General features: G+C 68.8%; 50 protein-coding genes and 1 tRNA gene (2 of these 51 cut by a window edge). 35 read left to right on the top strand and 16 right to left on the bottom strand.

The features are described 5' to 3' along the window. On the top strand, nt 1-2,232 hold the 3' portion of the coding sequence (locus ACH492_RS25435) for an MMPL family transporter (protein ID WP_398989982.1). 141 nt of this gene lie to the left of the window's left edge; only the last 2,232 of its 2,373 coding nucleotides appear in the window; its start codon lies off the left edge, out of view; the stop codon is at nt 2,230-2,232. Nucleotides 2,233-2,273: 41 nt separating this feature from the next. On the opposite strand, the gene ACH492_RS25440 is transcribed toward ACH492_RS25435, so the two are convergent. Continuing rightward, a complete protein-coding gene (locus ACH492_RS25440; protein WP_398989983.1) occupies nt 2,274-2,471 on the bottom strand; it encodes a helix-turn-helix transcriptional regulator in 198 nt (65 codons plus the stop codon). 214 nt (nt 2,472-2,685) lie between these two features. Next, nucleotides 2,686-3,597, bottom strand: a complete 912-nt coding sequence (locus ACH492_RS25445) for a sugar phosphate isomerase/epimerase family protein (RefSeq protein ID WP_398989984.1) — start codon at nt 3,595-3,597, stop codon at nt 2,686-2,688. Between the two features lie 129 nt (nt 3,598-3,726). Between ACH492_RS25445 and iolC the strand changes: the two genes are divergently transcribed. The 6 genes from iolC (at nt 3,727) to ACH492_RS25475 (ending at nt 11,328) form a co-directional block, all read left to right on the top strand. Continuing rightward, on the top strand, nt 3,727-4,833 hold the full coding sequence (iolC, locus tag ACH492_RS25450) for a 5-dehydro-2-deoxygluconokinase (RefSeq protein ID WP_398989985.1): 1,107 nt from the start codon (nt 3,727-3,729) through the stop codon (nt 4,831-4,833). Beyond that, entirely contained in the window at nt 4,830-5,714 is an 885-nt protein-coding gene (locus ACH492_RS25455) for a deoxyribose-phosphate aldolase (RefSeq protein WP_307663403.1), read from the top strand. Before iolC ends, ACH492_RS25455 begins: the two co-directional genes overlap by 4 nt. Before the next feature lie 16 nt (nt 5,715-5,730). Then, entirely contained in the window at nt 5,731-6,621 is an 891-nt protein-coding gene (gene iolB, locus ACH492_RS25460; RefSeq protein ID WP_398989986.1) for a 5-deoxy-glucuronate isomerase, read from the top strand. Beyond that, nucleotides 6,618-8,534, top strand: a complete 1,917-nt coding sequence (iolD, locus tag ACH492_RS25465) for a 3D-(3,5/4)-trihydroxycyclohexane-1,2-dione acylhydrolase (decyclizing) (RefSeq protein WP_398989987.1) — start codon at nt 6,618-6,620, stop codon at nt 8,532-8,534. Before iolB ends, iolD begins: the two co-directional genes overlap by 4 nt. Before the next feature lie 26 nt (nt 8,535-8,560). Then, nucleotides 8,561-10,060 carry a CoA-acylating methylmalonate-semialdehyde dehydrogenase gene (gene mmsA / locus ACH492_RS25470; RefSeq protein WP_398989988.1) on the top strand — a complete coding sequence of 500 codons (1,500 nt, stop codon included), beginning with the start codon at nt 8,561-8,563 and terminating at the stop codon, nt 10,058-10,060. 494 nt (nt 10,061-10,554) lie between these two features. Continuing rightward, nucleotides 10,555-11,328: a DUF2637 domain-containing protein gene (locus tag ACH492_RS25475; RefSeq protein ID WP_398989989.1), complete on the top strand. Its 774-nt coding sequence runs from the start codon at nt 10,555-10,557 to the stop codon at nt 11,326-11,328. 125 nt (nt 11,329-11,453) lie between these two features. Here ACH492_RS25475 and ACH492_RS25480 read toward each other — a convergent pair whose 3' ends face one another. Next, complete coding sequence (locus ACH492_RS25480; RefSeq protein WP_398989990.1) at nt 11,454-12,641, bottom strand: S8 family peptidase; 1,188 nt, start codon at nt 12,639-12,641, stop codon at nt 11,454-11,456. Between the two features lie 192 nt (nt 12,642-12,833). Further along, nucleotides 12,834-13,250 (bottom strand): GNAT family N-acetyltransferase, encoded by a 417-nt coding sequence (locus tag ACH492_RS25485; protein ID WP_398989991.1) that lies wholly within the window; start codon nt 13,248-13,250, stop codon nt 12,834-12,836. Between the two features lie 145 nt (nt 13,251-13,395). Between ACH492_RS25485 and ACH492_RS25490 the strand changes: the two genes are divergently transcribed. Continuing rightward, on the top strand, nt 13,396-16,176 hold the full coding sequence (locus tag ACH492_RS25490) for an alpha/beta fold hydrolase (protein ID WP_398989992.1): 2,781 nt from the start codon (nt 13,396-13,398) through the stop codon (nt 16,174-16,176). Further along, complete coding sequence (locus ACH492_RS25495; RefSeq protein WP_398989993.1) at nt 16,173-17,030, top strand: ABC transporter permease; 858 nt, start codon at nt 16,173-16,175, stop codon at nt 17,028-17,030. Before ACH492_RS25490 ends, ACH492_RS25495 begins: the two co-directional genes overlap by 4 nt. A gap of 34 nt (nt 17,031-17,064) precedes the next feature. On the opposite strand, the gene ACH492_RS25500 is transcribed toward ACH492_RS25495, so the two are convergent. After that, nucleotides 17,065-17,418, bottom strand: a complete 354-nt coding sequence (locus tag ACH492_RS25500) for a hypothetical protein (RefSeq protein ID WP_398989994.1) — start codon at nt 17,416-17,418, stop codon at nt 17,065-17,067. A gap of 626 nt (nt 17,419-18,044) precedes the next feature. Here ACH492_RS25500 and ACH492_RS25505 point away from each other — a divergent pair. Both ACH492_RS25505 and ACH492_RS25510 read left to right on the top strand, forming a co-directional pair. Then, the gene (locus ACH492_RS25505; protein WP_398989995.1) at nt 18,045-19,661 is read left to right on the top strand and encodes a von Willebrand factor type A domain-containing protein; all 1,617 of its coding nucleotides are present in this window, start codon (nt 18,045-18,047) and stop codon (nt 19,659-19,661) included. Between the two features lie 67 nt (nt 19,662-19,728). Next, complete coding sequence (locus ACH492_RS25510; RefSeq protein WP_398989996.1) at nt 19,729-20,202, top strand: DUF1772 domain-containing protein; 474 nt, start codon at nt 19,729-19,731, stop codon at nt 20,200-20,202. A gap of 232 nt (nt 20,203-20,434) precedes the next feature. Here ACH492_RS25510 and ACH492_RS25515 read toward each other — a convergent pair whose 3' ends face one another. Next, nucleotides 20,435-21,559: a S1 family peptidase gene (locus ACH492_RS25515; protein ID WP_398989997.1), complete on the bottom strand. Its 1,125-nt coding sequence runs from the start codon at nt 21,557-21,559 to the stop codon at nt 20,435-20,437. 226 nt (nt 21,560-21,785) lie between these two features. Then, entirely contained in the window at nt 21,786-22,004 is a 219-nt protein-coding gene (locus tag ACH492_RS25520; protein WP_398989998.1) for a twin-arginine translocation signal domain-containing protein, read from the bottom strand. A gap of 273 nt (nt 22,005-22,277) precedes the next feature. Here ACH492_RS25520 and ACH492_RS25525 point away from each other — a divergent pair, with 273 nt between their 5' ends. Genes ACH492_RS25525 through ACH492_RS25540 form a run of 4 tightly spaced genes read left to right on the top strand, consistent with a single transcriptional unit; the run spans nt 22,278 to nt 27,683 of the window. Next, nucleotides 22,278-22,436, top strand: a complete 159-nt coding sequence (locus ACH492_RS25525) for a hypothetical protein (RefSeq protein WP_398989999.1) — start codon at nt 22,278-22,280, stop codon at nt 22,434-22,436. 38 nt (nt 22,437-22,474) lie between these two features. After that, on the top strand, nt 22,475-23,374 hold the full coding sequence (locus ACH492_RS25530) for a serine/threonine protein kinase (RefSeq protein WP_398990000.1): 900 nt from the start codon (nt 22,475-22,477) through the stop codon (nt 23,372-23,374). Between the two features lie 6 nt (nt 23,375-23,380). Then, entirely contained in the window at nt 23,381-25,567 is a 2,187-nt protein-coding gene (locus tag ACH492_RS25535; protein ID WP_398990001.1) for a protein kinase, read from the top strand. 22 nt (nt 25,568-25,589) lie between these two features. Continuing rightward, nucleotides 25,590-27,683: a PQQ-binding-like beta-propeller repeat protein gene (locus ACH492_RS25540; RefSeq protein WP_398990002.1), complete on the top strand. Its 2,094-nt coding sequence runs from the start codon at nt 25,590-25,592 to the stop codon at nt 27,681-27,683. Between the two features lie 486 nt (nt 27,684-28,169). On the opposite strand, the gene ACH492_RS25545 is transcribed toward ACH492_RS25540, so the two are convergent. The 4 genes from ACH492_RS25545 to ACH492_RS25560 all read right to left on the bottom strand — a co-directional run bounded on the left by ACH492_RS25545 (nt 28,170) and on the right by ACH492_RS25560 (nt 33,658). Then, nucleotides 28,170-29,285, bottom strand: a complete 1,116-nt coding sequence (locus ACH492_RS25545; protein WP_398990003.1) for a polyprenyl synthetase family protein — start codon at nt 29,283-29,285, stop codon at nt 28,170-28,172. Further along, complete coding sequence (locus tag ACH492_RS25550; protein ID WP_398990004.1) at nt 29,282-30,346, bottom strand: tetratricopeptide repeat protein; 1,065 nt, start codon at nt 30,344-30,346, stop codon at nt 29,282-29,284. Before ACH492_RS25550 ends, ACH492_RS25545 begins: the two co-directional genes overlap by 4 nt. A 1,267-nt stretch (nt 30,347-31,613) precedes the next feature. Further along, nucleotides 31,614-32,003: a TraR/DksA family transcriptional regulator gene (locus tag ACH492_RS25555; protein WP_398990005.1), complete on the bottom strand. Its 390-nt coding sequence runs from the start codon at nt 32,001-32,003 to the stop codon at nt 31,614-31,616. Between the two features lie 722 nt (nt 32,004-32,725). Then, nucleotides 32,726-33,658, bottom strand: coding sequence for a hypothetical protein (locus ACH492_RS25560; RefSeq protein ID WP_398990006.1), 933 nt, complete (start codon nt 33,656-33,658; stop codon nt 32,726-32,728). A gap of 182 nt (nt 33,659-33,840) precedes the next feature. Here ACH492_RS25560 and ACH492_RS25565 point away from each other — a divergent pair, with 182 nt between their 5' ends. Continuing rightward, nucleotides 33,841-34,164: a VOC family protein gene (locus tag ACH492_RS25565; RefSeq protein WP_398990007.1), complete on the top strand. Its 324-nt coding sequence runs from the start codon at nt 33,841-33,843 to the stop codon at nt 34,162-34,164. Between the two features lie 167 nt (nt 34,165-34,331). On the opposite strand, the gene ACH492_RS25570 is transcribed toward ACH492_RS25565, so the two are convergent. Beyond that, nucleotides 34,332-34,610, bottom strand: coding sequence for a hypothetical protein (locus ACH492_RS25570; RefSeq protein WP_398990008.1), 279 nt, complete (start codon nt 34,608-34,610; stop codon nt 34,332-34,334). A 1,032-nt stretch (nt 34,611-35,642) separates the two neighbouring features. Here ACH492_RS25570 and ACH492_RS25575 point away from each other — a divergent pair. After that, nucleotides 35,643-36,548 (top strand): restriction endonuclease, encoded by a 906-nt coding sequence (locus tag ACH492_RS25575; protein ID WP_398990009.1) that lies wholly within the window; start codon nt 35,643-35,645, stop codon nt 36,546-36,548. Nucleotides 36,549-36,744: 196 nt separating this feature from the next. On the opposite strand, the gene ACH492_RS25580 is transcribed toward ACH492_RS25575, so the two are convergent. Next, nucleotides 36,745-37,563, bottom strand: coding sequence for a hypothetical protein (locus ACH492_RS25580; protein WP_398990010.1), 819 nt, complete (start codon nt 37,561-37,563; stop codon nt 36,745-36,747). Nucleotides 37,564-38,137: 574 nt separating this feature from the next. Between ACH492_RS25580 and ACH492_RS25585 the strand changes: the two genes are divergently transcribed. Continuing rightward, the gene (locus ACH492_RS25585) at nt 38,138-39,160 is read left to right on the top strand and encodes a GTP pyrophosphokinase family protein (RefSeq protein WP_398990011.1); all 1,023 of its coding nucleotides are present in this window, start codon (nt 38,138-38,140) and stop codon (nt 39,158-39,160) included. Between the two features lie 339 nt (nt 39,161-39,499). Here ACH492_RS25585 and ACH492_RS25590 read toward each other — a convergent pair whose 3' ends face one another. Further along, nucleotides 39,500-40,747 (bottom strand): XRE family transcriptional regulator, encoded by a 1,248-nt coding sequence (locus ACH492_RS25590; RefSeq protein ID WP_398990012.1) that lies wholly within the window; start codon nt 40,745-40,747, stop codon nt 39,500-39,502. A 158-nt stretch (nt 40,748-40,905) separates the two neighbouring features. Continuing rightward, nucleotides 40,906-41,259 (bottom strand): winged helix-turn-helix domain-containing protein, encoded by a 354-nt coding sequence (locus ACH492_RS25595; RefSeq protein ID WP_398990013.1) that lies wholly within the window; start codon nt 41,257-41,259, stop codon nt 40,906-40,908. Nucleotides 41,260-41,419: 160 nt separating this feature from the next. Here ACH492_RS25595 and ACH492_RS25600 point away from each other — a divergent pair, with 160 nt between their 5' ends. The 13 genes from ACH492_RS25600 (at nt 41,420) to ACH492_RS25660 (ending at nt 52,136) form a co-directional block, all read left to right on the top strand. After that, complete coding sequence (locus ACH492_RS25600; RefSeq protein ID WP_398990014.1) at nt 41,420-41,680, top strand: hypothetical protein; 261 nt, start codon at nt 41,420-41,422, stop codon at nt 41,678-41,680. Further along, nucleotides 41,680-42,102 carry a WhiB family transcriptional regulator gene (locus ACH492_RS25605; protein ID WP_398990015.1) on the top strand — a complete coding sequence of 141 codons (423 nt, stop codon included), beginning with the start codon at nt 41,680-41,682 and terminating at the stop codon, nt 42,100-42,102. The genes ACH492_RS25600 and ACH492_RS25605 overlap by 1 nt, the downstream gene beginning before the upstream one ends. Then, a complete protein-coding gene (locus ACH492_RS25610; RefSeq protein ID WP_398990016.1) occupies nt 42,099-43,130 on the top strand; it encodes a DUF2637 domain-containing protein in 1,032 nt (343 codons plus the stop codon). Before ACH492_RS25605 ends, ACH492_RS25610 begins: the two co-directional genes overlap by 4 nt. Before the next feature lie 97 nt (nt 43,131-43,227). Continuing rightward, nucleotides 43,228-43,470: a hypothetical protein gene (locus ACH492_RS25615; protein WP_398990017.1), complete on the top strand. Its 243-nt coding sequence runs from the start codon at nt 43,228-43,230 to the stop codon at nt 43,468-43,470. 95 nt (nt 43,471-43,565) lie between these two features. After that, nucleotides 43,566-45,794, top strand: a complete 2,229-nt coding sequence (locus tag ACH492_RS25620) for a cell division protein FtsK (RefSeq protein WP_398990018.1) — start codon at nt 43,566-43,568, stop codon at nt 45,792-45,794. Nucleotides 45,795-45,934: 140 nt separating this feature from the next. Then, entirely contained in the window at nt 45,935-46,225 is a 291-nt protein-coding gene (locus ACH492_RS25625; RefSeq protein ID WP_398990019.1) for a hypothetical protein, read from the top strand. Further along, nucleotides 46,216-46,410 (top strand): hypothetical protein, encoded by a 195-nt coding sequence (locus ACH492_RS25630; RefSeq protein ID WP_398990020.1) that lies wholly within the window; start codon nt 46,216-46,218, stop codon nt 46,408-46,410. The genes ACH492_RS25625 and ACH492_RS25630 overlap by 10 nt, the downstream gene beginning before the upstream one ends. Before the next feature lie 11 nt (nt 46,411-46,421). Then, entirely contained in the window at nt 46,422-47,036 is a 615-nt protein-coding gene (locus ACH492_RS25635) for a hypothetical protein (RefSeq protein WP_398990021.1), read from the top strand. 2 nt (nt 47,037-47,038) lie between these two features. Further along, the gene (locus tag ACH492_RS25640; protein WP_398990022.1) at nt 47,039-47,767 is read left to right on the top strand and encodes a hypothetical protein; all 729 of its coding nucleotides are present in this window, start codon (nt 47,039-47,041) and stop codon (nt 47,765-47,767) included. A gap of 85 nt (nt 47,768-47,852) precedes the next feature. Next, nucleotides 47,853-48,689: a bifunctional DNA primase/polymerase gene (locus ACH492_RS25645; protein ID WP_398990023.1), complete on the top strand. Its 837-nt coding sequence runs from the start codon at nt 47,853-47,855 to the stop codon at nt 48,687-48,689. Continuing rightward, complete coding sequence (locus ACH492_RS25650) at nt 48,686-50,551, top strand: ATP-binding protein (RefSeq protein ID WP_398990024.1); 1,866 nt, start codon at nt 48,686-48,688, stop codon at nt 50,549-50,551. The genes ACH492_RS25645 and ACH492_RS25650 overlap by 4 nt, the downstream gene beginning before the upstream one ends. A gap of 26 nt (nt 50,552-50,577) precedes the next feature. Continuing rightward, nucleotides 50,578-50,748 (top strand): helix-turn-helix transcriptional regulator, encoded by a 171-nt coding sequence (locus ACH492_RS25655; RefSeq protein WP_373685499.1) that lies wholly within the window; start codon nt 50,578-50,580, stop codon nt 50,746-50,748. Beyond that, nucleotides 50,748-52,136 (top strand): tyrosine-type recombinase/integrase, encoded by a 1,389-nt coding sequence (locus ACH492_RS25660; RefSeq protein ID WP_398990025.1) that lies wholly within the window; start codon nt 50,748-50,750, stop codon nt 52,134-52,136. The genes ACH492_RS25655 and ACH492_RS25660 overlap by 1 nt, the downstream gene beginning before the upstream one ends. A gap of 201 nt (nt 52,137-52,337) precedes the next feature. Here ACH492_RS25660 and ACH492_RS25665 read toward each other — a convergent pair. Next, nucleotides 52,338-52,410 (bottom strand) — tRNA-Arg (locus ACH492_RS25665). A gap of 317 nt (nt 52,411-52,727) precedes the next feature. Between ACH492_RS25665 and ACH492_RS25670 the strand changes: the two genes are divergently transcribed. From ACH492_RS25670 to ACH492_RS25685, 4 genes are all read left to right on the top strand, one after another. Then, nucleotides 52,728-54,329: a dynamin family protein gene (locus ACH492_RS25670; protein WP_398990026.1), complete on the top strand. Its 1,602-nt coding sequence runs from the start codon at nt 52,728-52,730 to the stop codon at nt 54,327-54,329. Nucleotides 54,330-54,334: 5 nt separating this feature from the next. After that, nucleotides 54,335-56,152: a GTP-binding protein gene (locus ACH492_RS25675; protein WP_398990027.1), complete on the top strand. Its 1,818-nt coding sequence runs from the start codon at nt 54,335-54,337 to the stop codon at nt 56,150-56,152. Between the two features lie 119 nt (nt 56,153-56,271). After that, nucleotides 56,272-56,697, top strand: coding sequence for a single-stranded DNA-binding protein (locus tag ACH492_RS25680; protein ID WP_398990028.1), 426 nt, complete (start codon nt 56,272-56,274; stop codon nt 56,695-56,697). A gap of 346 nt (nt 56,698-57,043) precedes the next feature. Further along, nucleotides 57,044-57,501, top strand: the 5' end (the start) of a protein-coding gene (locus ACH492_RS25685; RefSeq protein ID WP_398990029.1) for an LAETG motif-containing sortase-dependent surface protein. The gene runs 889 nt beyond the window's last position; the window shows 458 of its 1,347 coding nt (coding positions 1-458); the start codon lies at nt 57,044-57,046; its stop codon lies off the right edge, out of view.

Raw genomic sequence — 57,501 nt, forward strand, 5'->3', positions numbered from 1 at the left:
AGTGGCGGCTGGGAGGACCCGGCTGCCGAGTCGACGTATGCGACGGCCGCGCTGGAGCGGGAGTTCCCCGCATCGCAGCCGAATCTGCTGCTCCTCGTGGACAGCGGGCGGGCGAGCGTGGACGCCCCGGCGGTCGCAGCCGAGGGGCGGCGGCTGGCGGAGCACCTCGCCGCCGAGAAGGACGTCACGGGTGTCGGTTCGTACTGGCAGACCGGCTCACCCGCGCTGCGCGCCGAGGACGGCCGGCAGGCGCTGATAGCTGCCCGGATCGAGGGCGACGAGAAGGCCAGGGCCGAGGTGCTGGAGCGGATCGCGCCCGACTTCAGGGGTGCGCACGGCCCGGTGGAGGTCTCGATCGGCGGCCCCGTCGCCGTGCAGCACGAGATGACGACGATCATCCAGGAGGACCTGCTGCGGGCCGAGCTGATCGCCCTGCCGGTGACGCTGGTGCTGCTGGTGATGGTCTTCGGCAGCGCGATCGCGGCACTGCTCCCGCTGGGCGTCGGCATTGTCGCCATCCTGGGGACGAATGCCGTGCTGCGCGGCATCACCGAGTTCGCCGATGTCTCGGTGTTCGCGCAGAACCTCACCACGGCGCTGGGCCTCGGACTCGCCATCGACTATGCCCTGTTCATCGTGCGCAGATTCCGGGAGGAGCTGGCGGCGGGGGCCGAGGTGCGGGAGGCGGTGGGCATCACCCTGCGCACCGCGGGCCGCACGGTTCTCTTCTCCGCTCTGACCGTGGCCGTGTCGCTGGCGGCGATGCTGGTCTTCCCGCAGTACTTCCTGCGCTCCTTCGCCTACGCCGGGATCGCGGTGGTGCTGCTTGCCGCGGCCGCCGCGCTGATCCTGCTGCCGGCCGCCCTGATGCTCCTGGGTCACCGGGTCAATGCGCTGGATCTGCGCCGCCTCTTCCGGCGTGGCCGGGGCAAGGGCGGCGCATCGTCCGAAGAGGCGGGCGCGGACAGGGAAGCGACCGGCGCCGGGTGGGCCAGGGTCGCGGCCCTGGTGATGCGCCGGGCTCCGCTCTTCGCCTTCGCCACCGTCTTCGGTCTGGTGCTGCTCGGACTGCCCTTCCTGGGCGTCAAGTTCGGCACCCCCGACGATCGCCAGCTGCCGTCGACCGCCGAGTCCCATGTGGTCCAGCAGCAGATACGGGACGGCTTCCCCGGCAGCCCGGCCGGCGGCCTCGCGGTGGTTGCCCAGGAGGCGGACTCCGGCGAAGCCGCGACGAAGCCCGCCGCGTACGCCGAATACCGCGACCGCATCGCCGCCCTTCCGGGGGTGCTGCGGGTCGACGGTCCCGTTACCTCCGGTGGAACCGCCTACTTCACAGTGCAGCCCAAGGGCGAGGCGGTGGGGGAGGAGGCGCAGCAGCTCGTCCATGAACTGCGCGACGTCCCGGCCCCGTTCGAGACCTCGGTGACGGGCAGGGCCGCGGTGCTGGAGGACTCCAAGGCCGCCATCGCCGACCGGCTGCCGCTGGCGCTCGCCATCATCGCCGTGGTGACCCTGCTGTTGGTCTTCCTGCTCACCGGCAGTGTGCTGATCCCGATCCAGGCGGTCGTGCTCAACGCCCTGAGTCTGACGGCGATGTTCGGCGCGGTCGTCTGGGTCTTCCAGGACGGCAATCTCTCTGGGCTGCTCGCCTTCACCTCCACCGGTGACATAGAGACGACGCTGCCTGTGCTGATGTTCTGCATCGCCTTCGGGCTCTCCATGGACTACGGCGTCTTTCTGCTCTCCCGCATCAAGGAGGAGTACGACCGCACCCACGACCATGAGCAGGCGGTGAGATTCGGCCTCCAGCGCACGGGCGGGCTGATCACCGCGGCGGCCGTGATCCTCGCGGTCGTGATGGTGGGCATAGGCACCTCACGGGTGACCAACACGAAGATGCTCGGTCTCGGAATCGCGCTGGCAGTGCTGATGGACGCCATGGTGGTCCGCAGCCTGCTCGTCCCCTCGGTGATGAAGCTGATGGGCGCCTCGACCTGGTGGGCGCCCGGCCCGCTGCGCCGGTTCCATCAGCGATTCGGGCTGAGCGAGGGGGAGATATCGCAGCCCGCGCCACCGCGGCCGGATTCGGACTCGGGGTCGGACTCGCAACCGGAGTCGGAGCCGAAGCGGGACCCGGGCTCAGAGCCGGACTCGGAGCTGAAGCCGGACCCTGACCCGGGCTCAGAGCCGAAGCCGGACCCGGACGGGGCGCGGGACAGCGTCAGGGCCTGAGACCGCAGACCGCTCACTCCAGGGCTCGCCTCGCGCGGTGCTCAGTTCCTGCGGCTCCTGTTCCCGGGGCGATTGGCCACCCAGATGCGGATCGTGTCCGCGTACCAGTAGGGCTTCCCCGCCTCCACATGGTCGGGCGGCGGGAGAAGGCCGTGCTTGCGATAGGAGCGGACCGTGTCCGGCTGCACCCGGATGTGCGCGGCGATGTCCTTGTAGGACCAGAGTTTTCTGTCCGTCATCTGTGTGGCACCTCCGTGCGTGCGCGGCAGCGGCGGCGCGGGGGGCCGTCGGGGGAGCTGCAGCGCGGACGCTGGCGATCACTGAGCTGTACCCGTTGAACGACTGCGAGGGGAGCGAGGGGAGGGGCTGTTGATCGACTGTGACGGAAGACTCGCAAAACGGGGACATGCGTAATGAGGCGGCAACAACCCGCACGGAAGTGGCGTGTTCGCGTCAGGCGCCACAAGAGCGCAGGAAACCACGGGTCCGCCGGGCGATCGGGAAGGGCTTGTCCGGCGGGCAGGGGTACATGTCCTGCTCGACGATGGCGAAGAGTTCGACGTCCAGCGCCTGGGCCGCGGCCAGTACGGGCTCCAGCGCGGGTACCCCGGTCGGCGGTTCGCACATCACGCCCCGGCCGACCGCAGGACCGAACGGCACCTCGTCCGCGACGACTTCGGCGAGGATCTCCGGGTCCACCTGCTTGAGATGGAGGTAGCCGATCCGCTCCCCGTAGGTCTCGATCAACTTGATGCTGTCGCCGCCGCAGTAGGCGTAGTGCCCGGTGTCCAGGCACAGGGAGACCAGTTCGGGATCGGTGGCGTCGAGGAACCGGCTGACGTTCTCCTCGCTGTCGATATGGGTGTCCGCGTGCGGATGGACGACGATCTTCAGTCCGTACCGCTCGCGCACCTCGCGGCCCAGCCGTTCGGTCTGGGCGGTGAGATCGCGCCACTGCGCGGGGGTGAGGGTGCGGTCCTCCAGCACCTGGCCCGTTTTGTCGTCGCGCCAGAAGGAGGGGATGACGACCAGATGCTCCGCGCCCATGGCCCGGGTCAGTGCCGCGATGTCGGAGACGTGCGCCCAGGTCTTGTCCCAGACGGCCGGCCCGTGGTGCAGCCCGGTGAAGACCGTTCCCGCCGAGACCTTCAGGCCGCGCCGGGCGGTCTCCTCGGTGAGGCGGTCGGGGTCGCTCGGGAGATAGCCGTACGGGCCGAGCTCGATCCATTCGTAACCGGCACTCGCGACCTCGTCGAGGAAGCGTTGCCAGGGAACCTGCTGAGGGTCGTCGGGGAACCACACCCCCCAGGAGTCGGGGGCCGAGCCGACCCGGATGCGGTTCAGGGAGGGGACGGATGAGGTCATGCGGACGAGCTTTCCGGCCGCCGAGGAAGGGTGTCAAGCCTTCGTCCGAATGTAAGGACAAAATGTTGACAGGGTTCAGGAAGGAGCACTACACCTGGGGACAGCCGGCGTCGAACCGAAGGGACGCGCATGCCTCAGCCGTACGACGTGATCACGATGGGCCGGATCGGGGTGGACCTTTATCCGCTGCGAACCGGGGTCCCGTTGGCGCAGGTCGACACGTTCGGGAAGTTCCTCGGCGGCTCGGCCACGAATGTCGCGGTCGGGGCGGCCAGGCTCGGCCGGCGGACGGCGGTGATCACCCGCACCGGCCAGGACGCCTTCGGGGACTATGTCCACCAGGCGCTGGGGGAGTTCGGGGTCGACGACCGCTGGGTGACCGCGGTCGCCGCCTATCCGACCCCGGTCACCTTCTGCGAGATCTTCCCGCCGGACGACTTCCCGCTCTACTTCTACCGGCAGCCGAAGGCCCCCGACCTCGAGATCCATGAGCACGAGCTGGACCTCGCGGAGATCCGCGCGGCGCGCGTCTTCTGGATGACCGGGACCGGCCTGTGCGCGGAGCCGAGCCGTACGGCGACGCTGGCCGCGCTCGCCCACCGGGACCGGTCCGGCATCACCGTCTTCGACCTCGACTGGCGGCCGATGTTCTGGGGGGACCCGGCCGAGGCGCGGCCGTACTACGCCGAGGCGCTGGCGCACGCCACGGTCGCCGTCGGCAATCTGGAGGAGTGCGAGATCGCCACCGGCGAGCGCGAGCCGTACGCCGCGGCCCGCGCGCTCCTGGCCGCCGGGGTCGAGCTCGCCGTCGTCAAGCAGGGCCCCAAAGGTGTCCTCGCCGTACACCGGGACGGGACGCAGACCGAGGTCCCGCCCGTCCCCGTCGAGGTGGTCAACGGGCTTGGTGCCGGGGACGCGTTCGGCGGGGCGCTGTGCCACGGGCTGCTCTCCGGGTGGGAGTTGGAACGCATCATGCGGTACGCCAACGCCGCCGGAGCCATCGTCGCGGCCCGCCTCGCCTGCTCCACCGCGATGCCGTACGCCACAGAGGTCGACCAGGTCCTGACCGGCGGCCCGGTCCCGCCGTCCCCGACCCCGTCGCCCGCAGCGCCGTCCCCGTCCGCCGCGTCGTCCCCGACCCCGTCGCCCAGCGCGTCGTCCCCGCCGTCCCCGGTCCCGATACCCGCCGCGCCGTACCTGCCCGGCGACACACCCCCGCCCGGAGCCGCTTCGTGAGCCGCGTCGACATCGCCGAGCTCGTCGGGATCCGCACCCGCCATCCCGAGGCCGTCGCCGAGGCCGCCACCCGGCGGCGCAGGCGACCGCGGCTCATCGGCGACAGCGGGCGCCTGATGATCATCGCCGCCGACCACCCCGCCCGCGGTGCCCTCGCCGTAGGGGACCGCCGCTTCGCCATGGCCAACCGGCTCGATCTGCTCGAACGGCTCTGCCTGGCCCTCTCCCGTCCCGGCGTCGACGGCGTCCTCGCCACCGCCGACATCCTCGACGACCTGCTCCTCCTCGGCGCTCTCGACGACAAGGTCGTCATGGGTTCGATGAACCGCGGGGGCCTCGCGGGCGCCGCGTTCGAGCTCGATGACCGGTTCACCGGACACCGCGCCCAGGACCTGGACCGGCTCGGATTCGACGCGGGCAAGCTGCTGCTCCGTATCGACTACCAGGACCCCGCCTCCCTCGACACGCTGCACTCCACCGCCCGCGCCGTCGACGAGATGGCTGCGCGTCAGCTTCCCGTATTCATAGAACCGTTCATCTGTCACCGGATCGACGGCCTGCTCCGCAACGATCTCAGCGCCGAAGCAGTCACCCGGTCGATCGCCATCGCGTCCGGGCTGGCCGGCACCTCCGCGTACTCCTGGCTGAAGGTCCCCGTCACCGACGACCCCGACGACATGGCGGCGGTGATGGAGACCTCGACCCTGCCCGCGGTCCTTCTCGGGGGCGAGATCGGCGACGACCAGCACGGCGCATACGAGAAATGGCGTGGTGCGCTGCAACTGCCCACCGTGCAGGGACTCGTGGTGGGACGCTCGCTGCTCTATCCGGTCGACGGAGACGTTGCCGGGGCGGTCGATACGGCCGTCGGACTGCTGTAGGGGGTACGGAGAAGTCATGAGCGACCACGACGACCAGAAGCAGTACGTGCCGGCGGGAAGCGCGGTGAGCGGTCCCTACGCCCTCCGGATCGACCCCGAGCAGGCCGGCTGGGGTTACTCCAGCCTCCGTGTACTGGAGCTGGAGCCCGGCGGCTCACACTCCCTCGCCGCCGGGGAAAGTGAGTGGATCGTGCTGCCGCTCACCGGCGGTTGCACGGTGCAGACGCAAGGCGAGATCTTTGAACTGCAGGGCAGGGAAAGCGTGTTCGGCGGAGTGACGGACTTCGCCTACGTACCGCGCGATGCCCATGCACAGATCACCTCCGGTGCGGGAGGCCGCTTCGCCCTGGCAGGAGCGAAGTGCGAGCGACGACTCCCCGCTCGCTACGGCCCCGCGCCGGAGGTACCGGTCGAGCTCCGCGGCTCGGGCAACTGCTCGCGCCAGGTCAACAATTTCGCGGCCGCGGACACCTTCGCCTGCGACAAGCTGATCGCGGTCGAGGTACTCACCCCTGGCGGCAACTGGTCCTCGTACCCGCCGCACAAGCACGACGAGCACCGCCCGGGCGTCGAGTCCGAGCTCGAGGAGATCTACTACTTCGAGATCGACCGCGGCGGCATGGGCTACCACCGGGTCTCCCCGTCCCGGCCCGGCGGTACGGACGTCCTCGCCGAAGTCCGCAGCGGCGACGCCGTCCTGATCCCCGACGGCTGGCACGGCCCGTCCATCGCCGCGCCCGGCCGCGACATGTACTACCTGAACGTCATGGCCGGCCCGGGCGACAAGCGCGAGTGGCTGATCTGCGACCACCCGGACCACGGCTGGATCCGCGACACCTGGCCGACGCAGCCCGTCGACTCCCGACTGCCCCTGTACGAAGCCGACGCCAAGGAAGGCCCCCGATGAGCAGTACGCGCCGACTCACCGTCGCCCAGGCCCTCGTCACCTTCCTGGCCCGCCAGTACACCGAGCGCGACGGCCGCCGCCACCGCCTGATCAACGCCACCTGGGGCATCTTCGGCCATGGCAATGTCGCCGGACTCGGACAGGCGCTCCTCGAGTCCGGCGCGTCCGCCGCGTCGGCCATGTCCGCCACACCCGCCACCGGCATGCCGTACTTCCAGGGCCGCAACGAACAGGCCATGGTGCACGCCGCCGTCGGCTACGCCCGCCAGTCCCGCCGCCTCTCCGCCCACGCCGTCACCACCTCCATCGGCCCCGGCGCGACCAATCTCGTCACCGGCGCCGCGCTCGCCACCATCAACCGGCTGCCGGTCCTGCTGCTGCCCGGCGACGTGTTCGCGACCCGCCCCGCCGACCCGGTCCTCCAGCAGCTTGAACTCCCGTACGCAGGCGATGTGTCGGTCAACGACGCGCTGCGCCCCGTCTCGCGCTACTTCGACCGCGTCACCCGTCCCGAGGCGCTGATCCCGGCCGCCCTTCAGGCCATGCGTGTGCTTGCCGACCCCGCCGCCACCGGCGCGGTCACACTCGCGCTGCCGCAGGACGTACAGGCCGAGGCGTACGACTGGCCGGAGGAGTTCTTCGCCGAGCGCGTCTGGCAGGTGCGCCGGCCCCGGCCCGACCTGGACGCGCTCGACGCCGCGCGCCGTGTGCTGACCGCGGCCCGCCGCCCCCTGATCGTCGTGGGCGGCGGCGTTCACCACAGCGAGGCCGAGGAAGCCCTGCGGTCCTTCGCCGACGCGACCGGTATCCCGGTCGCCTCCACCCAGGCGGGCAAGGGCTCGCTGCCCCACGACCACCCCTGCGACGTCGGCGGCATCGGCCACACCGGCACCGCCACGGCCGACGAACTGGCTCGTACCGCCGATCTGGTGATCGGCGTCGGCACTCGCTGGTCCGACTTCACCACCGCCTCCGCGACCCTCTTCCAGAACCCGGCCGTCCGGTTCCTGAACATCAACATCACCGCCTTCGACGCCCACAAGATGTCCGGACTCTCACTCGTCGCGGATGCCCGCACCGCCCTGGAGGAGCTGGCCGGTGCGCTGGGCACGCGCTTCCATGTGGAGCCCGCGTACGAGACGGAGTACGCCGACGACAAAGAGCGCTGGGAGCACCGCGTCGACGCCGCGTACGAGGCGGAGGACCTGGACACCCGCCCCACCCAGCCCCAGGTGCTCGGCGTACTGGACACGCTGGTCACCGGCGACGACATCGTGATCAACGCCGCGGGCTCGCTCCCGGGAGACCTGCACAAGCTGTGGCGGGCGCGTTCCGCCGACCAGTACCACGTCGAGTACGGCTACTCCTGCATGGGATACGAGATCCCCGCGGCCATCGGCGTGGGGATGGCCGCGCCCGGACGGCCCGTCTGGGCGCTCGTCGGCGACGGTACGTATCTGATGAACCCCACCGAAATCGTCACCGCAGTCCAGGAGAACATCCCGATCAAAGTGGTGATCCTGCAGAACCACGGGTACGCCTCCATCGGAGGCCTCTCCGAGTCGGTGGGTGCGGAGCGCTTCGGCACCGCCTACCGCCACCGTGCCGACGACGGTACGTACACCGGCGCCCCGCTCCCCGTCGACCTGGCCGCCAACGCCGCCTCGCTGGGGATGCGCGTGATCCGCGCCAAGACGGTGCGTGACCTGCGCGAAGCGCTCGCCGAGGCACGGGCGGCAGACGTTCCCACAGGTGTCTACGTCGAGACCGAAACGGCAGACACTGTGTCGGGCGCGCCTCCCGCGCAGGCGTGGTGGGATGTTCCGGTGGCCGAGACCGCGACCCGGCCGTCGGCGGTCAAGGCCCGGGAGGAGTACGACCGGCAGGTCGCAGCCCGACGCCGCCATCTGTGACGCCGCCATCTGTGAAGGAGCACGAAATGAAGACCGTCAACCACTGGATCGGTGGCAAGACCGTCGAGGGCGCGTCCGGCAACTGGGGCCCAGTCACCGACCCGGCGACCGGCGCCGTCACCACCCAGGTCGCGCTGGCCTCGACCGAGGAGGTAGACGCGGCCGTCACGGCGGCGAAGGAGGCGTACGCCACCTGGGGCACGTCCTCGCTCGCGCAGCGCACCAGCATCCTTTTCCGCTATCGCGCGCTCCTCGACGCGCACCGCGACGAGATCGCCGCGCTGATCACCGCCGAACACGGCAAGGTCCACTCCGACGCGCTCGGCGAGGTCGCCCGCGGCCTGGAGATCGTGGAGCTGGCCTGCGGCATCACCACCCAGCTCAAGGGCGAACTGTCCACCCAGGTCTCCAACCGGGTCGACGTGTCCGCGATCCGCCAGCCGATCGGCGTCGTCGCGGGCATCACGCCGTTCAACTTCCCGGCGATGGTCCCGATGTGGATGTTCCCGCTGGCCATCGCCTGCGGAAACACCTTCGTACTGAAGCCGAGCGAGAAGGACCCGTCGGCGTCCAACCTCCTCGCGGAGCTGGCCGCAGAGGCGGGCCTGCCCGACGGCGTGCTCAATATCGTCCACGGCGACAAGGTCGCGGTCGACGCGCTGCTCGCCCACCCGGACGTCGCCGCGATCTCCTTCGTCGGCTCCACCCCGATCGCCCGCTACATCCACACCACCGCCTCCGCCAACCACAAGCGCGTCCAGGCGCTCGGCGGCGCGAAGAACCACATGCTGGTCCTCCCGGACGCGGACCTGGACGCGGCCGCTGACGCTGCGGTCTCCGCTGCGTACGGCTCCGCGGGTGAGCGCTGCATGGCGATCTCCGCGGTCGTCGCGGTCAGCTCCATCGCCGACGAACTGGTCCAGAAGATCCGCGAGCGCGCCGAGAAGATCAAGATCGGCCCCGGCAACGACCCGGAGTCCGAGATGGGCCCGCTGATCACCAAGGCCCACCGCGACAAGGTCGCCTCCTATGTCACGGGAGCGGCGGCCCAGGGCGCGGAGGTCGTCCTGGACGGCACCGGCTACACGGTCGACGGCTTCGAGGACGGTCACTGGATCGGCCTGTCGCTCCTGGACCGCGTCTCGACCGACTCGGACGCCTACCGCGACGAGATCTTCGGCCCAGTGCTGTGCGTGCTGCGCGCGGAGACGTACGAGGACGGCGTGGCCCTGATCAACGCGTCCCCGTTCGGCAACGGCACCGCCATCTTCACCCGCGACGGCGGCGCGGCCCGCCGCTTCCAGCTGGAGATCGAGGCCGGCATGGTCGGCGTGAACGTCCCGATCCCGGTCCCGGTGGGCTACCACTCCTTCGGCGGCTGGAAGGACTCGCTCTTCGGCGACCACCACATCTACGGCAACGACGGCGTGCACTTCTACACCCGCGGCAAGGTCGTCACCACCCGCTGGCCGGACCCCTCGGACGCCCCGGCGGGCGTGGACCTGGGCTTCCCCCGCAACCACTGACCGCCAACAGGCACCTGGCCCGTACGGAACGTTCATCCGTACGGGCCGGTCCTGTTTCAGGGCGGCTCACCCAACTCGCTGAAAAGGGAACGCAGTTCACGTGTGGCGCGCCGGGGCAGGGCCCCGCCGAATGGGAGAGCAGATTTCCTCTAATTCCTATTTATTTGTCATCCAGGTGGCCGACAGCGGGCGGGGCGTGGTTGTCGTTGAGAGGTCTGTGAAAACGCCTATCGCACAGCCCCAATTGCACAACTCGCGTTCCGAGGGATCGCTCCTGCGGCCCATGAACACCAGCGCAGAAGGTGCCGCCGCCCTGGTCCGGCCGTGGAACCCGGAACTGGCGGACTTCATGGCGGCCATGGAGCAGATCGAGGCCGATTACGCCCGTCGCTCCCCGGCGTGACCGCCGCGCGTGCGCTCGCACGCTACAGCTGCGGCCCGCTGCGGGAGCGGCCTCAGCCTCTACCTCCTACATCGTCCACGGCAGGAACCACATGCATGACAGATATGACCAGTTCGGCACGTACGGTGTTGCTGCTGAGCAATACGGCGAGGCGTACGCCACCCTCCCCGGCCAGTGGGACGGCTACCCTTCCGCGTTCGTGCAGGAACCAATCTCCGCCCCGGACCTAGATGTTCTGCAGGGGCGCTGGGAACCGGACGTCGAACTGACGCAGCTGCTGCAGGAAGCTCCCGAGCCCCTGGACCTGCCGAAGCCGGTCATGGAACTGCGGCCCCCGGCCATCGGCCCGTCCTGCCACCGTCGGCGCCCGATGCACAAGGTGAAGACGAGAGCGTGGACGCTCACTCGCAACCAGTCCCTGAGCTACGCCATCGCGGCGGTGAGCACGGTCATCATTGCCATGGTGAGCGTCCTCGGGGGCCTGTTCACCCACGACATCCTGCGTCAGGTCGCTGTCCCCGGTGGCGCCCACGGCCTGGCGCCCTGGTGGCCGATGCTGGTGTACGGACCGTGGATGGTCGCATCCCTCTCGATCCTGCGCGCCGCGCTGCACCGCCGCAGCGCTCCGCACTCCTGGGCCTTCGCCGTGCTCTTCTGCGGAGTCGCCGTTCTTACGTGCATTGCCGAGGCGCCCAGGACCGTCAGCGGAGCGGCCGTCGCCGGTCTCCCCGCCCTCGCGTCCATGGTCTGCTTCCATCAGCTCGTACGCCACATCACTCTCACCCGACCGGCGCACGACCGGGCAGGCGGCTGGTGCAAAGGCGCGCACCCTTGCATGGGTCATGAGCATTCGGAGTCGCAGTAGGCGAAGCCGGCAGGCAGGATGCTGCCCGAGGAGCGCCCGTACCCGGCTGGGGAGGCGCTCCTCGGGCATTTGCTCGGCCGGAAGTGCGGGTCTGCCGGAAGAGCGGGTCTACTGGAAGAGCGGGTCTAGAACAGCGAGTACAGCAGCCTGTTGGGTGACCCGGTCCGCGGGTCCTGGACCTTGCCGCTCGTCGCGTTGTTCACCAGTGCGTCCCGGACCTGCGCCGGGGTAGCGGTGGCGTGCGTCGACAGATAGAGCGCGGCGACGCCCGCCGTGTGGGGGGTGGCCATCGACGTGCCCGAGATCGTGTTCGTCGCCGTGTCGTTGTCCTTCCACGCCGAGGTGATGTTCACGCCCGGCGCGAACAGATCGAGGCACGTCCCGTAGTTCGAGAACGACGCCCGCCGGTCGGAACTGTCCGTCGCGCCGACCGTGATCGCCTCGGGGACGCGTGCGGGCGAGTAGTTACAGGCGTTCGCCGGCAGGCCGATGATGTTGCCGTTGCCCGCGGCGATCGCGTAGCTGACGCCCGAGGCGATGGACTTCTTCACCGCGTTGTCCAGCGACGTGTTCGCGCTGCCACCCAGGCTCATGTTCGCCACGGCCGGCTTCTTGGCGTTGGCAGTCACCCAGTCGACGCCGGCGATGACACCCGCCGTCGTGCCGGAGCCGCTGCAGTTCAGGACCCGTACGGCGATGAGCTTGACGCCCTTGGCGACGCCGTATGTCTTGCCGCCGACCGTGCCCGCGACATGCGTGCCGTGGCCCTGGCAGTCCTGGCCGTTCTGGCCGCCACCCACCGTGTCCGTGCCGACGCTCGCGCGGCCGCCGAACTCGCTGTGGGACGTGCGGATCCCGGTGTCGATGATGTACGCGTTCACATTCGACGCGGATGTGTTGTATGTGTACGACTTCGACAGCGGAAGATTCCGCTGGTCGACGCGGTCGAGGCCCCAGGTCGCGTTGGCCTGGGTCTCGTTGAGACGGACCGTGGAGTTCTGCTCGACGTACGCCACACGCGGATCGGCGGCCAGCTCTGCCGCCTTCGCGCGGGACATCGTCGTGGAGAAGCCCTCGAGGACGCTGCGGTAGGTGTGCTTCGGCGTGACGCCCAGATCGGCGGCGTGCGTCGAGCCGTCCTTCAGGACGACAATCCAGCTGTTCTGTATGGCAGTTGCAGTGGGAGCGAGACGGAGATCGCCGATGGTCGCGCTCTGCGCGGTGGGGGAGGCGGCGAACTGGAGACCGGCCGCAAGGGCGACTGCGGGTATCAGCGCCCCATAGCGGCGGGCAGTGCTTCTCATCTCGTGCACCTGACCTTTCGTTGACCGGAGGACGGGCAAGTACGGTCGTGCATGGTGTCAGGAGGTGCATATGCGCTGACCAGGGTCTCGTGACGTGACCTGCGACACAAGAGAGCGGAATGTGTAAGACATGGCGGGACGCCGGATTGTGAACATCCATCAGGCCGAGTGGAAACGTTGCGGAATGCCGTATTCCGGAGGCTATGCCTGAAGGAAGTCCCAGGTGAGCATCGCGAACACGCCGTCGTCCTTCGCCCCCGTCGAGCGGTACGTCGCGAGCGCCGGGTCGTTGTCCGTGTCCACGCCGACCCACATGTCGTAGCAGCCCCGCTCCCGCGCCGCTTTGAGCAACTCCTCGACCAGCGCCCTTCCGATGCCGCGCCTGCGGTACGCCTCGTCCACCGACAGCTCGTACAGGCACATCTCCGAGCCCTTGTCGGGATGGAGCATCTCGATGCCCGAGACCATCCCGGCCGGCGCCCCGTCCACGTACGCGATCAGCATCAGATGCCCGGGGGCGGCCAGGAAGCGCTCGGCCCACTCCGCACGCGCCGGTCCGTCGTAGAGGTGCTCGGCCGCGGTGAGCTCGGCCACGGTCGTCGCGCGCCGGATGTCCATACGGGTCCCTTTCCTGGCCCCTTACCTACGGGGGTGCGTACCGCGTCTGGTGTAGGGCGACCGTACTCCGTACTACTTGCGGAGGCTCATGAGTTCCGCCTGGCGGCAGCCGAGACGGCACAGGGGATCCGCTTAGGGTTCAACCATGCAGATCCGACTTCCCCGGCCGCGCGGCCGATGGCTCGCGGGCGTGGCCGCCTTCGCCGTCCTCGCCGGCGCGGGCACCTGGACCGCGGTCGCCGACGACGGTGCACCGGCCGTGCACCGTGAGGACCGGGTGCAGGAAATGCCCGGGGCGAAGATCGACACCTCCTACTTCACGGCCGGCGGCACGGAGCGCCGGCCCGCCGTGCTCATCGGGCACGGCTTCGGCGGCAGCAAGGACGATGTCCGCGCCCAGGCAGAGAAGCTGGCCCGCGACGGATACGCCGTGCTGACCTGGTCCGCCCGCGGCCACGGCACGTCCACCGGGCAGATCGGGCTCAACGATCCCGCATTCGAGGTCAAGGACGTCTCCCGGCTGATCGACTGGCTGGCCGAACGGCCCGAGGTGCGGCTGGACGCGGACGGCGATCCGCGCGTCGGCATCACCGGCTCCTCCTACGGCGGGGCGATCTCGCTGCTCGCCGCCGGACACGACAAGCGCGTCGACGCGATCGCTCCCCAGATCACCTACTGGAACCTGGCCGACGCCCTCTTCCCGAACGGCGTCTTCAAGAAGCTCTGGGCCGGAATCTTCTTCTCCACCGGCTCCGCGGCCGGCACGGACGGAGCCGCCCCCGCCGACGCGCCCGCAGGAGACGCGCCCGCAGGAGACGCCCCGGCCGGTCCCGCGACTGCCGGCGACGCCGCCACAGCCGCCGGGGCGGCCAAGGCCGATGCGGCCGCGGGCCCCGCGAACCCGGGCGGCTGCGGGCGCTTCCAGCCCGCGCTGTGCGCCATGTACGAGCGCGTCGCCGTCGCCGGAAAGCCCGACGCCGCAGCCCGTACGCTTCTCGAAAGCCGCAGTCCCTCCGCAGTCGGCGACCGCATCAAGGTGCCCGCGCTCATCGTGCAGGGCCAGGCCGACTCCCTCTTCCCGCTCTCGCACGCCGACGCCATGGCCAAGCGGATCAGCGCCAATGACGCACCCGTCTCGGTCGACTGGATCGCCGGCGGGCACGACGGCGGCGACCGGGAGACCGGCCGCGTCGAGGGTCGCATCGGCGACTGGTTCGACCGGTACCTGGGGCAGGACAAGGGCGCGGACACCGGACCCGCCTTCCGCGTCAGCCGCACCGGAGGCGTCGACTCCACCGACGGCGAAGCCCTGCTGCGCGGCGCGACCGGCGACAGCTACCCGGGTCTCGCGAGCGGCGCACAGCCGGTCCCGCTCACCGGCCGCGAGCAGCGCTTCGTCAACCCGGCCGGCGCCAACCCGCCCGCCATCTCCGCCGTCCCGGGCCTCGGCGGCGGACTCGGCCGGCTCTCCTCTCTCGGTCTCGGCCTCTCGCTCGACTTCCCCGGCCAGTTCGCACGCTTCGACTCCGCGCCGCTGGCTCGGTCGCTGCGGATCACGGGCTCGCCGACCGTCCGGGTCAAGGTCGCCTCCAGCAGCGGCGACGCCGTCCTGTTCGGGAAGGTGTACGACGTCGGGCCCGACGGCCGCCAACAGGTGCTGCCCTCCCAGCTCGTCGCGCCGGTCCGCGTCGAGAACGCCAAGCAGGGCAAGGACGTCACACTGACCCTGCCCGCCGTGGACCACGACGTCGACGCCGGACACCGGCTGCGTCTTGTCCTCTCGGCGACGGACCTCGGCTATGCCTCGCCGGCCGCCCCCGCCACGTACACCGTCTCCCTCCTCGATGAGGGCGCGCTCGCCGTGCCCAGCGCGCCCGCCGTGAAGACCCAGGCCGCGGGACTGCCCTGGTGGACCTGGGCGCTCCCGGCCGCGGGCGCACTGATCGCGGCGGCGCTGCTGCTCACCGCCCGGCGCCGTGCCCTCGCCCCGGCACCCGACCCCGAGCGTGCCGAAGTGCCCCTGGAGATCACCGGCTTGACCAAGCGGTACGCCAAGTCCGCGGACCGGTATGCCGTACGGGAGCTGTCCTTCCGTGTCGAGAAGGGCCAGGTCCTCGGCCTTCTCGGACCCAACGGCGCGGGCAAGACCACCACCCTCCGCATGCTGATGGGGCTCATCCGGCCCGACGACGGCGAGATCCGCGTCTTCGGCCACGCCATCCGGCCGGGCGCGCCCGTGCTCTCCCGGGTCGGCGCGTTCGTCGAGGGCGCCGGCTTCCTGCCGCATCTGTCGGGCCGCGACAACCTGGAGCTGTACTGGCGGGCCACCGGCCGACCCGCGAGCGACGCACACATCGAGGAGGCCCTGGAGATCGCGGGTCTCGGCGACGCCCTCGCCCGCGCCGTACGCACCTACTCGCAGGGCATGCGCCAGCGACTCGCCATCGCCCAGGCCATGCTCGGCATGCCGGATCTGCTGATCCTCGACGAGCCGACGAACGGACTCGACCCGCCCCAGATCCGCGAAATGCGGGACGTGATGATCCGGTACGCGGCCGGGGGCCGGACCGTCATCGTCTCCAGTCATCTCCTCTCCGAGGTCGAGCAGTCCTGCACCCATCTGGTGGTCATGGACCGCGGCCGGCTGGTGCAGGCGGGACCGGTCGCTGAGATCACCGGAGAGAGCGACACGCTGCTCGTCACCACCGCGGAGGAGGTGCCGGAGCCGGTGGTCGAGAAGATCGCCGCGTTGCCGGGGATCGGTTCGGCGGCCCGTACGGACGAAGGACTGCTCGTACGGCTCGACGGGGCCACCGCCACCGGGATGATCGGCGAACTCGTTCGGCTGGACGTGCCGTTGACGGGCGTCGGTCCGCACCGCCGCCTGGAGGATGCCTTCCTCAACCTGATCGGAGGATCCGCATGAGCACGCTGGTCGATTCGGCCCCGGGCTACCGGGCACGGCACACCCTGCCGCTGCGTGTCGAGGCGGTACGGCAGCTGAAGCGCAGGCGGACGCTGGTGATGGCCGGGGTGCTGGCCGCGCTGCCGCTCATTCTGATCGCCGCCTTCGCGATCGGCGGCACGCCTGACGGCGGGGAGAACGGCCGGATCACTCTGATCGACACGGCCACCGCGTCGGGCGCGAACTTCGCCGCCACCTGTCTGTTCGTCTCTGCGGGCTTCCTGTTGGTGGTGCCGGTGGCCCTCTTCCACGGAGACACGGTGGCCTCGGAGGCCAACTGGTCCTCGCTGCGCTATCTGCTGGCAGCCCCCGTCCCGCGCACCCGGCTGCTGTGGTCCAAGCTGGCGGTGGCGCTCGGCTTCAGCGCGGCGGCCATGGTGCTTCTCCCGCTGGTGGCCCTGGCGGCGGGCACCGCGGCATACGGCTGGGGGCCGCTGAAGCTGCCCACGGGCGGCTCCCTGGCAGCCGGCGACACGGTGTCGCGGCTGGCGCTGGTCGTGGCGTTCATCTTCCTCTCCCAACTGGTCACCGCAGGGCTTGCGTTCTGGCTGTCCACCAAGACCGACGCCCCGCTGGGCGCGGTCGGCGGAGCGGTCGGACTGACGATCATCGGCAATGTGCTGGACGCGGTCACGGCGCTCGGGTCGTGGCGTGATGTGCTGCCCGCGCACTGGCAGTTCGCATGGATCGACGCGCTCCAGCCGCAACCGGAGTGGAACGGCATGGTGAAGGGCGCGGCCGTCTCGGTGACATACGCCCTGGTGCTGTTCGCGCTCGCCTTCAGGAACTTCTCCCGCAAGGACATCGTGTCGTAGCCGCCCGCGGAGGAGGCTACTTGCGCAGGGCTCGCTACACCCAGCCCCGACGAGCCGCTTCCGCTCCCGCCCGGAAACGGCTCGTCGTGCCGAGGTCGGTGAGCAGTTCACCGACGCGGCGGCTGTACGTACGCCCGGACATGCCGAGGCGGGTCGCGGCTGTCTCGTCGGTGAGCCCGGCGAGCAGGGTCAGGAGCACCGGTTGCAGATGGGCCGGCACGGCGCCTGGCACGGTGTGCCGGGTCAGATTGTCACCGGTGTCCCACCAGGCGCGGTGCGTGCGCACCAGGGCCTGGACGACGACGGGGTCGCGGATCAACAACACGCCGTTGAAGTGCAGTTCCAGATCGAGAGGAACGGCAGCGACCGAGCGGTCGGCGACAACCATTTTGAACGGGATGGAGTCCGTCACCCGGGTCGCGCCGGGGCAGAGCCACGGCTGCGCAAGATGGGAGCCCGTGCCGGGGCGCGATCCGCCTGACCTCCGCGGTCTGTTCGGCGGCCGTACGAACACAGGCACCGCCGAATTCCAGGAACGGCTCCGGGATGCCGTGACCCAGCGCGCTCGCCGGGTCGTCGAAGCTGAGGAGCTCATGGCGCGCCGAGCGGACCAGCCCTGTCAGGGCCGCTCTCACCTGAGTCACTCCCTGAACCGGCTGCCCCGGCGCTTCGCGCAGGACAGACCGAGAGACCTCCCGACCGAGCACGGAGCCCGGGGCCACCCCCACTGCCATGACAGATCATCCCCCGCCCTTCACACACACCACACGGCCCGTCCCCTCGGATCCGTATGCCACTCCATGTACAACCACGATTGCACATGGTGACAAGTTCCGGTTCGCGGCTGGCGAGTCATTGCCATTCCTTTCGGTTCCGGGAACGGATCCGGAAACGGTTTCGGGCAACTTCCGCCCGTCGTTGCCGCATTGAGATTCATCCGCAACTCCTTCGACTGCTCCCCGAGGCCGTCTCGGACGTCACATTCACAAGTGCTGACGACCCAGGGGAGCCCAGATGAAGCTCAGCGCACGGACGTACAGGGGAGTGCTGGCCGCGGTGCTGGCAGGCGGCATGCTGCTGACCGCCGGCTGCAGCGGTGGCGGCGGCCATGCCGACCGGACCTCCCAGGGCGGCGCCAAGGAGAGGGCGAACGACGGCGCGAGGCCCCATCCCGCGCCGATAGCGCCGGACGGGGGAGGAGGCGCGCCAGCCACGGGAGCGGACGGCGGGGCTGACGGGGCGCGGGAGGGCGACGCGTTCCGGGAGTCCGAACGGGCCCCCGACTATCTGTCGACCTTCGCGCTCGACGTGGACACCGCCTCGTACGGCTATGCCCGCCGCACCCTCGCCGACGGGCGGCGGCCGGAGCCCGGGCAGATCAGGCCCGAGGAGTTCATCAACAGCTTCCGGCAGGACTATCCGCGGCCGAAGGGCGACGGCTTCTCGGTGACGGTCGACGGGGCGCGGCCCGGCAGCGCGGAGGGCGAGATCCGCGGCCAGGGCGATGACGGAGCGGGCGGCGGGGACTGGTCGTTGGTGCGCGTGGGCCTCTCCACCCGCCCCTCCGACCGCAAGGGTGAACGGCCGCCGGCCGCCCTCACCTTCGTCATCGACATCTCCGGCTCCATGGCGGAGCCGGGCCGGCTCGACCTGGTCAAGGAGTCGCTGGGCATCCTCACCGACGAGCTGCGCGACGACGACTCGATCGCGCTGGTCACCTTCAGCGACGAGGCCAGGACGCGGCTCGGGATGACCAGGGTCGACGACAACCGCGACCGTATCCACAAGGTGATCGACAGCCTGGAGCCCACGGACTCCACCAATGTCGAGGCGGGCGTGCGGCAGGGCTACGACGAGGCGGTCGAGGGCCGTCGCCGCGGGGCCACCAACCGCGTCGTCCTCCTCTCCGACGCGCTCGCCAACACCGGCGAGACCGAGGCCGACGCGATCCTCGACCGGATCGACGACGCCCGCCGCACGTACGGCATCACGCTCTTCGGCGTGGGCGTCGGCAGTGAGTACGGCGATGCGCTGATGGAGCGGCTCGCCGACAAGGGCGACGGGCACACCACGTATGTCTCCACCAGCGAGCAGGCCAGGAAGGTGTTCTGCGACCAGCTGCCCACGCATGTCGAACTGCGCGCACGGGACGCCAAGGCGCAGGTGGCCTTCGACCCGGAGACCGTCCAGCAGTTCCGGCTCATCGGATACGAGAACCGCGCGGTCGAGGACGAGGACTTCCGCAACGACACGGTGGACGGCGGCGAGGTCGGCCCGGGTCATACGGTGACGGCGCTGTATGCCGTACGGCTCAGGGAAGGCGCGAGCGGCCACGTCGCGACGGCGACCGTCCGCTGGCTCGACCCGAGGACGCGGGCGCCGCACGAACAGACGGGCTCGGTCGAGACGGACGCGGTCGACGGCGCGCTGTGGGTCGCGGGCTCGAAGAGGCTCCAAGTCACCGCGGTCGCGGCGTACTTCGCTGAATCACTGCGGGGCGGCTTGATGCCCGGGGCGCCGGGCCTGGGCGAACTGGCGGGCCGGGCGAGGAAGCTGGCGGGCTCGACGGAGGACGGCGCCGTGCGTGAGCTGGCGGAAGCGATCGCCCAGGCGCAGCGGGTACGGGACTGAGGGGGAGGGAGACGGGCGGCGCGGCGCGATGCCGCGTTGCCCGTCCCCTCGCGTCATGATGTGCGCCATGGCCACCCTTCTCCTCGCCCTCGCCATCATCTTCACGGGGCTGTACGCGGGCTTCATGCTGACCTTCCAGATCTCGGTCATGCCCGCGCTCGCCCGGCTGTCGGACGACCAGTTCCTGCCGGCCATGCGCCGTATCAACGAGGTCGTACCGCGTCCCGTCTTCCTTCTCCTCTTCCTCGGGATCATCGCTTTCCCCGCCGCGGCACTCGCCGTGCCCGTCGACGGGCGTACGGACACCCAGCGTTGGCTGATCGTCGCGGGCCTGGTGTGCGCGGTCATCAACCATCTGATCACCATCGCCGGCAACATCCCGCTGAACAACGCCCTCGCCGCGGCGGAGAACACCTCCCCGGCCGCCCCCGACAGCGAGGTCCGCGCGGCCTTCGAGCCCCGTTGGAACCTCCTGCACCTGATCCGCACTCTGTTCACGCTCGCGTCGTTCGCCCTGCTGGTCGGCGCCGCGCTGCAGTGACCGTGAACAGGCCGGGACAGCCCCCGGCTTGATCAACGGGGCCGTCGGCGTCGCTCTCGCCCTGACCTCCTACGTCGATCCCCGCCGGGGGCCGCCTGCTGGGCAGGTACGTCCGGGACGCGGTGTTCCTCATGAGCTGACCGGCGTTACCGCCCGTGGGCTTGACCAGGCCGGGCGGCGACCTGGTCAAGCCCCCGAGAACACTCGTCCGTCGAGATCTCTCAGCCGTGCGTCAGGCGGTGTGCAGCGTCAGCCCGTACCGCCAGAGGATCTCGTTCACGGGCTGGAACCAGATCTGGCCGCCGCTGCTGCAGTTGCCCCAGCCGCCGGAGGTCACGCCCTGTGCCTGGTCGCCGCTGATGAACGAGCCCCCGGAGTCACCGGGTTCGGCGCACACGTTGGTTCTGGTCATCTGATGGACCGCGCCCTGGCTGTAGTTGACGGTCTCGTTCTTGCCCAGCACCGTGCCGCAGTGCCAGTGGGTGGTGGACCCGGAGCGGCAGATCGAGGCGCCCACCGGGGCCTCCGCCGAGCCGCGTACGAGCTGGTCGGGGACGGTGCCCCAGCCCAGCACCACCGGGACGGTCCACCAGCCGTGGCCGATGCCGACGTAGGCGTAGTCGTCGCCGGGGAAGGACGAGCCCTGGAAGGTGCCCATGCCGGAGCCGTCCCAGCCGCGGACGAAGTCGCCGGGCCTGCCGCAGTGCCCGGCCGTGACGAAGCCGCCGTGGACCGAGAAGCCGATGGAGCAGCGGACGTTGCCCGTGTAGTACGGGTCGCCGCCCACGGTTCCGGCGGCGAACGTGGCCGGCGCCTGGTCCATGGCCGCTTCGACCCGCACCGGCCCGGCCCGGCGGGCGCGGTCGACGAAGGCCCGGACATCGGCGTCCCTGCGGCGGGATGCGACGACGTCGACGACGACCTGGTTGGCCCGCGGGTCGACGTGCCAGCCGCTCACCCCGCGGGGAGCGCCTTGCGCGGACTGCGCCGCCTGCCGGTCGATGCGTTCCTTGGCCGCGTCCAGTTCCTTCGCGCTGTGCTGTACGAGCCGGACCGCCGCGCCTGCCTCCCGTACGGCCGTAGCACTGCCGCGACTGGTGACGGCGACAGTCAGCCTGCCGGTGGTCGCGTCGAACCAGGAGCCGCCGTACGCGGCGCCCGCGGCGCGTTCCGCCTTGCCCTGGAGGGCGGTTGCTGCCCGCTCCTGCGCGAGCCGCTCGCGTGCCTGCGGCTCGGTGAGGCCCAAGTCCCGCTGCATGGCGGTCAGCAGACCGGCGGAGAGCCGGGGCTCGGGGGCCGCGGCGGCGGGGGTGAGCGACGCCCCGCCCCACGCGCCGAGGACGAGCAGCGCGGTCATGCCGATGCGTAATCCGAAGGTGCGTCTCACTGATGTGCGTCTCACTGATGTGCGTATCACTGTGGTGAACCCTTCTGTCGTTTCCTGTGGGTTGATGGCGAGTCAGTCTTCCGAGAGCGCTCTCAGAACGCTGCGCGAGGCACCCCGTAGAGGCTGCCCGTAGAGGCTGTTAGACCCTCAGCAGGGACGGCGGAGGCTCTATCGGAGGAACCTCCAGAGGTGGGAACTAACCATCCCTCTTGGCAACGTTGTCAAGAGGGATGGAGCTGCCCGGCCGGCCAGCCGCGAGCCGTGATGCTGCCGGGCGCCGGTCGGAGGAAAGCGGGAGGCATGAGAGCCGCTCGCTTCGGCACCGCGGCGGCGTCGAGGGCGGCGTGGCGGTGAGCGCGACGGCGCCGAGAGTGAGGGCGGCCGTCTGGAGGAAGTGGCGTCGGTTGAGCGGCATGGGGGCGCTCCTGCCGTTGACCTCGGGGAGACGGGGGCTTGGGCTGGCGCGTGTACGCCGATGGACCGTCAACAATGTTGAAAGGAGGGGCAGTTGGCATGACAGCACAGGCCTCAGCCTCTGTCCAGGTGCATGACAAATTAGGGGTGCGGGCGAGGACCTCGCCGTAGCTACTGAGCTTTTCGGTTTGGGGTGACGTTACGTCGGGGCCGGGATCAGTCCGGTTTCGGTGATGAATCCGTCGAGCAGGCCGGGCTGGTACTGCACGCGAAGATGCTGCTCAACTTCCAGGAAACGATTCAGGTCACCCGCACCACTGCCGGTAACACTGACGATGAGGTCTACCAGGCCTTGAACGGGGTCGACGTGACCGCCGGCTTCTCCGGTGACGCGGTGTCACCCGCTTTCGGCTTGGACCTGGTGCTTGAGTAGGCTCATCCCGCTCATCACACACCCGGGGGAATTTTGGCATGGAACGCCTACGTCAGGACGACCCACCGCAGATCGGACCGTACATCACCCTGGCCCGGCTCGATGCGGAGAGCACTCAACGGACCGTCCCCGACCGCCGTTTCATCGCCCGGAGCGCCGACGGCGACCGTACGGTCATCGTCTGCGTCCCCCGCATCGGCGCCGATTCGAGCCGCTGGGCGGTAGAGGCGGAGGGCGCCCGACGCCTCTCGATACCCGGGCTGCTGCCGGTCACCGAAGTCGGCGGCACGTCGGGCTTTCCCTGGCGTACGTCGGCGTACGTGCCCGCCCTTCCGCTCCCCGCCGCACTGGCGGCGCACGATGGTCCGCTTCCCGAGCCGGTCGTACGTTCCCTGGGTGCCGCCCTCGCTCAAATGCTGGCCACCGCCCACGCCCAGGGCGTGGCACATGCGGGCCTGTCCCCCGCCGCCGTACTGCTCACGGCCGAAGGGCCTCGTCTGGCATGTTTCGGAGCGGTGCGTTCCGCAGGGCCCGACGGGGAACAGCGCGCCGGCCACCCAGGGCTGGACTCCGGCAGCCTCGCCCCGGAGCAGGCTCAGGGCGGCCGCCCGCGGCCGCTCGGCGACGTATACGCCCTGGGAGCAGTGCTCTCCTACGCGTGCAGCGGTCACACCGTTCCCGAGCGTGACGAACTTCCGCTGTCCCTGCGCAGATTGATCACGGCGTGCCTCGCCCGCGATCCGGCGGAGCGGCCCCAGGCGCACCAGATCCTCGCCGAACTGGCGCCGCCGGCGCTCACCGCGGCCCCGCAGGCCACCGTCCTGGACGCCGCAGCCCCGGCCCTTCTGCCGGCCCTCGTGGTTGCGGCACTGGTCCGCCAGTCGGCGGAGATCCTGGCCGCGGAACTTCCCACCCCTACTGCCCTGAACCTGGACTGACGCCTGATGTTCTCCCCGCTCACCCACGACGACCCGCATGAGCTCGGGGCGTACCGGGTCATAGCCCGCCTGGGCAGCGGCGGCATGGGTACCGTCTACCTCGCCCGCGCGGCCTCCGGCCGTACCGTCGCGCTCAAGACCATGCACGCCCGGATCGCCGCCGACTCCGCCTTCCGTACCCGCTTCCGTCTCGAGGTGGATGCAGCCCGCGTCATCGGTCCTATCCACGGTGCACGGGTCTTCGACGCCGACCCGCTCGCCGAGACACCCTGGATGGCGACGGAGTACGTCCTGGGGCCACCCCTTGACGACGCGATCGCCCTCTCCGGCCCGCTCCCGGAGCCGGCGGTACGCGCCCTGGGCGTCCTGCTGTGCGCAGCTCTGGCGCAGCTCCACGACTCGGACGTCGTCCACCGTGACCTCAAGCCGTCCAACATCATGCTTACCGTGGACGGCCCCAAGGTCATCGACTTCGGCATCGCGAGAGCGATGGGCGACGACCGTCTCACGCGTACCGGCGCCGCTGCCGGCACCCCGGCCTTCATGTCCCCGGAGCAGGCGACGGGCCAGGAGCACACCTCCGCCGGCGATGTCTTCGCCCTGGCCGGGGTCCTCACGTACGCCGCCACGGGCCACGGCCCGTTCGGCACCGGTCAGCCGTCCGACCTCCTCTACCGCGTCCGCTACGCCGACCCCGACCTCACCGGCGTCCCGGAATCGCTGACCGCGGTGCTGGCCCGCTGTTTGTGCAAGGACCCGGCGGATCGTCCTACAACAGCGGAACTCGCGGCCCAACTGTCCACGGACACAACCATCTTCGCGCACCATTTCTCGGAATCCCTGCTCACCGAGACAGGCCGACGAGCAGCGAGAGTCTGGCGCGCCCAGCCACATCGCCTCCCGCCTCCGGTGGACACGTCGCCACAAGCGCCGACCACCCCCGTGTCACCGGCGTTGTCCCGCCGCAAGCTGTTGACGGTAGGCGGAGGATCAGTGCTCGGAGTCGCTGCCGCCGGGACCGGGGTGTGGGCATGGCTGGGACCGCAGAACGGGCGCGACAACGGCAAGAGCGCGGGGAGCAGCAAGCCGAAGCCCGCGACATCGACGACAGCGAGTCCGGACATGGATTGGCAAGTCCCGATCAGCACCTCGAAAGCCACGATCGTGCGGCCTGTTCCTCTCAACTTTTCTGGGATCGCCCTGGCGGATGACAGGGGTGTGCGTGTCCTCGATGCCGCAGACGGTGGTGTCGAGGTCGGCACCCTCAGCAAGGCCTCAGCGCACCAGTGCGTCGCCGACCTGGAGCGGCTCTACACCTGCGAAGCCCCTTCGGCCGGTGACGGGCCACTCAGCATCAAGTCTGTCAGCTGGAAAAACTTGACCCCTGCTCCTGTCGAGTACAAGGACTTCAACGGAAGTCTCAAGGGAACCCAGCTGCTGTGCGCTGTGGAAGGCACCCTGTATCTCGTTGCCGGGCAGGGCACGCACTCAGGGCGAGGGCTCGGCTTCGGGAGCGACCGGTCCTGGTTCCTCCTCGCGATCAACACCAGAACGAACAGAATTATCTGGCGTCAGCCACTACCGCGCAGACCCGAAACGTCGCGACGGCTGCACTTCCTTGACGCCCATGCCACCGACCGGTATCTCGTGCTCCAGCAGGAGACCTCGGACGGCAAGGTAAAACTCTCGGTGCGCGACTCCCGAACAGGAAACCTCCGCTGGGAGCAACCGCTGGCCGTATCGAAACCGGACGACGTCCAGGGCATGCTCGCAGTGGAATACGACAAGGTGTATCCGGCAACGGGAGCACTGCGCGCCTTGAATCTGAGCGACGGCAGAGAGGCGTGGAACTTCGGGCGCTCCCGTCGGACCGGACCACCGGCAGTCGACGACTTCGTGTTCGCCGTTGAGGAAGGGCTCGGCGTTGTGGCTCTCGATCCGTTCTCCGGAGAACTGAAGTGGGAGGAGAAAGGCGGCCAGGGGACTGATGCCGACCTCATCACTCCACCCGTCGCTTTCTACCGCTCTGTCTACAGCAAGAGCCCCGGACGACTCCGCGTCATCAACGCCGAGACGGGCGAATTCCGCCAGGCGTACAAGGCCACCGGCGACCGCTTCTTCGCGCACATGGGCATCCCCGAGAAGGTGATCGCCGTGGGCGCGGACTTCATGGCGGGCTATCCCATCCAGTGAGCTCAGAGAAAGCAGCCTCCTCATGAACCCCCTCGGCACCGGTGACCCGCTCCGACTGGGCCCGTACCGCCTTCTCGGCGTGCTGGGCGAAGGCGGCATGGGAAAGGTGTATTTCGGTCAGGACAACACCGGACGCACGGCCGCGGTGAAGGTTCTCAGACCCGAACTCGCCCACGACCAGAACCTCGCCCAACGCTTCGTCCGCGAGGCTCAGATGGCACAGGCCGTCACGAGCACGGGCGTGGCACGCGTCCTCGGCGTCCACACCGAAGGCGGACGGCCCTGGATCGCCACCGAGTTCCTGACCGGGCCGACCCTCGACCAGGCGGTGGGCACCCACGGGCCGTTCGACGGCTCGGCCGTACGAGCCCTGGCCGCCGCGATCGCCCGCACGCTGACGGACATCCACACCGCGGGCCTGGTCCACCGCGACCTCAAGCCCTCCAACATCGTTCTGACGTCCTCCGGCCCCCGCGTCATCGACTTAGGTATCGCACGACCCGAACACGGGCTCACCCTCACCACCACCGGCGAAGTCCCGATCACCCCTGGCTACGGCGCCCCTGAGCAGGTGCTGGGCCAGCGCGTCGGTGCTCCAGCCGATGTGTTCTCGCTGGGCGCGGTGCTGGTATACGCCGCGAGCGGGGCCCGGGCTTTCGACGGCGGCCATGTCGCAGCGGTGCAGTACGAGGTCGTCCATGGCGAACCCCAACTGGGCCCCGTACCGGAACAGCTGCGGCCCCTCATCGCCCCGTGCCTGTCCAAGGATCCCGCTTTCAGGCCCACTCCCGGCCAGATCACCGGGGCCTTCGCACCGCCGCGGGGAGCGGACCGGGTGTGGCGTCACGGCCCTCTGGCGAGCGATATCAAGCAGCGTGAGAATACTGTTCACGAGCTGACCACGCTCGTGTCAGGGAGTGGCACTTCCCAGCGAATCTCACGGCGCCGCCTGATCACCACGCTGGCTGTCGGCGGCACCGTACTGGCGGCTGGCGGCGGCTCAGCGGCCTGGTGGATGCGAGGGCGTGAGGAGCGCGACCCCTTCGCCCTTCCGCCCGCCGCCAAGGCACCAGAGGCGCGCCCGCTGTCCGCGACCACGGTCTCCGGCCGGAAGCCCACCCCTCTGTGGGGGCCTTTGCCGGTAATCGCCAAGGAGTCGCCCGGCCCCCTGCCCGTCCGTGATGTCATCGTCGTCGGCGCCAAGAGCGGTGGAATCGCGGCTCACAGTGTCATCGACGGAAAGCGTCGCTGGACGGCACCCGAGGTCGACGTGGCAGGCGGATACCGCTCACTGTCGGACGTGCTGATCGCGGCCGTCGACACAAAGGGAATGCTGGTCACGTTCGTCGCCTCCACCGGCGAGCCCAGATGGAAGGCCCCGGCGGAAGCCAAGAACATTGTCGCAACCGACGACACCGCGGTGTACGTGGCCACCAAGGCCGGCGAACTGCGCAGCATCAGCCGCTCCAACGGCGAGATCCTCTGGACGGTCCGTGTTCCCGTGGATCTCAAGACGAAGTCGCCGACGGGTACTGCTGCACGAGGTCGTCTGGTCGTGGCGTCTGGGGCGGAGGCCGGCGATGTCGTCGCCGTCGATGCGGGCGACGGTCACGAGCTGTGGAAGCTCGGGAACCCATCCTCTATTGACGGCGCACCTGTCAGCCCGGTGATCTCCGGCGACATCGTCTACATCAACGGCGCGACCCTGACTGCGCGCAGTCTCGCCGACGGCAACGAACACTGGGCCTCGAGCAGAATCCTCGATGGCAAGACTCAACCTGCGGGCCCACCTCTCATCCACGGGAACACCGTCTACGTTACGGAAGGGCCCCACATCGGCGGCTACAGCGACGAAGAGGGGACCGAGGAGTGGAAGTCAGTCAAGGACTACTTCATTTACAGCCCGGTTGCCGTCCAGGGCAACGGCGTATTCGCTATCAGCAGCGGGTCTGCCGTGCCTGACGTCAATGTGTGGGCCATCGACCAGGACAGCCGCAAGAAGGCATGGACCTACCCCCTGACCAAGAACGCAGGCAAGTATTGGGTCGTGGGGGACGGCAACCGCATCTTCATCAGGGACGGCGATTCGCTCATAGCGCTGCCGGTGTTCGCATAGGGACCGTAACGAAGGCAGAGTGGCCCCCTTGATCAGCATGCTCGGTCCCCATCCGTGCAGGCCATCGAAGCCCAACTCCCCACGGCCGGGCACGTGGTCACCCGCGACCACGCGGCAGGGTGGTGCCGCGTGGCGGGTTGACGGCTCTGCCTTGTCTGGCTACTGAGCTTTTCGGATTGGGGTGACGTTATGTCGGGGCCGGGATCAGTCCGGTTTCGGTGATGAATCCGTCGAGCAGGCCGGGCCATCGCGCTGCTGGTTCCTCCCGCGTCTGCGGAGAAGGGGCGGCCGACGAGCGCGGTTGGCGCCGTCTTCACCGCGACAGCGTCCGCGTTCGCCGCCCCTCACCCGATGGGTGGTCACCCCGGCCGAGAGACCGCCGGCCATACCGGCAGCCAAGAGGCCGGGGAGATCACCTCCCGGATTTCCGCCAAGGGTGGATCGACTGACGGGTGGTCGGAGCGTTCCGGGCGGCAGCCCCTCACATCACATTCTTCGTGTGATGAGAAAGGGAAGCAGCGTGAGGATTTCGCCGACAGCCGTCGGCGCCAGCGGGACGCTGTGCAAGCAGGCGGAGGCAATGTCAAGGTGCCGACTGGCCTCGTCCAGGGTGGCGGAGCGCCCGCCGGCTTCCTCGATGAGTTCGGCGGCGTGGCGGACGGTGACCTCGTCCAGCGCAGACGGAGATTCCAGGAGCGCGGTGAGGCGCCGGGCTGCAGGGCTGTTCGTGGTCAGTGCGGCGAGGACGGGGAAGGTCTTCTTCCGCCGGCGCAGATCACTGTGAACAGGTTTGCCGGTGACTTCGGGGTCTCCCCACATGCCGAGCAGGTCGTCGACCGCCTGGAATGCCACGCCGAGGTGCTGCCCTGCCTGGGCGAGGGCGGTGACGGTGGACGACGGAGCTCCGGCGAGTACGGCGCCCAGGGCGGCGGCGCAGGCCAGGAGGGCACCGGTCTTGTGGTCCGCCATGGACCGATACTCGTGCGGCTGCACGGCATGCGGGCCTGTCCAGGGTCGGGCCTCGAAGAGCAGGTCCTCCGCCTGACCGTGTACCAGATTGTTCAATGCCTCGGACAACTTCCGTATCGCAGCGACACTGTTGGCGTTCTGCGATGTGGCCAGCGTTTCCAGGGCGAGGGCGAACAGCGCGTCTCCTGCGAGAACCGCAGGCCCTGTGCCGTACGCCTTCCATACGGTCTCCCGCTGCCGACGCGTTTCGTCGCCGTCCATGATGTCGTCGTGCAGGAGCGAGAAGGTGTGGATCAGCTCCACGGCCACCGCGCCGGCGACGGCGCTTTCGCCGGGCGCGCCTGCGGCCTCGGCGCAGAGCACGGTGAGGGCCTGGCGCACGCCTTTCCCATGAGCACCGGATCCGGGCTTGCCGCCCACCTCGCACCAGCCCAGGGAGAACGCGGCCATCTCGCGGGGCCAGGGGTGGAGGCGTTCAATGGCCGCGGCCAGGGCAGGCCGCACGAGTTCCCGGCAGCGGGCGAGGATCTGTGGTGCGGTCGGGTGCGGCGCGGTCGGCTGTGGTGAGGTCGGGTGCGGTGCCGTCGGGTGCGGTGCCGTCTGCACGTCGCTGGTTGCCATCGGCAGGGTCATCGCAGACCGCCTCCCTTGCCCGACCCGGAGGGCATGGGCGGTATTCCGAGGTCGGCCCGGGCCTTGTCGGCCATGTCGCGCGCATGGTGCAGACCGATCCGGTCGAGGTCGAGGCGCAACTCGTCCAGATCCGCGGCCGTCTCCGCCTGGTCCCGCCCTAGCTGGGCCAGTGCCTTGACCAGCCCCAGCCGGGCCAGTGCCTCGCCACGCGGCTCGCTGATGGCGCGGAACTCCGCCAAGGTCTGTTCGTACGCCTGCTGAGCCTCTTCGTAGCGGCGGGCGCGGAAGAGCACGTTGCCGCGCATCTTGTGGTTGTAGGCCAGAGCACTGGTCAAGTGCATCTCCTGGCAGATGAGTTCGGCTTCGGAGAGCAGATCCAGGGCGCGATCCGGCTCGTCGTCCCGTGCGGACACGATGTCGGCGATGCCGCGCAGTGCCCACGCCCGGCCCCGCCTGTCGTCTGCCTTCTCGGCTATCTCAGCCGCTTCCTCGAACATCGCGAGTGCGGTGTCGTACGAGCCGGTGTTCCGGTGTATCTGCGCGATGCCCTCCAGCGCCCACACCGTGTGCCGGGCCTCGCCGCGCCGCCGGGCCTCGGCGAGCAACTGCTCGTGAAGGGCGCGAACGGCCTCGTAGTCGCCCTGGATCCGGCCGGTCTCCGCCATCCCGGCGAGCGAGTAGCCCCGGGCTACGACGTCACCACCGCGCTCGCCCATTTCGGCGGCGAGCCCGAGCAGGCGGCGGGCCAGAGCCAGGGCGCCCCGCTGACGGGCGAGCGTGCCGCCGCTCCACAGCGCCCATGCCATCGCCCCGAGGTCACCGACCGAGCGCGCGGTGCGGTAACTCGCCTTCCAGGCGCGATCGGCCTCCGCGACGTGACCCAGGCGGCGATGTGCTTCCGCGACGGCAAGCCCGGACCGCGCGACCTCCTGCTGGGAACCCGAGAGCTTGGCCTCCCGCAACTGCTCGGTCCCCTTGGCCAGTACGTCGGCCAAGGAGGCGTTCACCGACATTGATTGGAGGGCGCCTTGATATTCGGCGGCGAAGGCCTTGCTGTACATGGGTGCCTTTCTGCTTTTCGGGCTCTGGCCAGGGGTCATGAGAGTTCGTGAGCGAACCGGTCAGAAGGGAGTGTTCGTTGCAGAGGACTTGATGAGGCAGCGACTATACACAGCATCTATACATGCAGTGTATAGATGACCGGTACGAGAGGGCGGAAACCTCTGCCGACACCCCCGCTTCGCTGCCTACGGGGTCTGGAGGGTGCCTGCAGACACCCGTTCCGACTCTTGCCGTTGATCAAGACGTCGATCGTGCTCTTTGCGTTGCTTCTCAATGCGAACGGAAGGTTCCGCACGACGAATCGCCCGCACCGGCTATGGGGAGCCCTCGGGCATGTTCGGGACCGAACGCCCGATGGGGGCGCATGCCACTCCTGTCACGCCGACTCGACCAAGGCCGGTGGTGACGCTCGCCGTTGGGGCGGGACTTGCGGGAGGTGCACTCACTGCCGCCGGACACAACCTCCTCGCGGGCAGCGGCGGCTGGTTCATGCTGGTCAACTCGGCCGCGCCGTCGCCTCGGCGGGTTCGAGGTGGAGCCGGGGGACGCTGCCGGGGTTCGAGGCGCTGCGGCGGCGCGCTACCAAGTCCCCCCGTGCGCCTACTGCCAAATTCCGGAGACTAGCCCAAAAGTGGACACGTCACCCACGGCTCGATACGGTCGAATTGCTGGCGCCCCTGCCAGGGGCGCGCCAAGCCGAGCAGCTGGCGCCACGGCAGAATGCAACGGTCGCAATGGCGCCTCACTCTTGCTCGTGGAGCATTCCAGCCTGCTCCACTGCGGCATCGCGATCTCACCCGACCAAGACGAGTGCCCTCTGCGCACACCTCTCTCCGGGAAATGGGACAACTAGGCGCGCGACAAGATATCTCGCACTAGCCCTGAGCCCCATGGTCGCAGCGGCAACCCTGACACTCGCGCCAGCGGTGATGGCGCAGGGAGTGGCTGCCAACCATCCTTCAGTGACCTCGGAGCAGGATGAGGCGCTGACGGCGGGAAGTGCGCAGCTCGCGCTGACGAAGAAGCCGACGAAGAAGCCGACGAAGAAGCCGACGACGACGAAGACGCCCACGCCGTACTAGAAGACGTGCGCCGAGCGGCTCGCCGACCAGGTCCTGGGCCTACATCACGACGTGGTTCAACGACGGAGCGCCGCCGACACAGGTTGCGGGGAGCGGCAGGTCCGGTCTCGCGCGCGGGTTGCCCGGGGGCGTATCTCGGACCTGAAGGCGGTCATCGAGGCCGGGTGGCCCTACGCCCGCCCCGTCAGCGGGGGCGGGCCGCGGCACAGCGTACGCAGGTGCTCGCCGCCGGGCGCACCTCCAGACGTTCCGCCGGGATCGGCTCGCCGCATTCCTCGCACCGCCCGTAGTCGCCGTGCTCCAGCCGTTCCAGCGCCCGATCCAGATCGGCCAGGTGGTCGCGCGCCTGTGCCAGCAACGCGGCGACATGGGCCCGCTCAAAGGCAGTGCTCGCCCCCTCCGGGTCGTGCTCGTCGTCGATCGCCACCAGGGCATTCGCCTCGACGATCCCGTCGAAGTCACGGCTCAATGCCGCGATCTGGGCGCTGGTGCCGGCACGTTCGGCCGCCAGTCGCTCGCGGACGGACTCACGCCCGGGCGGGGGGAAGTCGGCATCCGGGGACGAATCGCTCACCAATATGCCAACGTCAGCACCTCGGTTCGCATTCCGCGCACCCCGCGCCTGGGGTGCCGAGAATCCGGTCCATGGCCTGTGACGTGCGGGTTCTCGCGAGTGGCCGCCGGTCGCTGAATAGGTGTGTCAGACCGGTCGATCGTGCCGCTGCGACTGGCTGGTGACTTCCACCGAATCGCTCGCCGGGACCCATGGGCGTCGGCTTCGGCACACGCGCCGTATAGGGAATTGAGACTCTAGGCCTGGAACGAGCGGTGCAGCTCCTCGGCCGGCATGACCAACCGGTGCGCCTCGGCCAGGTCAAAGCTGCCGACGGGGCATGGGTCTTCATGCTCTTCCTCACTGAGGACGGCTCCGCGCTCGTGGCATGCACCGGTGTACGGCAGAACGGTGAGAGATCCCCGCCTTAAGGAGCGAGGTTGGGCCGCGTGTTTGCTGACCTGCGCGCTCCCTGCCCAGGCCGGTCCTGACCTGAGCAACCGTCAGACGCCCGGATTCCCCGAGGCTTCCCGCCCCTTCTGGCACGCCCGTGGCACTGACTGTTCCTCTCGACGCCAACCACCGGTGGGGCGGTTGCTGAGGTCTGCCGGGCTGGTCGCCCGGGCGCGGTAGCGATCGCCTTCGGTCATAAGTGGCGGATGCTCTTGCGCGCCGGAGGTGGCGGCCGTACGCCCACATGGACGGACGGCCGCCGAAGCCCGGCGGGGCGGGGTCCTGCGGTCCTAGTTGGCCAGCCAGTCCGTGAGGGTCACGGGACGGTCGGTGAGCACCCGGAGGTTCCCACCGTCGGCGGCGTCGACGACATAGGCGCCGTTTGTGCCGGCGAAGTCGTCGACGGCGGTGAAGGCGATCCGGTTGCCGTCGGGGGAGAAGACCGGGTTCTGGATGCCGGAGAGGGGCATTGGCCACTGCGGCTCGGTGGCGGCGCCGGTCGCCACGTCCGTGATGCGCAGACCGTGCCCGGTGGAGTGGACGACGCGCTGTCCGTCGGGGGACCAATCGACCGGCGTCGACAATGCCTGGTGGTCGGTTGTGAGGGCGCGGACCTCGCGGGTGGCCAGGTCCAGGATGTAGATGTCGGAGCCGTACTCCCAGCCGTTAGGCGTCTCGTACGAGGTGGCCTTCAGGAAGGCGATGCTTCGGCCGTCCGGGGAGAACGTGCCGCGGCTGCCGAAGGTGAGCACCTCAGCACCGGTGCCGTCCGTGGCGATCCACTCCAGGCCGCGTGGGCTGTCGTAGACGATCCGCTTACCGCTCGGGGACCAGTCAGGGTGTCCGACGTACGGCGCGGTGGCGTCTTCGGGCTGGACGCCCTCGGCCAGGACGCGCCGGTCACTGCCGTCGGCGTCGGCGATCACCAGGTCGCGGGCGTACATGCAGCCCTCGTCCTGCGGTATGCACGTGTCCCGGCGTTGGATGTACGCCACCCGGGAGCCCTTGGGCGAGAGGACCCCGTCCTCGGCGGCCTGGGCGAACGTGGTGGTGACGGAGCCGGTCGCCGGGTCCAGCGCGACGGTGGCGGGCGACCCTGCAGAGTAGTCCGTGGCGGTGATCCGGCCCGCCTCCACTGTTCCCCTCGCGCTGGCGGTCCCCGCCAGTGACAGGCTTGTCGTAACCGCAAGCCCGACTGTCAACGCAGCGTGTGTGAAGCGCACATGCGCTCCTTCCTTGATTCCGTGGACCGGCCGTACCGGCCCCGCTGAAGACAGCGCAAACCGATCAAGAAACGTCACGCGATGTGGAATACCGGCGGGCGGTGCTGAGGTCTGCTGGGCTGGTCAGTCGTGGCTCTGGGGCAGATGATGATGTCGGTTCCCCAGATCCGAAGGAGCATCGGATGGCGATCGAAAGCGTCTCTCCCTACCTGCGGTACGACGACGCAGATGCCGCGCTGGACTGGATGGAGCGGGTCTTGGGCTTTACCGGCGCGGTCCGCTGGCGCGACGACTCGGGGCGGACGTTCGAGGCCGATATCTATGCCGGTCCGGCGAAGATCGGGATCAGCGGCGGCGGTACGAGCGACGACGGGAAGAACGCCATCCTCATCGTGCATGTCGACGACGTCGAAGCACACTTTGAGCGGGTTCGTGCCGCAGCCGACACCGAGGTGGCTCCCCCCGGTGGACCAGCCCTACGGGCCGCGGACCTTCACCATCACTGACCCCTGGGGGTACCAGTGGAACTTCTGGCAGGGCGAAGCCACGCCACCCGAGTGATCAGCAAACTATGCGATCGAGCCAGACGCGAGCGGGAGAGGCATGCCCGGCCTCGGCGGAGTCCTGATGACTGAGTCAAGGCGTGCTGAATACGCGAGCGCGGGGTGGGGGTTCAGGAAGCCCTGTCCGTGCGCGTGAGCGCGTTCGGGCGATCCAAGTAGTCGCGGCCTGCTGATTCCTTGGCGTAGTCGCGATTGACGATCGCGGCCACTTCCTGGCTGACCATGAGGAGCGAAGGCAGCGACTGCCGGTCGCTCTTGAGCGCCCATTCTGGGCGGGCAACAGGGTCCCAGTGCTGCTCTCCGCGCACGTACGCCCGCTGCACTCGGGACAGCTCAAGGATCACCAGAAGCGCATCGAGGCCGGAGGAGACCTCCCCGACCTGCTCCACGGGAACTGAGCCGTCCCGCAGAACTTCGACACGTAATCGACAGAGCGAACCGCAGAAACCCCGGTACCAACCGGACGCCGCCGGACCCACTCCGTGATCACTCGGGGTGGGTCCGCTGCTTACGCCCCGGCTACGCCAGTCTCGCTACACTGCCCTGACCTGCAAAAAAGCCCTCCGCGGGGGAGGGCCGTACACCGGTCGGGAAGAGCGCCCCCGGCAGGACTCGAACCTGCGGCCAAGCGCTTAGAAGAGAGTGGTCCTGTTCTGGGTAGCCACGGCCCTGACCTGCTGCTTAGGGGCTCAAGAGGGATACACCGCAGCCTTCGCTACCGCCCATCCACCGGAGGGCAGGATTCCGGCCTACTCCGGTTGAATGCCGCGGGAGTGCGGGAGGGAGCGTGACCCACCGGTGCCGCCCTCAACACGCTCTTCAATCTGGCGTGTGCCGGGCTCGGATCACCGTTGCCTGTTCCCGGGCCGCCTTGGCTGCAGTCCGCGCTTGAAGCTGATCGCTCTCGTACAGTAGGAGGCTGGCCAGCGACTCCAGCACCGCAGCGATTTGCTCCCGCCAGGCCGCGTACGCGGCCCAGTCGACTTCGTCCGGCTTCAGCGACCGCACCCGCCTCAACTCTCTGAGAGCAGCCTTGAGTGCGGGGTCTATCGAGCTTGCCAAGACGCCTTCTCACATTGGGGTGAGGTCGAATCCTACGACCCGGCGTCTGAGCTTGGGAATCACCGGCCGTTGGGGCTGAAACACCCGCTGACCTTGGCAACAGTCGGAAATGGGCTATGCGCTGGGCCCGCTCTAGTGACCGTGATTGACCAGTGCTCCCCGCCCTATCTGGTGCGGTAGTCGGTGTCCGATCGCCTGGGGCGGTCGCGAGCACGGCCCCTCTTGACCGTCGTCGAGGTCTGCCGGGCTGGTCTGTCTCGAAGGCCGCCGTCGACAGAGTGCCGACGCGGTGGTTGTCCACCTTCCCTTCTGTCAACATGAGTGACTCATTGTCATCGCAGTGCAGTTGGGGGTCGGGCGTGGCAGTTCCCAAGTTCCACCAGTTCATGCTGCCGATTTTGCGCCACTTGGGCGACGGTGAGCCCAGGCACTGGCGGGAGCTTCGCGAGAAGTGCGTGGCCGAGTTCGGTTTGTCCGACGAGGACCGGGTCGAGGCCACTCCGGGCGGGCGACAGCGGCTGGATAACCGCGTGTTGTGGGCGAACACATACCTCTTCCAGGCTGGCCTTGTGCATCGTCCCCGGCGCGGACAGGTACAGATCAGCGACCGTGGGCAGAAGGTGCTCCATGAACGACCGCTGATGATTGACCTCGACTACCTCGCGCGCTTCCCCGAGTACCAGGAGTTCCGGAATCGAACCAGGCAGCAGGACGGCGACGAGCCAGCTGCCGATGCTGAGGTGTCTGAGCAGGTGACGCCGCTGGAGAGCATGTCAGCGGCGGTTGCGCAGTCCACGGCAGCGCTACAGGGCGAGATTTTGCGGCGCGTTCTGGCGCAACCGCCCGAGTTTCTGGAACATCTGGTACTCAAGTTGCTTACGGCGATGGGCTATGGGGGCCAGGCCGGCGCCGTTGAACACCGTGGTCGATCACATGATGGTGGTATCGATGGCATCATCCGACAGGATCCGCTCGGCATTGACCGGGTCTACCTGCAGGCCAAGCGGTACACCGAAACAGCCGTCGGGCGGCCGAGCGTGCAAGCGTTCGTCGGGGCCCTTCACGGGGTGCAGGCTGACCGCGGGGTCTTCATCACCACGAGCACGTTCAGCCCGGAAGCCCGTGAATACGTCGAGCGCATCCCGAACCGGATCATCCTCATCGATGGCGCGCGGCTGGCGGAGCTCATGGTCTTGTATGACGTGGGGGTGCAGGTGGAACAGACATTCACCCTGAAGCGCATCGACGAGGATTTCTTCGAATAGTCCACGACCCTGCTCAGTGACAAGACCGCTGACGGGCACGCTTTCCAGGTCTGTTGGTGGGTTGCTGCGGTTAGTGCGGGGGCGTTCACCTCTGTTCATGGGTGGTCGGCACGTGGAGCGGACCGGCCCTTGATCTAGTCTGAACGGCCGTGAACGGGGCTGAATGAGACGGAAACTGAGACGGCCGAGCGAGCCACTAGGCCCCAGACTTGCCTTCGGCTTGCTCGGCCGCGCCGATCACATGGCCCATGACGACCCGCGTGTACTCCCACAGCGCTGCCAGCAGCTCCGTGGCGCCGAACGTACGGCCATCGGCCAAGACGACCTGGACTTGAGCCGTGAGGTTGTACTGCCCCTGGACGGATTTGATGCGGCCGTTAGTCCGATGCCGGAGCAAGACAGCACCATCTTCAAACGGAGCAACCATCACCTCGGTGTCGGGCGGGACGCTAGCGGTTGCCCCTTCCTCGGTTTCGAACTCGACCGCTGGGGCGTGCTGGATGGTCTGAGTTGCCAGATAGGGCTTGACCTGCAGGTGGTGCTTGGTGCTGTTGTCTAGGTTGCGCAGGATCAGTAGCAGGTCTTCACCAAGGGTGCCGCCGTGCTCGAGACGCTGGAACGGTTGAAGCTGCTCCAGAGCGTCATGGCACCAGTCGGGCAAGCAGGCCAGCGCCTTTTGGCGGCTCATCCACTCCTTGGGTGTGCCGCAGATGGGGAACATGAGCGCCTTGAGCTGCTTCCCGTCCGTCACACCAGACTGCCGCGCGATGGCCACGACCAAGTTGTCCACGACCGCCCGCAGGTGGTTGACCGCTTCACCGAAACGGAAGCCCCATCCGGCAAGCCGGGGAGACTGAGATATCTGGAGCCGCAGTTCCCAGCTAAGACGGTCTTCGGCGATGCTGGCCCGGGCGCTATATGGGTTACTGCCGCCCCAAGCCTGCATGTCGGCCAACAACTCCGCTCCAAGCTGATGCGCTCGCGCCAATCGGCCTATTTGGTCGGTGAAGTCCACTTCGCACCCTAACTGCCGTTATATGGCGCCATTTTACTGTTGCCTATCAGCCCGGTGCCATCGGTTTTGCGAGGCTGGGCACCCGGCCGCATGCGCAATCAGAAGCCTTCTGTGCCATCCGACCCCGAGCAAGGCAACAAGACCTCAGCTTGGGAAGATGGATCGCTGCTTTGCTGGCGCCGACCGAGAACGCTTCCTGCTGGTCAAGAGGTTTTAGCGACGCCGTGTCTGCTGACGGGTGTCTGCGCTCCCAGATGCTCCGATTGACCGTGGCTGACCGCTCGTTCTGGCACGCGGGCCCGGGCCGCCGCCGACACCTGCCTTGTAAGTTCGATCTGATAGCCGTCGCCCCTGGTCCCGCCATGGGCGAAGGCGCTGCTGACAGCCGCTGGATGCTGCAGTCCGCCGTCGTTGATGTCAGCCGTGGATGTCAGGACCGGACGAGCTGACGGGGCAGGGGTCCAGGGCATCGTCTGGGTCGTCGGCCCGCCTCTTCACGTCTAGCGGGCATCGCTCCGCAGCCGATTTCTGAATACCCGCACCGCCGACCCCGACTGGATCCTAAGCTACCTTCATGGGGACTTTCACACCTGAAGAACTGACGGCAGAGTTTCAGGCAAGAAGGGGAAACTTTGCAGAGCTGTGCGAGGAATTGAAGTTCAGCCTGACCAGGAAATTGAATGAAGCTGGAATTAAATTCCATTCAATCACTGCGCGAGTTAAGGAACTCGAAAGCTTCTTGGAGAAGGTCGAAAGGAAGGAGTATGCTGACCCTTTCGTTGAAGCGGAGGATCTGGCCGGAGCGCGAGTCGTCTGTCTATTCATGAACGACCTCGATCGTGTTGACAGTGTCATATCATCCATCTTCGAGGTTCTCGGGAAGGAGGACAAGGTTAATGAGGGTGAGGTATCTGCATTCGGGTACATGTCCCATCACTATATTTGCCGCCTGTCCGATCGGTACGCGGGTGAACGTTACGACGGTCTCAAGAGACTCAAGTTTGAGATCCAGGTGCGAACGATCCTGATGGACGCATGGGCGAACATGTCGCACTACTTGAGCTACAAGAATGAGCAGAGCATCCCCAAGGGACTCGTGAAAGAGTTTCACGCCCTGAGTGCCCTCCTGTACATCGGCGACCGGCAGTTTGAGAACCTTTTTAGGTCATCTTCGCAATCCGCTGCATTCGCTAAGGAGCAGGTTCTGGAGAGTCCTGAAATTCAGGAGCTAGAGGTTAACGCGGATACAATTGAAGCCCTATTGGAGAGGATTTTTTCGGACAGAGAACCCTCCACGGCCGAGGCGGTTTCTGAATTTGTCTCGGAGCTTCACGCGAATACCTACTTTGACCTTTCGGTTGTCGATCAAATACTTCGCGAGAGGAAAAGTGAAGCAGAATCCAAGGAAAAGAACGCGCATATTGTATCGAGCAAGGGTAAGCCGAAAAATAAGGGGAACTATTACAATCGAGTCGGCATAGCTCGCACGGCAGTCGACATTCACGATTCCTCTTTCGCTCAATATCGAAGCCGTAAGTCTCGAGAGAGGGCGGAAAGGCGGAAGTTGGAAGAAGAGGGCCAAGCGACAACGGACTAGGTCGGCGTAGCGGCTTTGGGCGGGAGCTGCCATGGGGCGAGAGATCGGGGCCCGTAAGCTTCCCGCGACTCGGGCAGTCTCTGGACCTGCCCGCAATAGCCCGATGTGGGCCCCGATCTTCGAGGCTCGCCCCCATGGTGGCTGCGTAAAGCCGCGGAGTCGGCCGCCCCAGCCACGTGCCGACCCTGGTTCTCACCTTGTCCAAGTCGTCTCGCTCCAGCCGCGCGACCGGCGTAGCCGGGGACGGAGCGGGGCGGAAACACGAGCGTCGTCCCCGGCGGTGACGCCGGGGAGCGCGCGGCGAGCGGAGCGAGCCGCCTTGATGGCGTACGGAAATTCTTACGCAGGGAGGAAGCCGGGCTTTGTCCGCCCGAGCTCCTGTAGCTGGCTCAGGTAGTCGAGGGCTGCGGGCTCTTGGCTGTATCGATCACGGACGACTGCGGCTAGTTCGCGGCTGGTCATGATGAGCGAGGGGACGGATTGGCGGTCGCCCTGGAGGGCGCGTTCGCCGTGGATTAGGGCCTGTTCGAGGTCGCCCTCGCGGGCCGCGGTGACGCCCAACGTGACCCGGGCTTCTGCGTTGCGCATGGGGGAGCGCTCCGTGCCGTCGAAGTCTGTTCCTGCGCGCAGGACTTCGTCCGCGAGGGTGCGGGCGAGCTTGTCCTCGCCGACCAGGCGGTAGCAGTCCATCGCGTAGAAGTCGAACTTGGCGGGGTCCACGACGAAGTGGTTGTCCAGGTTCTCCGGGTGGGGGAGGCCTTCGAGGAGGCGCCGGCCCCTGTCGAGGGCGACTTCGACTTGGCGGCGGTCGCCCAGGCGCGCCCACGCCTTGGCCTCCTGGGCAGCCAGCTGCACGGCGACGCTGTGGTGGGTGGCAGTCTCCGTCCCGGCCTGGGCAGCCGTGATTACGCCGCGGTAGTCGCCCGTCGTGAGTGCGAACCATGCGCGCATCTCGTGCGCCCATCCCGCGATCTCTGCGTGGTCCGACTCAGTAGCTAAAGACAAGGCAGCTCGCCGGGTGGACTCTGCGGCATGGCGGTCGGCTGAGTCGTACTCGACGCAGCCCACCAGGAGCGCGAGCCAGCCGGAGAGAGCAAGCACCTCGCGGTGCTGGGCCAGAGTGAGGCTCTTCGAGTGGAGCTCGACGACACGGCGCAGCCACTGCCGGCCCTCGATGAGAAGCTGCTCGCTCGGCATGAACGGGTACTCCGAGCACAGTCTGTCCGTGGTGATCCGCAAGGCATCGAGCGTCGCGTTGTCGACGTCCGAGCGGTTCAGGCGGCTGACGATCTCCAAGGTCTCCATGCCACTCGCGGCAAGGATCTCGCTGTTGCCGTCGCGCCGACCGGGAGCAGGGAAGAGCGCGTGCGTGACCGTGCCGAAGAGTGCCGCGATGATCGGGCGGTAGAACTCGCTGGGGAGCGAGCCGGATTCCCACCGCTTCCACTGGCGGATCATGCTGTCGTCCGCCGGCAGCTCGGTTGGGGCGTGGGCTCGCAGGGCGCGCACTGCGTCACGCTGTGACCAGTCGCGGGCTGCTCGCTCGGCTGCGATGCGCCGTGCCCATGCGGGCCTGTCGTCGCTCATTCGCCCTCCCTCGGGTGCGTACTGCGAGTCTGCCGCGCTCGCCGGGGGGACACGCAAGAGGACAGCTGGGGGACATCGCGGTGTCCCCGTGCCTCAACTGGTGCCCCCAGCTCTGTCACTTATTGCCGGGCGGCCCCCTCCTGCATGGTGTCCCCAGTTCACGCACCACCCGAAGCGGCGCGCTCTTCAAGGTGCGCCACACGTTCGGCCAACGCCTGAATCTGGGAGCGGATTTCCTTGATGTCCTCGACAACATCCGGCTTAGCGTCGCCGGCGTCGTCCTCATCGGTCGCGATGAAGTACCCGCGATTGCCCGCGGAGAAGATCAGCCCTTCGGTCACCAGCATGCGCAGCGCCTTGTTCAGGGTCTCCCCGGCGATCCCGAACTCTTCCGCCAGGCGCCGACTGGGCGGCAGGCGGCCGTCCGAGTACCGGCCTGCGGTGATGCGTCTGCGCAGTTCATCGGCGGCCTGCACGGATTTGGGCCGGGGGTCGTTGGCGGCAAGGCTCATGCCCCCGAGCGTATCGACCTAGAGCGCTCTGCAACGCCCTGCCGCACAAGTCTTGTGATCTAGTGCGCACTAGTGCAATCTAAGTCGTGCGCGGTCGTCTCCGGCCAAGAGAACCCGGCCGCGGCATCGAGTCCTGTCCCGATCAAGCACAGGAGCATTGATGAAAGCGTTCGTTGCTGGTCATGAGGCCGTGACGGCCCATGACTTCGCCGAGCTGTCGCTCGGCTTGGACGTCGAGTTATTCGCCGGCTCACCTGGTGAATCCCGCCGGGACCGGCGCGTACGACTGGCCGTTGCTCGGGAAGCTCTCGCGGAGCTTCTTGAGGCGGGGGAGTCGGACGAGCTGGTAGCCGGCGTCGCCGGCCTGGCGCGGTCCCTGCTTCGCGGCAGGGCCGCGCGGTGTCGGAAGGCGGTGGCCTGATGCATGGGCTGATCGCTGGAACGCGTAACGGGCACCTGTCGGCGCGGCCGTCCGGAGCCTGGGTGCTTGGCTTCGAGCTGACGCCCAATCCGGGCCTCGCCGCGGCGCTCTGCAAGGGGATCGAGCCTGAACTCTTCTTCCCGGAGCGCGGCGACCGTCGTACGGCCGCCCTTGCGCGGGAGATCTGTGCGCAGTGCCCGGTTGCGGAGGCCTGCCTGGCTGATGCCCTTGCCAGCGAGGGAAGTGCCGGGCATGCCCAGCGCTTCGGGATCCGCGGTGGTACCACTCCCGAGGAGCGGTTCGGAATCTACCGGCGAAGCCGGAAGACGGCTGCGGAGGAGCCCACGGACGAGTCAACCCCGGTGGTACAGGTGGTACCTCGTCCCCGCTCCGCCGATGCGGCCAAGGGGGCGGCAGCATGAAGCGCCCCGAGGTGCCGGCGCTGGCGAAGGCGGAGAAGATTCTACTCGGCACGGTTGCCGTGACAGCGGCCGGAGTTGGTGCGCTGGGACTGGCATCGTCGTTCGAGGCGGTGTCGGCTGCTGGCGCGAGGTGGGGCTTCGCCACACCGTGGATGCTTCCCGTCGGCATCGACATCGCCATCCCGGTCTTCACTGCCGCCAATCTGCTGCTGATCCGGGTGAACATGCCGTTGGCGTGGGTGCGGTTCGTCCCGTGGGCGCTGACGCTGGTGACGTGCTGGCTGAACGTCGCTGCCGGGCACTCGCTCTCCGCGAAGGTTGCGCACGGCACGATGCCGCTGCTGTGGGTCGTTCTCTCGGAGATCGCCGCGCACGTGTACGCGGTCCGGATCGGCGTCGCGACCGGCCGTCGCATGGAGAGGATCCGGCGCTCGCGGTGGCTGCTCGCACCCGTCAGCACGTTCGCGCTGTGGCGCCGCATGACGCTGTGGGAAATCACGTCGTACAGCGACGGGTTGGCCCGCGAGCGCGAGCGGCAACTCGCTCGCGCGGACCTGCGCGACCGGCACGGCCGACGCTGGCGGTCCGAGACGTCGCGCCGTACGCGCGTACTGCTCAAGCTAGGTGAGCTTGCCCCGGCAGGCGCTCCCACCGCAGAGCCTGAGGCAGAGCGCGCGTCCGTGGAGGAGCCGCTGGTCCCGCCCAACAACCCCCCTGCCGCGGCAAAGCCGGTCAAGGCAGAGCCCAAGCCGCGAACGAAGCACGTCGCCGCAGCTCGCAAAGCGGCTGCGCACACGGCACGCGCGAGCGACCCCGAAGAACAGAACGTGGCTCGCGAGTGGGTCGCCGAGCAGCTGCGCGCGGGCCGTGACGTCGCCTGGCGGCAACTGGCTACTGAGTCCGGGCGCGGGGAGACCTGGTGCCGCGCGCGGATCCGCGAGGCCAAAGAGATGGTGACCGCTCCTGACTCGCAACCCCCGTCGTCGGAGCGGCACGGCATGCGCCTGGTGCCCGTCGGCGGCGACTGAGCCCGGTCGACCGAGACTGCGTCGCCCCCATCGCGCGCCACCACCGAGGAACAGAGCGCCGCCCGATCTACATCCACGTCCATCGAGGAGTTCTGCTGTGACCAGCCAGACCGTTCCGACCGCTTGGCCCGCTGAGGCGCTGTACCGGTTCCTGACCATCGTGGGGGCCACCGTCGACATCGTGCCGCAGCCGGCCGGGGGCTTGCCGGGCCAGCACGCGGCCGTGTGCCGCGGCTGCGACGCCGACTACACCTACGCCGTCGGCGTGAGCTACGACCTCAAGAAATGGGCTCAGGGCCACTCCGAGACCTGCCGAGCTCTGCCCCGCCCCACCACCTGACCTCGTCAGCGTCCACCCCCGCGGGCCCGGACGGTCGGCCGTCCAAAGCGCCGTCCGGGCCCCTTCCAACCCCGTGTCCCAGGGAGGGACTTTCAGTGAATCACGACGACGAAAACGACCTTTTCAATCGATTGGAATCCGAGTTAAGCCCCGGGCCCGACTCTGGTGGAGACGTGGTCGACCTGGAGTCGGCCCGCGCCGCCCGTGGCGAGACTGTCGACGAGCCCGCAGCGGAGCCGGCCACCCAGTCCGGGCGTGAGTCGGCCGACTGGCAAGACGACGACCGGCCGCGCATGGTCGACGGACCGCAGCCCAAGGACCCGGGCCTGATGGGCCAGGCACGCGAGGCGAAGCGGCGCCCGGTGCTGCCCTCGTGGCTGCGGTCCTGGAGGGAGATGAATACCGCCGCGGCCTGGCTGCTCGGCTACCTGTGGCACATCGCTGCATTCCACGCGGTGCGCTCACCGGCGTACGCGGGCCGTCTCATCGCTCGTACGCCGCGCGGCATCAGCCGGAGCCTGCGCGGCTGGCGGCGGTGGGTCGCGGATGCGGAGTCCGCACCGCTGCGGCATGCCGAGGCGTTCAGGGAGCGCACGGAGGAGTACCTGAAGCTGTCGCGTCAGCGGGACCGGCGCGTGCGCTGGCGCGGTGCGGTCTCCGCGGTGGTGTTCCCGTTCGTGCTGACCGGGGTTCTGCTGCTCGTGTTCGCCGCTCCGTTCTGGTCCCAACTGGCGGCCGCAGCCATGGCGGTGAGTGTGTTCGGAGTCGTCGGCACGCCAGCGGACACGCCGCTGGCGCAGCACGCGGTGGTGAAGGCGGAGGCCCCGAAGCTCACTGCCTCGATCGTGCTGACCGCGCTGGGCGCGTTGGGCAACGACAAGCTGAACGCCGCCATCAAGAACGGCACCGGAATCCGCTTCACCTCGGAGATCCACCGGGACGGGCCCGGGTACCGCGCGGACATCGAGCTGCCGCACGGCGTGACCGCCGAAGACATCATGAACAAGCGCGAGGCCTTGGCGTCCGGTCTGCGGCGCAAGCTGGGCTGTGTGTGGCCGATGCCCAACCCGGACGACCACGAGGGCACCCTGATCCTGTGGGTGGGCGACAAGCCGATGAACGAGACCAAGCGTCCGGCATGGCCGCTCGCAGCGTCCGGCTCGGTCGACTTGTTCAAGCCCGTGGCGTTCGGTAACGACCAGCGCATGAGCTGGGTCAGCGTCTCCCTGATGTTCGTCTCCATCGTGGTCGGCTCGATCCCCAGGATGGGCAAGACGTACCTGATGCGGCTGTTCCTGCTCATCGCCGCACTCGATCCGCGGGCGTGGCTGTACATCTTCGACTTCAAGGGCGGCTCGGACTACCGGCCGCTGGAGAAGGTCTCTCACCGCTGGCGTTCCGGTGAGGACGACGAGGACGTCAAGTACTGCCTGGACAGCCTGCTTGAGGTGAAGGACGAGTTGGGTCGCCGCGCCAAGGTGATCAAGTCTCTGCCGCTCAAGCGCTGCCCGGAATCCAAGGTCACGCCGGAGCTGGCGTCGGACAAGTCCCTTGGCCTGCACCCCATCGTGGTGTCGCTGGACGAGTGCCAGAAGGCGTTCGAGCACAAGAAGTACGGTGCGCAGATCACCGAGATCGGCGAGGACCTGGTCCGCCGCGGTCCGGCGTTCGGCATCATCGCGATGTTCGGCACCCAGCGCCCGGACAAGGACTCCATCCCCAAGGGCATCAGCGCGAACGCTGTGCTGCGCTTCGCCCTCAAGGTCACGGGCCAGATGGAGAACGACATGATCCTCGGCACCTCGATGTACCGCGCGGGGTACCGGGCCACGATGTTCTCGTTCAAGCGCGACAAAGGCGTCGCGTGGATGGCGGGCGAGATGGACGAGCCCACCATCGTGTGCGGCACCGAAGTCGACGCCGTCAGTGCCGAGAAGATCAGCCTGCGGGCGCGCAAGCTGCGCGAGGCCTACGGCAACGTCACCGGCTACGCCACCGGCGAGGACATGGCGCCCGACCCCGCCGCCGGCGTCGACCTGCTCGCCGACATCATCACAGTCACCAGCGACGACGAAGCCAAGTCCTGGAACGAGACCACCGTGGACCGCCTCGCGGAATTCCGCCCCGAGGTCTACGGCACCTGGGCGGAGCTGAAGGCGGAGGAGAAGACCGCGCACTTGACCGCGGCGCTGAAGCCATACGGCATCAAGACCGACCAGGTCGGTCGCCGCATCGACGGTAAGCCCGTCAACAAGAAGGGTTTCGAGCGCGCCCACATCGTCGCAGCGATTGCGGAGCGTGACCGAAAGCGCGAGGCGAGCTGACCGCTCGGGGCCGCTAGCGATAGCGGCGCCGCTCGCTAACGTTAGCGGTCCCGATAGCGGCCCAAACCTCACCTGATCAGGTCGCTAGCGGATAGCGGCCCACCTGCGGAAACCCGTCAAACCCGCCGTGGAGGCCCGTCGTGCCCTCAGTGCCCCTCGCTATCGCCTGCCTACTCGTCGTCACTCTCGGTTACGTCGCGGTGTGCTCGGTCAGCCCGTTCGGCCCGTGCCGCAAGTGCCGCGGCTGGGGCTTCCAGATGAAGACCGACCGCAGGGGACGCCTCAAGCGCGGCAAGAACTGCCGTCGCTGCAAGGCCACCGGCCGCCGAATACGCGTCGGCCGCTGGATCTACAACCGCGCCTCACGGCTCTACCGCGAGAGCGCCCCTACCGGCCGCAACCCTCGCCCGAAGGAGTCTCGATGGTCCTGACCCTCTCGCTCGTCCTGCTCTTCGGTGTCCTGCTCGCACTGCTGCTGCGCTTCAAGGCGCTCGGAGCCGGGGCCGCAGCAGTGGCCGTGCTCTTCGGCTTCTACCTCGCCGACACCGACGCCCGATCCACCGTCAACGACCTGACCACCGCCGTCATCAACGCCATCAGCAGCATCGACAGCTGAGGAGCCGGAACGTGAACGAGCAGACCACCGCCCGCCACTGGCTCGCCGCCGTAGCGCCGAAAGCGGCGCCGGTGCTGGCCACATCCACGCTGCTGATCCTGGGCCGGATCTGGAACGCCAACGGTGCCGAGCACTCCGTCGGCAACGCCGCTTTGATCACCGTCCTCGCGATCGGAGCCGCGGCCGCCGGCGCCTTCGCCGCTGTCGGCCGCTCCGGGGGTGACGGAGTGCTCGCCGGAACGGCGTTCGCGACCTCCGGCAGCCTCGCGCTCGCCGGAGTCGCCGGATACGCAGACGGCCTCTCGCTGCCACTCCTGCTGTGGGCACTGGCCACCGCTGTTGCGTACGGCGTCGCCGCCCGCCACTGGCGCACCGACCGGCGCGACACCGTGGCGTACGAGCGACACACCAGCGAGCGGCGCGAAGTACACGCCCACATCGAGCGAGTCGCAACCCTTCGGGCCCGGACACAGATCGAAGTGGCCCGCGAGGCCTCCACCTACGCCACCGCGCTGGCTGAGGCGATGACTGGCCGCGCGGCACTGCCGGGCTTCGACCCGGCTTCCCTCACCCGCGCAGGACTCCCCGAACTCCCCGCCATCTACGAGATCACCAAGGAGAACTGACCGTGTTCGACGACACCAGCGCAAAGGACCTGGCGACCCAGGCCGCCGAGAAGATTCGCCAGCTCAACCACGCCACTCAGGGCGCCAAGGGTGAGCTGACCTACCCGGGAGACGCGTACGAAGTGGTCGCATCGCTCAAGTGCCTCACCCAGCGTCTGCCGCAGAGCTTCGACCAGCTCTCCGACTTCCTGGAGACGTTCGCCAGGACCGGATCGGTAACCGCGGACTACGGCGTACCGGATGATCACCTTGCCGAGGCCTGCTCCGCCCTCGCCTCCGCCGCGATGGTCGCCCAGACCCTCAGCGAGTACTTGGACCGCGCCCACAGCGCACTCGCCCCGCTCGGCTACGACGCCACCGGACGTCAGCCCGCCCCGGTGCCGCGGTGGCCGGCCCCGGAGACTGCGTACGCGCTCGCCCCGAACATCACGAGTGAACTCGGCTGGACCGACTACGACTCCGTCGGACGCCCCACCGGCGCACTGCTCGGACGAGAGCTCTGGCTCCGCAAGGCCGCCGTCCTGGACCGCGTCGCGCTCGCTGAGGACCAGGACCAGAGCGGCGACGCAGTCGAGTTGGCCACCGAAGCAGCCCGACGGCTCATCGAGTTCGACCGGGCCGGAGAGGACCAGTACGCCGGGGTGCCGCACGGGCCCGATCACCCCGACACCAAGGCCAACCCGCGCGCCTATGTCCGCCAGGAGTACGCCGCCTGGCAGCGGCACCAGTAGGTAGGCCCGGGGCGGGTGTCTCCGGCCAAGGAAACCCACCCGCCCCGGCTCTCCAGTCCCGATCACGAAACAGGAGAACTCCAGCATGCCGCAGCTCAGCGGAGACGGACAGCTCGGGGCAGCGCTTCAAGCTGCCGCACGAGGCTGGCACGTCTTCCCCCTCACCCCGGGCAGCAAGCGACCCGCCGTCCGCGACTGGGAAAGCCGTGCCACCACCGACCCTGACCACATCTCCCGGTGGTGGCGAGAGGGGCCGTACAACGTCGGACTGGCCACCGGTCCCTCTCAGCTCGTGGTCGTCGACCTCGACACCCCGAAAGGCGACGACGACGTTCCGCCGCCGGATTGGGCACGGCCCGGCATCACGGACGGAACCGACGTGCTCGCCCTGATCGCGGAGCGCCGTGAGCAGCCGTACCCCAGCGGCACGTTCACCGTCCGCACCGGCCGCGGCGGAAGCCACCTGTACTTCCGCGCACCGGCCGGACAGCAACTGCGCAACACCGGCGGCAAGCTCGGATGGAAGGTCGACACCCGGGCGGCCGGCGGTTACGTGGTGGCCGCGGGCAGCATCGTTGACGGCCGCCCGTACGAGACCGTCCTCGACACAGCGCCCGTCGCGCTGCCGGGCTGGCTCGCCGATGCCCTCACTACACAGCTCGCACCGCCACCGGTCCGTATGCCCTCCACGGTCCCCGGCCGCCGTGCCGTCGGTCTGGTGAGGACGGTCCTGGAAGCGGGGGAGGGTGAGCGGAACAACCGCCTCTATTGGGCAGCCCTACGCGCCTACGAGAACGGGGCAGAAGCGGCGGACCGCGTCGCCGCCGCTCTGGTTGATGCAGCGGTCAGCGTCGGTCTGCCTGAGCGCGAAGCTCGCGCCACCGTGGCCTCTGCCGAGCGCCGGATCCGGGGCGTGCGATGACCAGTACGGACAAGGCAAAGGAACTGCTCGCTCAGAACGGTGTCGACCCAAACTCGAAGGACAGCGGCAAAGGGCCTTCGCAGGCCTCGCAGCTGGTCGCCCTCGCCCGGCAGCGCTTCGACGTCTTCATGTCGGACGACGGCCGCCCGTACGCCGTCACCAAGGGAGGCCCGAACATCGCGCTGCCTCTGCGCGGAAAGGCCGGCCTCCGGTCTCAACTCGCTCGGCTCTACACCGACGCCACTGCCGGAAACGTGCCCTCGCAATCCGCGCTCGCGGACGCCATGACCGTGCTCGAAGGCGTCGCCGCGATCGCCGAACCGTGCACTCCGCAGCTGCGCAGCGCCCGCCACGGAGAACACATCGTCGTCGACCTCGCCACGCCCGACGGCCGCTGTGTCCTGGTCGGCCCGGACGGCTGGGAGCGAAGCCCGCGCTCCCCGGTCCTGTTTCGCCGCTCCGGAGCAATGAAGGCGCTGCCGGCCCCGGTGCGGGAGGGCGACGGACTCGCCAAGTTCCGGAGCTTGATGAATACCAGCGAGGAAGGATTCCACCTGCTCACTGCTTGGCTCGTCTCATCCTTCATTCCGGACCTGCCCCACCCGATCCTCACGTTCCGAGGCGAGCAGGGCACCGGAAAGTCGAAGGGCGCGGCGATGGTCATCGGCATCGTGGACCCGTCCGGAGCACCGAAGCGCACCGCCCCGCGTGATGTGAAGTCGTGGGCGACGCAGGCCTTCAACTCATGGGCCCTGTGCATCGACAACGTCTCGTACATTCCCGACTGGTTCTCGGATGCGCTCTGCCGCGCCGTCACCGGTGACGGGATCGTCGACCGCGCGCTCTACACCGATGACGACGTCGTCGTTCTCGAATTCCGCCGGGTACTGGCCATGACCACCATCGACGCCGGCGCTCTCGCGGGCGACCTCGCCGAACGGCTGCTGACCATCGAGCTGCACACCATCCCGGACCGAAACCGCCGGGAGGAAGCCGAGCTTGACCGCGCGTATCGCGACGCGCACCCGAGCATTCTCGCCTCGCTCTTCGACCTGCTCGCAGAGGTCCTGCGGGTCCTTCCCGACGTCGAACTCACCCACCGGCCGCGCATGGCCGACTTCGCCCGCGTCCTGGCGGCCGTCGACCACGTCACTGGCTGGGACACCCAGGGCAGTTACCGCGCCACGGCCGCGGACGCGGTGGCCGATGTCCTCGAAGGCGAGCCGTTCGCTCGCGCGGTCGTCGACCTCGTACGCGCCGCTGGACCTGCCGGAGTGTGCATGACTGCGGCCGACATTCTCGGGAAGATCGCCACTCCGGAAAAGCTGCCGCGGAAGTGGCCCAAGGACGCCACCCGCGCCGGCGGTCAGCTCAAGCGACTGGCACCCGCATTACGTGCGATTGGCTACGACGTCGACGACACCCAGAGGGAGACAGGGGGTAACCGGTCGCGGCTCTACCGCATCACGTCCGTAGAGAGTCACTGCAATTCAGCACCCGGAGCGCCCGCAGCACCCGGGAACGCTGCTGACCACCATGAACGCGCGGGCGCTGAGACTGCCCTCAGCACCCGCACAGCACCCGACGTGCACCACCAGCACCCGCTACCGGGTGCTGCGGGCGCTCCTCCGGGTGCTGGGAGTACGCCAGCACCCGGAGCCACCTCCCCGCCTGAGCTGGGCGAATCCCCCCTCGCGGGTGCTGCGGGCGCTCCGGGTGCTGGGATGCGCCATCTCTCTGCTCAGGTCCCGTCGACGATCACGCTCTGTGGTGCCTGCCGGACCCCGCTCGACCCCGCATTCGCTGCCGCGGGTGACACCACTCATCCGTGCTGCGACGCGAGCGAGGGAGGCCTGGCATGAGCAATTCCACCGAAGTCACGCCGCCGATGCTCACGGTCCGCGAGGTGTGCAAAGAGCTCCGCGTCTCCCGCTCGACCTTTTACGACTGGCGCCAGAAAGGCCGTGCTCCGCGCTGCATCAAGCTCCCGAACGGTGACCTGCGTGTCCGTCGCAGCGACTACGAACTCTGGCTGGACGCACGGGAGGACTGCGCCTGATGGACACGACGTACAACGTCAAGATCTGGAAGACCTCCGTCTACAGGGGCAAGCGCAAGTCCTCGTACACGGTGCGCTGGGAACTGGAAGGCCGGGAATGGCGTCAGCCGTTCGCCACATCGGCCCTTGCGGACTCCTTCCGCTCTGAGCTGGTCAGCGCTACTCGACGGGGTGAGGCATTCAGCCTCACGACGGGCCGCCCCGTCTCCCACCAGTCTGGAGCGAGCGCGGCGAGCTGGTACGAATTCTCGATCCGCTTCGCGGACGCCCAATGGCGCCGGACTTCTGGCAACAACCGGAAGAACGTCGCCAAGGCGTTGATGACCACCACCATCGCCCTGCTTCGTGCACCTCTCCCGAGCAGGTTCGCGCCGGTCGATGTCCGCACCGCGCTCCGGGAGTTCGCGTACAACACCCGGCGCAGGCCGGAGGCTCCGCCCGAGGTGGCGCAGATCCTGCAGTGGGTCGAACGCAATTCGCTGTCCATGGCCGCATGGGAGGACCCCCGAAAGGTCGACGAGGTGCTGCATGCGCAAGCCACCAAGCTGGACGGCACGACCGCCGCGGCATCCTCGGTCAAGCGCACCCGCCGGATCCTGAACGTCGCCCTTGAGTACGCAGTGACCCACAAGGTCCTGAGTGCGAACCCCCTGCCCAAGGGCCGGGGCACCATGCCGAAGACGTCGTCAGCGGTCGACAAGCGGGCCCTCATAAATCCGGCACACGCTGCGGGACTGCTGGGCTGGATATGGTACCGCCCGCGCGGTGGACAGCGCCTGCACGCTTTCTTCGCCACGATGTACTACGCGGGACCGCGCCCCGAGGAAGTCGTGGCGATGCGCGTGCTGGACGCGCAGCTGCCGGACGCAGACGCCGAGGACCAATGGGGAGAACTGCTCTTCCACACGGCTCAACCCGAGGTGGGCAAGCGGTGGACTGACAGCGGCGAAGTCCACGAGGAACGCGGGCTCAAGGGGCGCGCGAAGCATGACACCCGAGTTGTGCCGTGCCGTCCAGCGCTGACGAGGATTCTGCGAGAGCACATAGCGGCTGAAGAGCTCAAGCCCGGTGACCTTCTCTTCCCGGGAGAGAAGGGAGACCTGCTTTCCGGCTCGGTCATCCGCCGGGCTTGGCGAACGTCCAGAGAGAAGGTCCTTACTCCGGAGGAGTACGCGTCGCCCCTCGCCAGGCGCGTGTACGACCTGCGGCACACCTGCCTGACCACGTGGCTCAACAACGGGGTCCCACCCGCTCAGGTCGCGGAGTGGGCCGGCAACAGCGTGCCCGTCCTGCTCGCCACGTACGCCCGCTGCATCTCAGGGCAGCTCAGGGACCACCAGGCGCGCATCGAGGCCGCCGGCGACCTGCCCGATCTGGCGGAGGGCTGACGGCGGCCGCCGGAATCTTCACCGCGTATTCTCCGCAGCCACCCGCAGAAACCCGGTGACAGCCGGACAGCGCCGGATCCCTCCGACCCGTCTCGGGGGCGGTCCGGCGCTTACGCGTCCGCTACCCTTCGCCCGCTATGGTGCCTCTGACCAGCAAAAAGACCCTCCGGGGTGGAGGGTCTGTCGGTCGTGCGGGTTGTGCGCCCCCGGCAGGACTCGAACCTGCGGCCAAGCGCTTAGAAGGCGCCTGCTCTATCCACTGAGCTACGGGGGCCGGATCGTGGCCTCGGTGGCCTGGAGCCCCTGGTGGGTCGTCCGTGAACCTTGCCGGGGACAAGGATAGGGCTCCGATCGCCTTGACCCGGTTGCTTCACCTGCGTGGCACGATGTGGAGGTTCGGTGAAGCGAACCGATAATCGCAGGCAGGTGCGATTCCTGCAGCGCTTTTGACGTCTCGCGTCTCGGGTGTTGTGCACTCGTTATGCCTGCGCCCCACTCGTCCCGTCTGTCCCGTCTGTCCGACCGGCGCGCAGAGAGGTCCATACGCTTCAAAAAGCCGCCAAAATTGGGCATTCTTCGCATGTGGTGACCTTGGATGCACGGCCTCAGCTGATCGACGCACTATCCGCCCTCCGCGACCGTGTCGCCGCCGTGCGTCTTCCTCTTCCCCTTCCCGGTGCCCCGCGCGCCCGGCAGACGCGCGCAGAGCTTCTTGCGCAGCTCGATGATTATCTCGTGCCCCGGCTCAAGGAGCCCGAAGCGCCGCTGCTCGTGGTAGTCGGGGGATCCACCGGGGCCGGGAAGTCGACTCTCGTCAACTCGCTGGTGGGGCGGCGGGTCAGCGAGGCGGGTGTGCTGCGGCCCACCACGCGTACGCCGGTGCTCGTGTGCCACCCCGACGATCATCACTGGTTCGCGGGGATGCGGGTGCTGCCGCAGCTGACGCGCCTATGGCGCCCGCATCAGGACGAGGCCGAGGGGGCGCAGGACGGCGGACGGGAGGGGGAGGAGGAGAACTCCCTGCGGATCGAGACAGCCGTCACCCTGCCCCGCGGGCTCGCGCTCCTCGACGCACCCGACATCGACTCGCTCGTTGTCGAGAACCGGCTGCTGGCCGCCGAGTTGATCTGCGCCGCCGATGTGTGGGTGTTGGTGACGACGGCGTCGCGGTACGCGGACGCCGTGCCGTGGCATCTGCTGCGTACGGCCAAGGAGTACAACGCCACGCTGGTGACCGTGCTCGACCGGGTGCCGCACCAGGTGATCACGGATGTCTCGCGGCAGTACGCGGCGCTGCTGACCAAGGCCGGTCTCGGGGAGGTGCCGCGGTTCACCATCCCGGAGCTGCCCGAATCGGCTGGCGCCGGCCGCGGGCTGCTGCCCACCACCGCAGTGGCTCCCCTCTACGCCTGGCTGGCCCACCGGGCGCAGGACCCGGCAGCCAGACAGCAGACCTTGGGGCGTACGGCGGCGGGCGTGATCGACTCGCTCAACGCGCGGATGCCCGAGCTCGCGGCGGCGGTGGCGGGGCAGTACGCGGCGGCCGTACGGCTCACGGGCGCGGTCGAGGAGGCGTACGAGAACGAGCGCGAGCGGGTACGCAAGCAGCTCCGGGGCGGAGCGGTGCTCGCCGGGGACGCGCGGACCCGCTGGCGTGGCTATCCGCGAGACAGCTCCGCGGGCGAGCTGCTGGACTCGCTGGTCGGCAGCCTGTCCGCGCTGCTGCAGTGCGCCGTCGCCGCCGCCGACGAGCGAGTCCAGGAGGCGTGGCGGCGCGAGCCGGCCGCGCGGGCGGTTGTCGTCCAGGGACGGCTGGACCTGGAGACGGCCGAGCGGATCGGGATCGCCGTACGCCGCTGGCGGCGGGAGTTGGAGGAGCTCGCCGAGGAGGAGGTGCGCCGGCTGGAGATGAGTGTGTCACCCGACCCCGAGGCGGTGGCCGCACTGGTCGCGGCCGCGCTGCTCGGCGGGCGGCGGGCCCGCGGCGCGGGGGAGCGGCTCGCCGAACGAATCGGGGCGCAGGGCGCGCTGAAGCTGCGCGACAAGGGCGGCGAGCTGATGGCGACGTACATCGACGGCGTACTGCACAGCGAACGAGACCGCCGCCTCGCACCCCTCGACGCACTCGAAGTGACCCCTGAGCCGCAGGCCGAGCTGATCGCCGCGCTTTCCGTACTGCAGAAGGAGAGGTGACGGCGGTGACCGCCATCACGGACGAACGCGCTGACGACGAGAACACGGACGACGAGAACGAGGACGGCGGCCGCTGGGACGACGGGCTGATCGCCCGGCGCGCGGACGGCTGGGACGATGCGGGGGAGGACGGGACGGACTCCGAGGAGGACCCGTGGGGCGAGGTGCATGTGCCGATCGGCGGGCCGTACGTAGGGCCGCTGCGGGTACGCCTGGACGCGCTGCGCGAACTGATCGGCCTCTCGCGGACCCGGCTGGACGGGAAGACCCTCGCCGAGGCGGGACGCGTCCTCGACGAGGCCGCAGCCCGGCAGCGGCTCTCCTCGCGGCACACCGTCGTCGCCATCGCAGGCGCGACGGGCAGCGGGAAGTCGACGCTCTTCAACGCGCTCGCCGAAGTGCCGCTCTCGGAGACCGGGCTGCGCAGACCCACCACCGCGGCGCCGATCGCCTGCACCTGGTCGGAGGGCGCGGCCGGGCTGCTGGACCGGCTCGCCATCCCGCCACGGCTACGGCGCAGGCCCCTGGCGGGCGGCGACGAGGAGCTGTACGGGCTGGTGCTGGTCGATCTGCCCGACCATGACTCGGCCCTGGTCAGACACCGGGAGCAGGTGGACCGGGTCGTGGCACTGGTGGACGCGGTGATCTGGGTCGTCGACCCGGAGAAGTACGCGGACGCCGCCCTACACGAGCGGTATCTGCGGCCGCTCGCCGGGCATGCGGAGATCACGTTCGTGGTGCTCAACCAGATCGACCGGCTGCCTGGCGAGGCCGCCGACCAAGTGCTCGACGATCTGCGCCGACTCCTCGACGAGGACGGCATGGCCCTTGGCGAACACGGCGAGCCGGGCGCCACCGTGCTCGCGCTCTCCGCCCTGACCGGGGAGGGGGTCGGCGAACTGCGCGAGCTGATCGGGAAGTTCGTACAGGACCGCAATGCCGCAGCGCGCCGGCTGTCCGCGGATGTCGACGCGGCGGCGGCGAAGCTCCGTTCGGTGTATCTCGCCGACGGGCACACCGGCCTCCATGAACGCTCGCGCGAGGACTTCGCGGCCCGGCTGGCGGAGGCGATCGGCGCGAACGCGGCCGGTGAGGCGGCGGAGCGCGAGTGGCGCAGGAACGCCAGCCGGGCGTGCGGGACGCCGTGGCTGCGCCTGTGGCGCTGGTACGAGCGCATGCGTACGCCGGGGAGCGGGCTGCCGGAGCCCGCGGTTCCGGTCGAGGACGAGCTCACGGCACGGCAGCGGGTCGAGCAGGCGGTGCGTACGGTCGCGGACGAGGCGGCCGCGGGGCTGCCCGCGCCGTGGGCGCAGGCGGTGCGCGAGGCGGCGGTGCGCGGGGCCGATGGGCTTCCGGAGGCGCTGGACGAACTGGCCGTGCGCGAGGCGGCGGCGACGAACGGGCGGCCGCTGCGGCCCGCGTGGTGGCCGGCCGCGGTGCTGGCGCAGGCGTCGATGACGCTGGTTCAGATCTTCGGTGGACTGTGGCTGGTGGGCCAGATCATCGGCGTACTGAAGCCGGGGCTGCTGCCGCCGGTGTTGCTGATGCTCGCCGGGATCGTGGGCGGGCCGCTGGTGGAGTGGGCGTGCGCGGCGGCTGTACGGGGGCCGGCGCGGCGGTACGGGCAGGACGCGCAGCGGCGGTTGCGGGAGGCGGCGTCCGGGTGCGGGCGGGCGAAGGTGCTCGACCCGATCGCCGGGGAGCTGATGCGCTACCGGGAGGTGCGGGAGCAGTACGCGACCGTGTCGGGGAAGGCGGGGGCCGGCAGGGTCGGTGGCGGTTCGGGGATTGGCGGGGGCGGGACGGTCCGGCTTCTGGGGTGACGGGGTTTTACACAACTGTGCGGTGGTCCACAGGCGTCGGCGGGATCTTCCCGTCCGGTCCAGCATGGAGATCGGTCAGGACAGACCGGGCCAGGCAACCGGACGGGGAGGTGACCGTCGTGAACGACACGATGGTGACGGTGGTGGGCAATGTCGCCACGAATGTGGAGTACCGGGAATCGGCGGCCGGGGGGATGGCGCGATTCCGTTTCGCGGTGACACCGAGGCGGTACGACCGGCAGAGCGGAAGCTGGACGGACGGGCACACCAGCTTCTACACGGTCTTCGCCTGGCGGTCCCTCGCCATAAATCTGGCCGGGTCGGTCTCCGTCGGTGAACCACTTCTCGTCCATGGACGGTTGAAGGTGCGCGAGGAGGAACGGGACGGACAGCGCAGGACGTCCGTCGAGATCGACGCGATGGCGGTGGGACACGATCTGACGCGCGGGACAGCGGCATTCCGGCGGGTGGTGAAGGCGGAGCCGAATCTGACGCACCGTCCCACGCCCGAGGAGGTGCCGGCGACGGCGACGCCCGTGGGCTGACCTGGAGTTGGGTGGATTTGTCGATTCAGAAACGGGGATGCGGCCGTGTTCGGGCGAGCGTCGATGACGTTCGTCGATAACGATTCCGAGTCGGAATGGTTGTCTGACGGTATGACGGGGGACTGGGGTGCGCGGCGTCCATAGGATTCCCGCGTACTCACGGGGCACTTGAGTCTGCAGGCGAGGCACTCCCCCCACGCGTCACACGCGCACGTGATTCGACGTGAACACGTGCTCGCACGCGAACTAAGGACCTCGCTCGGAGGGGAATTCTGTGTTTGCTTTGTTCTCTGCGTCAGTTGGACGCAGGCGGGGCGCTGTTCGTCGTCTTACAGCCGCGGCTTTGATGTCGGGCCTGATCGCGAGCGGCTCCATAGCCGGCGCGGGTGCGGCAGCCGCCGACGACGGTGTACAGCACCAGGGTGGCGCGGTCGCCACTCTCGATGGGCTGAAGACCTTTGACCGTGCCGTGCTCCACGCGGACGGCAAGAATCGCGAAATACCCGCCGGGCTCTTCGAGATGACCGTCGACGGCGGCGGTCGGCTGAAGACGTACTGCATCGACATCCACAACCCGACCCAGGACCAGGCGAAGTACCTGGAGACCCCCTGGAACCAGACGTCGCTGGGCGGCAACGAGAACGCGGGCAAGATCCGCTGGATCCTGCAGCACTCCTACCCCCAGGTCGACGATCTGGGCGCGCTGGCCAAGGACGCGGACAGTGGCCCGCTCTCCGAGCGCACCGCGGCGGCCGGCACCCAGGTCGCCATCTGGCGCTACTCGGACAAGGCGGACGTCGAGGC

This window comes from Streptomyces sp. NPDC019443 (assembly GCF_044389785.1).
Taxonomy (GTDB): domain Bacteria; phylum Actinomycetota; class Actinomycetes; order Streptomycetales; family Streptomycetaceae; genus Streptomyces.

What these genes read in the sequence shown, in the direction of transcription:
- ACH492_RS25440 (WP_398989983.1), bottom strand. Translation starts at nt 2,471, where the DNA reads ATGACGGACAGAAAACTCTGGTCCTACAAGGACATCGCCGCGCACATC.
- ACH492_RS25445 (WP_398989984.1), bottom strand. Translation starts at nt 3,597, where the DNA reads ATGACCTCATCCGTCCCCTCCCTGAACCGCATCCGGGTCGGCTCGGCC.
- iolC (WP_398989985.1), top strand. Translation starts at nt 3,727, where the DNA reads ATGCCTCAGCCGTACGACGTGATCACGATGGGCCGGATCGGGGTGGAC.
- iolB (WP_398989986.1), top strand. Translation starts at nt 5,731, where the DNA reads ATGAGCGACCACGACGACCAGAAGCAGTACGTGCCGGCGGGAAGCGCG.
- iolD (WP_398989987.1), top strand. Translation starts at nt 6,618, where the DNA reads ATGAGCAGTACGCGCCGACTCACCGTCGCCCAGGCCCTCGTCACCTTC.
- mmsA (WP_398989988.1), top strand. Translation starts at nt 8,561, where the DNA reads ATGAAGACCGTCAACCACTGGATCGGTGGCAAGACCGTCGAGGGCGCG.
- ACH492_RS25475 (WP_398989989.1), top strand. Translation starts at nt 10,555, where the DNA reads ATGCATGACAGATATGACCAGTTCGGCACGTACGGTGTTGCTGCTGAG.
- ACH492_RS25485 (WP_398989991.1), bottom strand. Translation starts at nt 13,250, where the DNA reads ATGGACATCCGGCGCGCGACGACCGTGGCCGAGCTCACCGCGGCCGAG.
- ACH492_RS25490 (WP_398989992.1), top strand. Translation starts at nt 13,396, where the DNA reads ATGCAGATCCGACTTCCCCGGCCGCGCGGCCGATGGCTCGCGGGCGTG.
- ACH492_RS25495 (WP_398989993.1), top strand. Translation starts at nt 16,173, where the DNA reads ATGAGCACGCTGGTCGATTCGGCCCCGGGCTACCGGGCACGGCACACC.
- ACH492_RS25500 (WP_398989994.1), bottom strand. Translation starts at nt 17,418, where the DNA reads ATGGTTGTCGCCGACCGCTCGGTCGCTGCCGTTCCTCTCGATCTGGAA.
- ACH492_RS25505 (WP_398989995.1), top strand. Translation starts at nt 18,045, where the DNA reads ATGAAGCTCAGCGCACGGACGTACAGGGGAGTGCTGGCCGCGGTGCTG.
- ACH492_RS25510 (WP_398989996.1), top strand. Translation starts at nt 19,729, where the DNA reads ATGGCCACCCTTCTCCTCGCCCTCGCCATCATCTTCACGGGGCTGTAC.
- ACH492_RS25515 (WP_398989997.1), bottom strand. Translation starts at nt 21,559, where the DNA reads ATGACCGCGCTGCTCGTCCTCGGCGCGTGGGGCGGGGCGTCGCTCACC.
- ACH492_RS25520 (WP_398989998.1), bottom strand. Translation starts at nt 22,004, where the DNA reads ATGCCGCTCAACCGACGCCACTTCCTCCAGACGGCCGCCCTCACTCTC.
- ACH492_RS25525 (WP_398989999.1), top strand. Translation starts at nt 22,278, where the DNA reads ATGCTGCTCAACTTCCAGGAAACGATTCAGGTCACCCGCACCACTGCC.
- ACH492_RS25530 (WP_398990000.1), top strand. Translation starts at nt 22,475, where the DNA reads ATGGAACGCCTACGTCAGGACGACCCACCGCAGATCGGACCGTACATC.
- ACH492_RS25535 (WP_398990001.1), top strand. Translation starts at nt 23,381, where the DNA reads ATGTTCTCCCCGCTCACCCACGACGACCCGCATGAGCTCGGGGCGTAC.
- ACH492_RS25540 (WP_398990002.1), top strand. Translation starts at nt 25,590, where the DNA reads ATGAACCCCCTCGGCACCGGTGACCCGCTCCGACTGGGCCCGTACCGC.
- ACH492_RS25545 (WP_398990003.1), bottom strand. Translation starts at nt 29,285, where the DNA reads ATGACCCTGCCGATGGCAACCAGCGACGTGCAGACGGCACCGCACCCG.
- ACH492_RS25550 (WP_398990004.1), bottom strand. Translation starts at nt 30,346, where the DNA reads ATGTACAGCAAGGCCTTCGCCGCCGAATATCAAGGCGCCCTCCAATCA.
- ACH492_RS25565 (WP_398990007.1), top strand. Translation starts at nt 33,841, where the DNA reads ATGGCGATCGAAAGCGTCTCTCCCTACCTGCGGTACGACGACGCAGAT.
- ACH492_RS25585 (WP_398990011.1), top strand. Translation starts at nt 38,138, where the DNA reads ATGGGGACTTTCACACCTGAAGAACTGACGGCAGAGTTTCAGGCAAGA.
- ACH492_RS25590 (WP_398990012.1), bottom strand. Translation starts at nt 40,747, where the DNA reads ATGAGCGACGACAGGCCCGCATGGGCACGGCGCATCGCAGCCGAGCGA.
- ACH492_RS25595 (WP_398990013.1), bottom strand. Translation starts at nt 41,259, where the DNA reads ATGAGCCTTGCCGCCAACGACCCCCGGCCCAAATCCGTGCAGGCCGCC.
- ACH492_RS25600 (WP_398990014.1), top strand. Translation starts at nt 41,420, where the DNA reads ATGAAAGCGTTCGTTGCTGGTCATGAGGCCGTGACGGCCCATGACTTC.
- ACH492_RS25605 (WP_398990015.1), top strand. Translation starts at nt 41,680, where the DNA reads ATGCATGGGCTGATCGCTGGAACGCGTAACGGGCACCTGTCGGCGCGG.
- ACH492_RS25610 (WP_398990016.1), top strand. Translation starts at nt 42,099, where the DNA reads ATGAAGCGCCCCGAGGTGCCGGCGCTGGCGAAGGCGGAGAAGATTCTA.
- ACH492_RS25630 (WP_398990020.1), top strand. Translation starts at nt 46,216, where the DNA reads ATGGTCCTGACCCTCTCGCTCGTCCTGCTCTTCGGTGTCCTGCTCGCA.
- ACH492_RS25645 (WP_398990023.1), top strand. Translation starts at nt 47,853, where the DNA reads ATGCCGCAGCTCAGCGGAGACGGACAGCTCGGGGCAGCGCTTCAAGCT.
- ACH492_RS25650 (WP_398990024.1), top strand. Translation starts at nt 48,686, where the DNA reads ATGACCAGTACGGACAAGGCAAAGGAACTGCTCGCTCAGAACGGTGTC.
- ACH492_RS25655 (WP_373685499.1), top strand. Translation starts at nt 50,578, where the DNA reads ATGCTCACGGTCCGCGAGGTGTGCAAAGAGCTCCGCGTCTCCCGCTCG.
- ACH492_RS25660 (WP_398990025.1), top strand. Translation starts at nt 50,748, where the DNA reads ATGGACACGACGTACAACGTCAAGATCTGGAAGACCTCCGTCTACAGG.